A 57,283-nucleotide genomic window follows, 5' to 3' on the forward strand; every position below is an offset into this window, starting at 1 on the left:
AGTGCGCAGCCTGCGTGCCACCTTCCAGGAAGGCAACCCGAGCGAAGCCGAGCAACTGGATTTTCATACGGCCTACGAGCTGCTGTACCGCTTCGTCGACGACCTGCACAACTACGCGCAGACCCACGCCTCCCTGGCTGATCATAGCCATGCACGCGAGCAGTGGGATGAAACCTTTATCCCCAAAACCAACTGGCTGGCCTGCGCCGCTTCGGGGATTCGCGCGTCGTTCATCCTGATCGTGCTCGGCAGCTACTGGGTGGCCACCGCCTGGCCGAGTGGCGCGACCATGACCCTGATCGCCGCCGCCACCGTTGGCCTGTCCGCCGCCACGCCCAACCCCAAACGCATGGCGTTCCAGATGGCCTGCGGCACCTTGATCGGCGCATTGGTGGGCTTCGTCGAAATGTTCTTCGTGTTCCCCTGGATCGACGGCTTCCCGCTGCTGTGCGTGATGCTTGCGCCGGTGATCATCTTCGGCGCCTTCCTCGCCTCACGGCCAAAGTATGCGGGCGTCGGTGTGGGCCTGCTGATTTTCTTCAGCACCGGCTCGGTGCCGGACAACCTCACGGTCTACAACCCCTACACCTTTATCAACGACTACATCGCCATGGTCATCGGCATGCTGGTGTGCGCGGCGGCGGGGGCGATCATCCTGCCGCCCAACAGCCGCTGGCTGTGGCGCCGCCTTGAGCAGGACCTGCGTGAGCAAGTGGTGTATGCGATCAGTGGCAAGCTCAAGGGCCTGGCGTCGAGTTTCGAAAGCCGCACCCGCGACCTGCTGCACCAGGCTTACGGCCTCGCCGTCGGCCAGCCGCAAGTGCAGCGCGACCTGCTGCGCTGGATGTTCGTGGTGCTGGAAGTCGGCCACGCGATAATCGAACTGCGCAAGGAGCAGGCGATTTTGCCGGTGCACCCGGCCTATGCCGAATCCCAGCCATGGCGCCAGGCAATCCGCGTGATGGGCCGCTCGCTGGTGCGGCTGTTCCTGCAGCCCAGCGCGAGCAACCTGGAGCGCGGGCTAATTGCCGTCGACCATGCGATCAGCCGCGTGCAGGCCACCGACGAACCTTTCGCCCCGCACTTCGACACCTCGGCCCTGCGCCGGGTGAAAAGCTACCTGCACTTTATTCGCACTTCGTTGCTTGACCCGCAATCGCCGCTGGCTGCCCTCAAAGGATCTCCACATGCCGCGTGAAATAGCCTTTCACGGCCTCTACATGCCGACCATGACCCTGATGTTCTTGATTGCCGCCGCGCTTGCCTGGGCCCTGGATCGCTTCCTGGCCGGGTTCGACCTGTACCGTTTTTTCTGGCACCCGGCGTTGCTGCGCCTGAGCCTGTTCGTTTGCCTGTTCGGCGCGCTGGCGCTGACCGTCTACCGTTGAGAATGCCCCGATGAAAAAGTTTTTCAGCCTGCTTGCGACCTTGCTGGTACTGGCTTTGGCGATCTGGATTGGCCGCACATTGTGGGTGCACTACATGGAAACGCCGTGGACCCGCGATGGCCGCGTGCGCGCCGACATCATCAACGTCGCCGCCGACGTTACCGGGGAAGTGGTCGACGTGCCGGTGCGGGACAACCAGTTGGTGAAAAAGGGCGACCTGCTGATGCAGATCGACCCCGAGCACTACCGCATTGCGGTCAAGCAAGCCCAGTCCCTGGTAGCGTCCCGTAAAGCTACCTGGGAAATGCGCAAGGTCAACGCCCACCGCCGCGCCGACCTCGACGCGTTGGTGATCTCCAGGGAAAACCGCGACGACGCCAGCAACATTGCTGACTCCGCCCTGGCCGACTATCAACACGCGCTGGCGCAGCTGGAAGCCGCTGAACTTAACTTGAAGCGAACGCAAGTCGTGGCGGCGGTGGACGGCTACGTCACTAACCTCAACGTGCACCGTGGCGACTACGCGCGCATCGGTGAAGCGAAGATGGCTGTGGTCGATATGAACTCGTTCTGGGTGTATGGCTTCTTCGAAGAAACCAAGCTGCCCCACGTCAAAGTCGGCGACAAGGCCGATATGCAGCTGATGAGCGGCGAGACGCTCAAGGGCCATGTGGAAAGCATCTCGCGCGGTATCTACGACCGCGACAACCCCGAGAGCCGCGAGTTGGTGGCGGATGTGAACCCGACTTTCAACTGGGTGCGCCTGGCCCAGCGGGTGCCGGTGCGGATTCACATTGATGAAGTGCCGGACGGCGTGTTGCTGGCGGCGGGTATCACCTGCACCGTTATCGTTGACCCAACACAACACTGAAAGGTGGCGCTGGCTTGTGTGGGAGCGGGCTTGCTCGCGAATGCGGTGTGTCAGTTAACGCAAGTATTGACTGATCCACCGCATTCGCGAGCAAGCCCGCTCCCACACTTAATCGTGTTAAGCCTTGATGAAGGTTTCATGCAGGTGGCGCCACAGCAGCGCGCCGCTGGCCTGCTTTTCGAACACCACGGTGGCGCGGCGATCGGTCTGGGTGCCGCTGTCGTCAACCTGATGTTCGCGATAGGTCACGATGGCACCGCGCGCATGCCGGTCAATCCCGACCATTTCACTCAAGGTGATTTTCAGCCCCGGGCGCATGCCGCCCAGGCGCGTGAACAAGGCATTCAATCCGGCTGCATTTACCCTCGCGCCGGTGGCGGGGGCAACCATGCTGAATTCAGGCGAGAAGCGCGCCAGCAAACTCTGCAACGTGCCTTCTGGCGCAACCCCGGCAAACCACTGTTCGATCTCGACGTGGGTCTGGGTCACTTCCTCAAAAAAATCGCGGTAATCAATCATGGCTGTGGCTCGCTGGCAGGGTGAAGCAGTGTGCGGACTCTGGACGCATCCAGGCGCAACACTGCCAAGAGGGGCAGCAGTGTCAGGGCTGCCGCTATCGTGAAGGTTATGGCGAAGGAATCCAAGGCCGACAACAACGCACTGAGTGCGGCGGCGCCGAGGCAGAAACTCACTTGCCGATTGATATTCCACAGGGCGCTGGCGTGGCCCATGTGTGTATCGGGAATGTCGAGAAACGCCAGCGTCTGCGCGGTGCTGCTGCACAGGCTGCCACCCAGGCCCATCAAGGCGTAGGCCGCAATAATCACGGCGGGCTCGGGTTTGGTCAGCAGGAGGATTCCGATGCATTGCAATACCATGCCCGCCAGCAGCAACGGTTTCGGGCCGCAGCGGTTGAACAGCTTTTTGCTGAGGAAAATCGCCAGCGCCGAGGCCAGCGCCCACGGCAACATCAGTGCGCCGGTGTGTGTCGCGTCATAGCCCAGGCCGCGCAGGTAGAGGATGGCGATCAGGCTGGTGCCGATGAATACGCCCGGGATGAACAGATAGATAAGCATTGCCACCCGCAACAGCGGGCTGCGGATTTGTTTGAAAATGCTGCCCAGCTCCAGGCCCGGTCGAACGGTTGTCGGGCTATCAGGTTTTATCCACAGCAACGCCAGCAGCAGGGTCATCAGTGCCAGTGGCAGGTTGGCGTAAAAGATCCAGCGCCAGGCCATGGTGTCGACAATCAACCCACCCAACGCCGGTGACAGCGCCGGAACCAGCAGGGCGACCGACATCACGCGTGCCGTCAGTTGGCTGCGTTCTGCCGGTGGAAAGTGCCGATAAGCCATGGCCTGGCCCACGGGAATCAGCAAGCCGCCGCCCAGCCCTTGCAACGCACGCCAGCCAATCAGTGTTTCGATGGAGCCGGCCTGGCCGACCATTACCGACGCGCCGGCAAACACCAGCAGGCTCACGGCGATCAGTGTTCGCTCGCCCAGGATCGCCGCCAGCCAGACGCTCAAGGGAATAATCACGGTCAGCCCGAGCATGTACGCGTTGCTGATCCACGCCAATTGCGTGACCGAGGCGTGCAGTTCGCGGGCGATATCCGGGTAGGCGACTGTGGCGACAAACATGTTCACCAGGTCCAGGGCGAAGCCCAGTAAAAAGATCCAGGCGACTTTCGAGCGGTAGGTCATGAACGCGATCCTGCGAGTGAAGCGGGCAGGGTAGGCGCGATGCAGGGTTTGGGATACGCCGGTTTGCCTGTTAGTTTGTCAAAAATATTTTGACAAAGGAGGGCGTGGCCGATGGTCAGCCTGGACCGTTTCGACACCTTCAAGGCCGTGGTCGAGGCCGGCTCGCTGACCGCGGCGGCGGACCTGTTGGGCCAGACCCGTGCCGTGGTCAGCTTCAACCTCAAGCGCCTGGAAGCAGAATTGGGCGTGACCCTGCTGACCCGCAACACCCGCCAACTGGCACTGACCGATGCCGGCGAACGCTTCTACCTGCGTTGCACACGCATGCTTGAAGAAGCGCGCCTGGCGGTGGAAGAGGCGCGCTCCGAACATGCCCAGCTCAAAGGCACGTTGCGCATCACCACCACCGTGGAATATGCGCTGGCGGTAGTCGCCCCGGCGGTGGAAGCCTTTCGCCGCGCGCACCCGGACCTGAACATTCACTTATCCACATCCTCCACCCATGCCGATTTGATCTCGGAACGCTTTGACGTGGCGATTCGGTTGGGCCGCCTGCTGGACTCCACCCATCGCGCGGTGCAGCTGTCGACGTTCGAGGTATTTGCGGTGGCCGCCCCCGAGTTTGCCGGTGTTCAAACGTTGGATGAGTTGGAGCGTGTGCCCAGGTTGGGCCATGGCCGTTTGACGGAACTGAGCGTGACCGACCCGGCAGGTGCCGCGCATCAATACCGCGCCGGTCAAACGGCGCTGGTGGCCGACAGTGCTGCCGTCCTCCAGGCGTTCGCCGTGCGTGGACACGGCGTGGCAGTACTGCCGCAATGGCTGGTGCAGGAGGATCTGGAGGCGGGGCGGCTGGTGCGGTTATTGGCCGACCATCGCTTCGCCCCGCAAGGGGTTTATGCGATGTACCCGGATACCCGGCATTTGCCGTTGAAGGTGCGGGCGTTTATTGATTTTATGAAAGGTTAGAGTGAACCCGTCAGGCCGAAGCGCTTTTTCAACACCGCCTCCAGCAACGCCTTGGGCAACAACGCCGCCATCAACGGCAACGCCCGGCTGCCATTGCCCGCGCGCAACAACCGTGGCGGTTTTGACTGTTGCACCGCTTTCAGCACTTGAGCAGCAAAGTGCTCGGCTGAGGTCGGGTTGTCTTGCGAGGCCTGGGTGCGCGCACGAATTCCGTCGCGCAACGGCCACCACGGCGACTTCTCGTTGATCAACAGTTCGGCCTGGGCGCCTGCATTTTTCGCAAAGCTCGTGTCGATAGCCCCCGGCTGTACTTCCATGACCCTTACACCAAATGGTGCCAGTTCCATGCGCAATGCATCGCTCAGGGCATGCACCGCGGCTTTCGACGCGCAGTAAGCCCCGGCAAACGGCGTAACCAGCACCCCGGAAACGCTGCCGATATTGACCACCAGGCCTTTACCGCGACGCAGCGCGGGGAACAGCGCCTGGGTCACGCCGACGATGGAAAACACGTTGGTCTCGAATTGACGCTGCATCGCTGCGGTGCCGCCGTCGAGCAGCGGGCCCATGGCGCCGTAGCCGGCGTTGTTAATCAACACATCCAACTCGCCCCACTGTTCGGCGAGGTGCTGCAAGGCTGCGTTGTCGTTGACGTCCAGTTGCACCGTGTTGAAGCCGGCTGCAGCGAGGGCGGCGACGTCTGCCTCGCGGCGGGCACTGGCCCAGACCTCAAAGCCTGCAGATTTGAACGCGTCGGCCAGGGCGCGGCCGATGCCGCTGGAGCAACCGGTGATGAGTACGTTGGGCATGGATCAGTCCTTTGTCAGTCCGAGAAGCTGCCTTGCAGGTGCTCGGCGCGAAATTCCAGGGTTTGCGGGCGGTAGCCTGGGCGCAATGGAGGTGTGGGCAGGCAATCGTCCCAGGTAGCGCCAGCTTGCAGTTCGCCGGGGCCGCGATAACGTGGCGCCGCATAGACGTTGTCGGCCAGGTTGACGGTGTCGCCCGGTGCATAAGCGGCGAGCCGCCAGCGCAGCTCGGTGAGGGGCACGTCGTTGCCGTTGTTCAGCACCAGTTTCAAGGGGCGGTCGGCCGGGCATTCCTGTGGTGCATAGCTGATGCGCAATTCCAGGCGCGACAGTTGCGAAGCTTCGCGGTTGTCCAGCCACACCACCCAAATGGCCACAAAGCCCAGGCCGACGGCAGCGGCCAGCGACACAGGCAATGCCTTGGCCGGGTAGCGCAGCAGCAGGATCAGCCAGGTGATGATCAGTAGAACGCCGAAGAACATGATGATGACCTCGCGAAGGGATAGACCATCGTACCTGTGGCTGGGCTGGGTTGACTATCTGCGGACACAGACAGGGTATGTGCGCTGCATTGAACACATGATCAAACAAGTTTTTTTAGCGGTTTTTGTACGAATCGACACTCAGGAAGTACCGAAGCCTGTCGGAACAGAGCGCTTCAACAGGTCCTATTTCCAGTCCTCTATGTGAGTAAGAGTCGATGATTACCCGCCCCCTCAGTCCAGGCAATCTGCAACCGCTTTTGGCTATAACACCACCCTCTTCATTGCCGGTTGAACCACCTGCAGCGGCGGTGGGCTATGAAACGTCACAAGCGCCTTCGGCTCCCCAAACGCCCACGTTGCCTCGGTTGCGCAGAGCCCCATTGGAAAACCCTCCGGCCCGCGACACCTCTAAGCCTTCGGCGCTGACGCTCAGTCAGCGCCAAGAATTGGCAGGGAACATTCATAACAATTATTGCCTGACGGTTGCGTTGCAAGAGGTCCAGGCGGCCATCGCCGAGGATCCGAGTCTGGATGTTGCAGCGTTGCTCGAAGCGAAGACGTTTTCCGCTCATTACGTTTCAACCTTTGGGCGCGCCTATAAAATCGCGCCGGGCGAGGATGTGCCGCTGGCGTGGTTCCTGCGGGAAAATCAATTGCTGGTCCCCAAGGACCTCGGGCAACTGGCCAACCTCATCGCCGTGTGCAAGGAGCCGTTGCCTGAGCCGGTTGAGCACGGCAATTACTGGGGGCTGTTATCCCAGCCCGCCACATTGGACAGTGGCCAGCGCACCCGGTTAAGCGAAATGGCGGCCGCCGAAATGGCCAAGCTGTCGCCTGGCAAAGGTATCTTCGCTGCTTTTTATGAGACGCATGGGGTTCGCTTCAAGGCATGAGCGCCGCGCAGATGCTTGAAAGCATGCTGGGCAGTGCTCAGATCAGACACTTGGGCCAAGCGCTGGAAACGGCCTTCAACAGTGACGCGTCACTGACCAGCAGAGATGCAAATTGGGCGTTGGCGGCAATGGTGCTGGCGCTGGATCCGCAGGCCGGCAGCAAGCGTGGCGTCGTGGCCGGGTATGACCTTTACCAGCCAGCCAATCGGGACGTCCATCCTTCGGTGGTGGTCTCGCGCCTGGAGAAACATCTGGTGGACCGGGGCAAGGTACCTGCCGAGCTGGCATCGGCCGCCGCGCGCTTGTTGCTTGCAGGCGCTGACCCTGCCTTCATTGCCGAAGATATGCCCAGCAACCTGGTGGTCAAGTCGGCGGCTTTTGCCCGGCTCTCGGCGGTTGTGCAGGCGCAAGAGTTTTGGGCGCCGGGCATCGCGACGCATACCGATTTTAAAACATTCATGCGCCTGGCCGAGCTCAGTCCTACCACGCAAGCCGAGGCCGTTATCGAGGCCAAGGCCCAGGCCAATGCGTTGATTCAGTGGGGGCGCGCCCAGGACAAGATCGTGCCAAAGGCCGATGACGCCTATACACCGGAAGATGTGGCCAAGCTACATGATGCGTTCAATGCACAACTCGCTGCGTTGAAAAAAGCCCACGAACAGATCAGCGCCCCTATGCCTAAGCGGATGGAGTTGGCGCGTGAGGCACTGAAAAAGGCCTATGGTTCCACGGATCCATTTGACCAGCGCAATACCCGCATTACCAATATTGATGCCAGCGAGAGCGATCCGCACTCCATCGAGGATATCTACGCGGCCGGCAAAATGGACCGTATTCCAAGAGGGGAGCGGTACGATTTTCAATTAGGTAACCGTTTCCCCCGGGTCAAGCCGCTTCCTGATATTAACCAGACATTCGACAGCCAGTTCGATAGCTACTTCAACAACTTGAAGGAGGGTGTGACGACCGTAGCCAGGGACCAGCTGTCGCAACTTTCCGCGCAAGACAAACAAACCATCGCGTCGGGCAAGATCGATTTTTTTTCGCTGCGTAAAGCCAGTGTCGCAGAAGCTGAGGGCACGGAGTTCCCGGATGATGCAAAAGCGGCCAAAGCGCGTTATGGATTCTTGATGCGGGTCCTGACCAAGATCGACAAGAACGGCGATGATAAGGACGATAGGAATCTGCGTCATGTCTGGTTCGAGTGGCACCCCCTGCAAGGATTCTTGCGCCGTCGCGACGACCTGCCCAGGTATCTGCCGAATCCTCCTGAACGAGTCGCCAACGCGGAAACCTACGCAACGACGCGTGCGCAAGGCAAGGGTCTTGGGGTCGATTTCGATGCGTTTGATAACGGTACCGCGCCGCAGCCTGGGAAATATTCGGATGGCCTTCTGAATGAACCGATTCGCGCACCTTACTTGCCTGAACCCCGTCAGGGACAGCACGCCGATCCCATGCAAGCCATGAATGCTCGGTTCGACAAGATTGCCGGCGTGGCGGCCGGCCATCTGTTACATGACCACGATGCCATGAAGGCTGGCGCCAGGGGGGTGACAAGGGTGGAAGAGGAAGAAGCCGGCATCCAGGCCTCGTTGGATTTTATTAGGCGACTGATTCCGTTCCAGAGTGCCATCGAGAATGTACTTCAGGGCAATACCGGCGCGGCGATCAAGGACGTAGCGCTGGATATTTTCGGTTTCATCCTTCCATTCGCCAAAGGGGTGCGGGCGGCGGGAAAAGTCTTGGGCAAGCTGGGCGAAAAGCTCGGAACGCGAGCGTTCAGGGCGTCCGATACGGTCCTGCGCTCCGTTGTCAGCGGCCTGAACCCCGCCGATGGTCTGGGCGACCTGGCAATGGGGGTGGCAAGGGGAGGGAAGTCGGTGTTGAAAAGCAGTTATAGGGAGTTGCTCGAACAATTTCAGAAGCAGTCTTCCAATGTTGGCGCCCCTGCCAAAGTAACGAGCACAGCATCCGACATCGCCGGTGCCAGCCGCGGGTTGCGCGATTACAGCGCCCACGCACTGCCTGATAGCCTGCTTGAGGGCGTTACGAAAAGGGGCGACGGCACGTTTCAAGTCGGGAAAAAGTTTTATGTCCGCTACACCGATGGCACCGGCGTCAACCGAGTATTTGAAATCAGCGACGTCTACAAAGTCGCGGGGGGGCATGTTCGGGTCGTTGATCCTGTCACCCAGAAAACGGTGATGTTCCTGCAGCCAACGGGCACCGGCGAATGGCGACTGAACAGCATGCCGGGAGGCGTCAAGCCCGAAACACTGCAACGCATGAGTGGGATCAGGCCTCAGCCGCAAAAACGTCCTGCCGGGCAAGGCAGCTCTGGTTCATCTGCAGGCGTGGGGGTATCCGGCAGTCAGCCGGCCTTTAAACGACCCAAGGTGCCTGAAGCTTTCCCGGGTGAAAAGGCGCTGATGGATCCGCCCGTCACAGGCGAGAACCGTTTCTACCATTACACCGGGGCAAAGTCTCATGCCGCAATCAACAGCGATTGGCATCTGCAGTCCTCGGTGCTTAACGTGGATGGCAAGCCGTTACCGGGTGGGCGAGCCAGGCATTACTTCACGGATCTGGCGCCTGATGATGCGGCAACCAAAGAGATCTCCACGACTATTTTTGGGCGCCGTCGACATGGCAACCAATTGGACAAGATGACGCATTACTACGAGGTCAATACCTCGGGGCTGACGGTCATGAAAACCGATAACCCGCATATTTTTTATGTGGAGACGAAATTTGCCCTGCCCTTGAAGTACAGAGTCGAGGGTGAGCAGGTGAGTCGAATCATTACCCACGGTCAAACGCCATTCACCGCGTAGCCTCTACGGCCCCTCCCGCCTTTAACCGCGTACCGCCTTTGAGATACGGCCAACCGCGGGAGGGGGCTTGCTCACGATGACTTGCTTACTGCGCAGAAGAATCCGCCTGCAAGCCTTCGATGGAAGCCTCAACCAATGCCAAGCCGGTTTCGGCCAATTGCAGGCTGGCCCAATTCAGGTAGCTCTGGTGTTCTGTGCATAAGTCTTGAGCCGCCAGGGTGAGCACGCGCGCGGTGCCCAAAACATAACTGGCATGTTCCAGTGCATGTTCGATGGGAATGCCGGGTTGTACGCAAAACAACGGTTCTTCACTGCGCTCGCTAGGGCCGAACGGGGTGGGGCGGGTGGTTTGTTTGGACATGGTAAAACTCCTATGAAAATCGGAGTTGCCACGCTTCGCCGTCAAACGAATGGGTGGCAACTGTGCGCAGGTTGACGGACCGGTCATAGGAACCCGGCGCGCTCGAAAGCGCCCCACGCACAGTCGCCATAACGCTGTGCTTGGTCCTATGAGTTTCCAAGGCCGTCAAACCTCATCACGAATGCGTCGTGACAGGCGCGAGGATAGGCAGGATGGGGGCAAGGGTCAATGATGGCGGTTGTGCTTTCGGGCGCCATCGCAGGCAAGCCAGCTCCCACAGTTGACCGGGTACATCCGTTGGAATGCATTCCCCTGTGGGAGCTGGCTTGCCTGCGATGGCGCCTTCACAGGCACCACAACGCCCAAACAAAAAGCCCCCACCCAGCCCACTGCGGATAGGGGACGCAATGGGCTGGGCGAGGGCTTTTTCTACGACCGTTTTACTGCGCGATAGTTTTCACCGACACACCACGTTCAATCGGCGTGGAGCGCCCGTAGATATCTTCAAACCGCTCGATATCGTCTTCGCCCAAATAGCTGCCCGATTGCACCTCGATGATCTCCAACGGGATCTTGCCCGGGTTGCGCAGGCGGTGCACCGAAGCGATGGGGATGTAGGTGGACTGGTTTTCGCAGAGCAGGAACACGTTCTCGTCACAGGTGACTTCGGCCGTGCCGCTGACCACGATCCAGTGTTCGGCGCGGTGGTGGTGCATTTGCAGCGACAGGCACGCCCCCGGCTTGACCGAAATGTGCTTGACCTGGAAACGCCCGCCCATGTCCACCGAGTCGTAGGAGCCCCATGGGCGATAGACTTCGCAGTGGTTCTGGGTTTCGCTACGGCCCTGTTCGTTGAGGGTCGAGACCATCTGCTTGACGCCCTGGACCTTGTCCTTGTGGGCAATCATCATCGCGTCCTTGGTTTCCACCACCACGATATTGTCCAGGCCGATCACCGACACCAGCTTGCCGTTGCCGTGGATCATGCAATTGCGGCTGTCCTGGATGACCACGTCGCCTTTGCTGACGTTGCCGTTGACGTCTTTGTCATTGACCGCCCACAACGAGGCCCAGCAACCTACGTCGCTCCAGCCGGCACTCAGCGGCACCACGCAGGCGCGCTGGGTTTTTTCCATCACGGCGTAGTCGATGGAATTGTCCGGGCAGCAGGCGAAGGTGGCTTCGTCGAGCGTCACGGTGTCGGCATCCTGCTCGCTGCGTTCCAGGGTGAGTACGCAGGTGTCGTAGATGTCCGGATCATGTTTTTTCAGCTCTTCAAGGAAGCGGCTGGCGCGGAACAGGAACATGCCGCTGTTCCAGAAATAACCGCCGCTTTTGACGAACTCGATCGCGCGTTTTTCGTCGGGTTTCTCCACGAACTGTTGCACGCGGCTCACGCCTTCGGGCAGCAGCGAGTCGTTGGTGGACTTGATGTAGCCATAACCGGTTTCCGGACGGGTCGCCGGCACGCCGAACAGCACCATCTCGCCACGCTCGGCGGCCACGGTAGCCAGGGCCAGCGCACGTTGCAGGGCTTTCTGGTCGTCGATCACGTGGTCGGCCGGCAGCACCAGCATCAGTTCGTCGCGGCCTTCGTTGACCAGCATCATCGCGGTCAGGGCCACGGCCGGCGCGGTGTTGCGCCCGAACGGTTCCATCAGGATGCGCTGGCATTCGAGCTTACGCGTGCTCAGTTGCTCGTTGACGATAAAGCGGTGGTCCTTGTTGCAGACCACGATTGGCGAGTCCATGCCTTCAAACACCAGGCGCTCCAGGGTTTGCTGGAACAGCGTGTGCTCGCCGGTCAGGGCCAGGAATTGCTTAGGGAACTGTTTGCGGGAAAGCGGCCAAAGACGTGAGCCGCTACCACCGGAAAGGATTACTGGGATCATGGATGTTTCTCCTTGAATCGATTTGGGTCAGAGCCTGTGGGAGGGGGCTTGCTCCCGAAAGCGGTGTTTCAGTCAGCACATCTGTTGCTGAACCAGCGCATTCGCGAGCAAGCCCGCTCCCACAGGGGGAGCGTCAAATTGAAAATCTAATCAGCGGGTCGACACCGGGCGTTTTACCCAGACTGGCGAGATGCTCGAACCGGAACCGGTCACATACAGCACCGCCGCTTCACCACGTTCCAACGCCACCGGCTTCACATCGCCGACTTTCTTGTCACCGTCATACAACGCCAGGCTCACCTTCACCGGGTTGATTTCGCGCTCGCCACGGCTTTTGGCGGCCACCGACTTGACCACGTCGGTCTTGCCGTCGGCGGTTTTCAGGGTCAGGGCCTTGTCGCTGAGGTTCTGCACGCGTACCAGGGATTTCTGCTTGTTCTTGAACGGCGGTTCTTCGATCAGTTGTGGCTGGCCGCTGCCGCTGTTAACCAGGGTGTAGTAGTGGTCGGCGGCGAGTTTGACCGGCACGGTCTGGCTGCCGACCTTGGCGCTGTAGTCGCCGCCCGGCATGAAGCTGAAGTCGCTGCTGGCCAGCGGTGCAACGTCGTTCAGGTTGGTGGCGCCGACGGTAGCGCTGACTTCCTGGTTACTGGCGTTGTAGACCCGCACGAAGCTTGAGCCTTTCGGCGCGGTTGGGCCGTAGAGGGCAGCGTCACCCCCGGCGAAGGCGGACATCGATACGAAGCTCAAGCCGGCAGCAATGGCCAGGGTCTTGGCGAGACGACGCGGAGTAGTAGTGAAAGTCATGTGAGTTACCTCTCTTTCAGTTTTGCGCCCGGTCGGGCGTCTCGGATTTTTGGTGTTTAACTGGGGTGTTCAGTGCCATGTTTTGTTGGCGCGAACCGGCTTGTTTAAGCTGCGCAACCCACTGCGGGTCGGCGTCACCGATTTCGTTGTTGACGGGCAGATAACGTTCAGGAAATTCCCAGATCAGCACCTGTGGCGGGCTGTTCTTGAAGTCGTCGCTTTTCAAGTAGCTGAGCATCGGCAGAATCGGGCCGTGGCCGTCTTCGGAGTAGTTGATGACGTCGCTGTGCAAGGCTTGCTTGAGCGCGCCGACGAAGTTCCAGTTGGGGTTGGCGCTGTAGCTGGTGCCGACCAGTGCCACTGGGGTTTCGCTGTTGCTGAACAGCGCGTCGTCGCCTTGGTTTTCAGCCAGGTGCGTCACGCGTTTTTGCAGCGGCTCCTTGGGCGGCATCAGGTTTTCAAACAACGGGTCCAGTGGCAGGAACAGACGCAGGTCGCCTTTGTGCGGCTCCGTCTTCTCGGCCTCGGTCACAAAGCGTTGTGGTTCACCGCTGAGCGGCGCCTTTTCGCTAATCACCTTGGCCAGCTGTTTGGCGGCGATTTCGGCGCCGTCCGGCGTCCAGTGGGTGTCGGTGCGCAGGAACACTTGCTTGCCGCCAAGCTTGGCCTGTTGCAGCGGGCCTAGCAGGTCCGGGGCGATAATCTTGTCGGCAGCCACGCGGGCGTGGAAGTCCTGGTACAGGTTGGCGTGGATGCTCGCCGGTTTCACGTCACCCAGGTGTTCCGGGTACAGGCGCACCTTGGCCGGCACAATCGCCATGACCAATTGAATGCCTTGGGCCTTGAGCTTCTGGCGTACGCCTTCGACCAGCGCGTAGTTGCCCTCCAGGTTCTGGTCTTCATTGACGGCGGGGTTGAACTCCTCGTCGCTGTACAACCAGTGATCGCGGCCCAGCACCACGCCAGGGCGGCCTTCGTTGAACAGCTTGTAGTCCAGCGCAGCCCACAGGTTGGTGCCAATACGCTTGATCGGGAACTGGTCGTCGTAATGCGTTTCGACGGCTTTGGTCCAGCGACCATTGAGCACCGTCGCGTCGGGATTGGTGCTGAAGCCGAAGAAACTGCGCATCGACCAGGCGCCCAGGGCCAGCAGCACCAGCAGGAACAGCGCGATATAGAGGACGCGGAATGAACGGGTCATGGTCGGCTCCCTCAGAATTGGAAGTAAAGGAACGGCGAGAAACTCTGCGCCGACAATTTCAGGATCGACGCCACGAACAGCAGCAGCACTGCGGCGCGCATGGCGTAGCGTGGCCAGTCGGCGGTCCAGTAGGCCGGTTGCACGGCGGCGTCCTGGCCGACGGTGAAACCTGGCTGATGGATGCTGCCCGGGTTGTCGCCCGGCACGGCCTTGATCAGGCTCGGGTCGGCTGGCTTGGCTTTCTCGGCAGGGCGGTTGCTGTAGAAATCGCGCAGGCCAAAGAACGCCAGTGTTGCGTAGGCCACCACCAGGGTTGCCACTTGCAGGCCGGTGAGGTTGGCGCGGTTGAGTTCCGACAGCGACCACTCGCCAAAGCTGAACATCGCACCGTACATACGGCCGGCGACGTGCAGGTTCTCCGAGCGGAAGATCACCCAGCCCATCACCACCAGCAGGAAAGTGAAGGCCCAGCGCACCACGTTGAAACTGCGCGGCGCGGTGTTGAGGCCGATGGCTTTTTCAATCGCCAGCCACATGCCGTGCCAGGCGCCCCACACGATGTAGGTGATGTTCGCACCGTGCCACAGGCCACCGAGCAGCATGGTCAGGAACAGGTTGCGGTAGGTGGTCAGCGTGCCTTTACGGTTGCCACCCAGGGTGATGTACAGGTAATCGCGCAGCCAGGTGGACAGGCTGATGTGCCAGCGGCGCCAGAACTCGGTGATCGACTGGCTGATGTACGGCTGTTTGAAGTTTTCCATGAAGCGGAAACCCATCATCAAGCCCAGGCCGATGGCCATGTCGCTGTAGCCGGAGAAGTCGAAGTACAGCTGCGCGGTGTAGGCCAGCGCGCCGAGCCAGGCATCGCCAGTGGTGGGGTTTTGCAGGGCGAAGCAATGGTCGGCCACCACCGCCAGGGTGTCGGCGATGAAGACTTTCTTGATGAAACCCTGCATGAACCGCGTGCAGCCCTCGGAGAACTTGTCGAGGGTGTGTGTGCGGTTGTTGAACTGGTCGGCCAGGTCGCGAAAGCGCAGCACCGGGCCGGCAATCAAGTGCGGGAAGATCGCCACGAACGCCGCAAAGTCGATGAGGTTGCGGGTGGCCGGGGTGTCGCCGCGGTACACGTCGATGATGTAGCTGATGGACTCGAAGATGTAGAACGAGATCCCGATCGGCAACAGCACGTGGGTGAGAATGAACGGCTCCAGGCCCGCCGACTTCATCATCACGTTGATGCTGTCGACACCGAAGTTGGCGTATTTGAAGTAGCCGAGAATGCACAGGTCGACCGCCACGCCCAACAGTAGCCAGCGTTGAGCCGGCTTGGTGCGCTCGCCTGCCGCACCGACCTTGAGGCCGATCCAGTAATTCCACAGCGTGACGGCGGCGAACAGCGCCAGGAAGTCCACTCGCCACCAGGCGTAGAACACGTAGCTGGCAATCAGCAGCAGCAGGTTGCGATAGCGTTGCCCGCTCAAATAGTACAAGCCGAGGAAAATCGGCAAGAACAGAAACAGGAACACATTGGACGAGAAAACCATCCCGATCTCTCCATGTTTAACCAACAGTCAAGGGCCAGAGCCCCCCCAAACCCCCCACGCAAATACGCGCAGAGAGCGGTACTACATTCCTACTGACGAAGCCGGCTCAAACTGTGGGAGGGCTTGCCCCCGATGGAGGTGTAACAGCCGCCATCTGTGTTGAATGACACACTGCTATCGGGGGCAAGCCCCCTCCCACATTTCTAACCGTGTTCCGTCAGTTGCCTTTGTTGCCTTTTTCATGCGTCGGGTCGTAGACCTTGGTCAGGTCACCGCCCAATCGGAAAGTCTTGAACGGCTGCATGCCATGCTTGCGCTCGAGCACATCCGGGGCGCAGGTGTAGAGGGTGCAAAAGGGTTCAAGCCAGGCAAATTTCATGTCCTCCTTGAGGTCCTTCATGTCCTGCTCTTTGCCGTTCTGCTTCTCGAAGATTTCCGGGTCTTTGACCCCGGCGAGCACCTTGTCACCCAGGCGTTTCAATGCACCGTTGTTTTCCTGGCGCAGATCCACGCCGTTGACCAGGGCGAAACTGGCGATCATCGACAGCGGCGGCAGCGCGTAGTTGTGGTACGACAGGGCACGTTGCTGGCGCTTCAATTCATTCGGCAGGAAGCCCTGGTCATCGACCTGATTGGCGCCGACCTTGTATTCCTTCACCGCCCAATCAAACAGGTCGCGGCGGTTCACAGCGACGGATGTGGCCATCACCGACCAGGCCGCCCAGTAGGAGTGGTTGTTGGTTTTTTCCAGCGGCAGGTTGTCCCAGTCGCTGACGACCTGATCGGCCATTTTGCTGAACCAGGCTTCGATCAACTGCGACTCCTGCTGGTGGTTGGCCAGCGGGTGCGAGTCGGAGAACTTCAGGCGTACATAGGCCGAAGCCATGCTGCCCAGCGCCCATTTGCGCATGGACTTGCCGGTGTGGTTGAAGTCCTTGGACATCAACGCATCCGCCTTGGCCCAGCTCGTGAGCCAGTTCAAGGTGCATTCCAGCTGCTGCGGACGACCGTCGCGCATGAATTGCATCACGCGCTTGCTGGTGTCTTTTTCCAGCTTGGTGATGTCGGCGGTGCTGTCGCGAAAGGCTTTTTCGGATTGCACATTCAGGGTGGAACGGGCTTTGTCCGAACCTTCGTACTTGCTGCGAAATTGCAGCGAGCCGGTGTACGGCGCCGGCATGGCGTCGCAGTCATTCTTGAAATCGCCGGTCTTGAACGCTTCCACCGGGGCGAAATAACCCTGGGGTGGACGCAGTGGCGCGGCGGCATTCACGGAGCCGGCGAACATCGCCAGGCCCAGTAATGTTGGGATCAATAACTTCTGCATAGGTAACCTCATTGCCCGGTTGAGGCGGTCTGTTGACCACCGGCGGGGAATACGTTGCGTGTGCAAATTTTCGCTTCGACTTTCTGCGCGGCAGCGCCCTTTTCTGGGCCCTGCACTTCCACGGCCAGCAAGTTTTGCGAGGCCCAGTCTTCGTCGGTGCGCAGTTCAAAGGCGAAACGCCCGTCTGTATCGGATGTTTCGGGTTTGTCGATCTTGATGTCCTCGTGGCGCCCGTTCATGTACCAGAGGGTGGCTTGCAGGGTTTTCACCGACGGGTCGGCGAAGCGGATGTCGACCTGATGGCTGCTGTTGCGCAGGTCTTTGTTCGAACTGTTGACCATTAATTCGTTCTTGCCGGGTTTCAACGTGGTGCTGGCGCTCATCTGCGCGGTCTTGCCTTCGCAGCCGTTGTCGAGCAGCGACATCATCTGGCGGTAGATGGTCTCCTGGTCGAGGCGATACAGCGGCGAGAATTCCCAGATCAGGATTTTCGGCGGGGTTTTCTGGAATTCATCGCTGCCCAGGTACTGGATCATCGACCCTTCCAGGCCACCGCCGGGGAAGGCGACGTTGAGGATGTCGGCACCGATTTCCTGTTCAAGGAAGCCGGCGAAATTGTAGTTCTTGCCGCTGTGGCTGGTGCCCACCAGGGTGATCTGCGGGTTGCCGGCATCGCTGAACAGGTCGCCGTCGCCCGCTTCGCCTTTGGGCTCGGTGGTGAATTGGTCCATGTACTGGATCGCATAGCTGGTGCCGCACAGCTGCCCGGCCATGTTGTGCAGGGTGCCGGTCTTGCCCATGCGCCCGGAGCGCTTGGTTTCGAATTCACGCTGGGGGATGCCGGCAAACTCCGGCATTGCACGCACTTTGGCACCGACGATTTTCGCCGTGCGCTGGGCACCGTACGGGGTCCAGTGTTGGTCGCCACGGAAGTAGAAATCGTGGGCGGGCAACTCATCCGGCAGTTGCTCGTTGGTAAGCGGCGACAAGTCCGGCACCACGTAACCCATCTTGGCAAAACGCCCGAGCATGGTTTTGTAATTGCCCAGCGCTTTGTCGAAATCGAAACTGGCTTTCTCTGCGGGGTTGAGCTTGTTGCGGTTCACCAGGCCACGGGTTGGCTGGTAGACCACCACCAGTTCCACGCCTTTGGCCTTGAACGCATCGTGCAGTTGTTGCATGCGCTTGTAGCCGGCGGGGCTGGTGTCGAATTCAGTGCGCAAATCTTCCTGGGTACGGAACAGCCAGTCGCCCTGGGCTTGCACCAGGGTGGTGAAGTTCTGCTGGTAGCGCGTGGTGTAGTTCTTCGCGTCATGGGCGGCCGGGCACAGGCTGCAGCACGGCTCGGCGCTGAACGTAGGCGCTTTCACTTCATCGGCGCGCACGCCCTGGCTGGCCGCCAGCAGGCCGAGGGTCAGACCCGAGAGGCTCAGCAGTTTGATCATGTGTGGGTGCATAAGGGTCATCCTCAGTCCTGCATTTGGGTCTGGCGTTCGACAGGATCGATCAGCACGGCTTTCTGCTGGCGCACCAGCAGGTCGAGAATTTCTTCCTGACGGTCACCCAGCACGCCGTTGAAGCTGATGCCGCTGGATTTGGTCGGCGCCAGCATCGCTACGCGGTACAGCTCGACGCTCAACGGCGAGTCGATGGACAGCGGCCCGCTGCCGTTACCCGCGAGTTCACCGCCGACCACGATCAGCGAGACCTTGGTGTCGAACGGGTCGAGGGCGATGTCGCGGTCGGTGTCGGTCAAATCCTTGATGTGGCCGTACACGCCGGTCAGGCCGTTGGCCATGGCGCTGTTCTCGTACAGGCGAATGTTCACGCTGTTACGGATGCGGATACCGTGGCGACGATTGGCAATCACCTTGTTGCCCCACAGCAGGTTGTCGCCGCTCTCATAGAGGGTGATGCCGTCGGTGTGGTTGCGGTAGATCTCGTTGTCGGCGATCAGGTTGTTCACGCTGTTACGGTCGATCACCAGGCCTGAAAGCTTGTTGTCATAGCTGCGGTTATTGAAGATGAAGCTGTCGTTCACTTCCCGCGAAATGATGATGCCGTGCTTCTTCTTGGTGCCGTAGACGGTGTTGTCCGCGATGATCAGGCCGTGGGAACGGTCGTGCGGGTCAATGCCGTAGACGATGTTGTCTTTGTAGGTGTTGCCCTTGATCACGAAGCCGGTGGTCTCGTAGCAGTAGAAGCCGTACCACATGTCCGAGAATTCGGAATCGATGATCCAGCCGGTCGGCTCGGAGCGCTTGAGCACCTTGGCCATGTTCGGCGTGTACTGGGAAATACTCACCCCGTACGACTTACTGTTGGCGTAACCGAAACTGGCCATCTTGCTGTTGGCGATGTAGGTCTCGGTGCCGCCCCAGGCCAGCAGGAACGGGCGGAATTCCTTGGGCGACTGGAAGGCCGCCGGGCCGTTGGCCTTTTCGTTCCAGCCGGTAATCCGGGTGTCGCGCACAAACAGCTGGCCGTCGTTGATCAGGAACGAACCGGCCTGCTGGGACAGGCGCAGTTCCTGAGTCTTCTTGTCGATTTCGAGGATGCCCTTGCGCCCGACCACGATCGGCAGCTTGGCCAGGAACACACCCGGCGACGTTTCGCTGAGGTACTGCTTGGGCACTTTGCCGAGCAGGTCCTTGAGGTTCATGTAGCCGTCGTCGACAAAGATCGCCTGGGGAATACCGTGTTGGCGCACCACCCATTCGGCCATCTTGTTGTCGCCGCCGATAAAGTCCTTGAGGGCGTCTTCTTGCATCATGCGGCGGATGCTGACTTTGCCGGGTTTGCTGCGCACGATCTTCTTTTCCATCGCCGCAGCGGTGTAGCCCGACAGGTCCGGCAGGGCCGGTTTGGCCATTTCCAGCGGCGCGGTTGGCGGGCTGGAGATGGTGTAGGTTTTGGCCTGTTGCAGTTCTTTGGCGATGGTCGGCGCTTTCACCGCCGCACCGTCGGCAAAGGCCGAAGTGCTGGCCAGCAGCATGGCTGCGACCAGCAGGCTGACCGAGCCTTTGAGGGCTTGAGGGTTCATCGCGCAGGCTCCCATCAGAATTTCCAGATCACGTCGACAAAGGCGCGGTGCATGTACGAGTCGACGCCGCTGCCATAGGCGTCGCCCGGCTTGAACACGCCCGCCCGCAAGCGCACCAGGGCCGACGGTTCGTTGATCGACTGGCTCAGCGCGGCCGGCAGCAAGCCTTTCTTGAAGTATTTGGTGACCACGACGTCCATCTCCTGGCCCAGGTCCTTCTTGCCGTCTTCAAGCGGCAACGAGGTGCTGGAGAGGATTGCGCCGGTCACGTCATCGGTGTTGTTCTGCACGGCATCGATGCCGTTGCTGCCCACCGGCTTGTTACCGTCGACGCGCCAGAACTTGTGGTAGACCAGGCTGGCGTCATAGTCCTCGCGCAGCTGCCAGGAACCGAACAGGCTCATGGACTGCATGTTGTTCATCTCGCCGCGAAACGCCTCGCCGAAGCGGTGCACGCGCGATTGGGTGCCGGTCCAGTTCGAACGGTTGCTTTGCAGACCGTTCTGCTCGTAATTGGCACTGGCGCGCGAGTAAGCCGCGCCGACTTGCCACTGCGGGTCGAGGCGCAGACGGATACCCAGGTCGGTGGCCCAGCCGCTCACGTCCTCGCTGCGCTTGGCTTCTGTCGGGCGGGAGCCGTCGGCGTTCAAGGCGTTGACCGTGTCGCGGTTGCCTTTCATGCCGGTGACGCTGGCCCAGTAGTTGACGGTGTTGGTGTTGCGCCAGTTATAGGCGTCGCTGTTGGCTTCGATACCGAGCCAGGTCATGTCGCCGTTTTCGCGCTTGTCCAACGGGTCGCTGGCCACACCCGGTTCGGCATAGTCGAGCTTGCCGTCGTCATGGGTGTGGTGGCCACGCAGGCCGATCCACTGCCCTGGCGTCCACTGGTAGGCGGCGTCGGCGTAGAAGTGCTTGCGGTCCTTGTCTTTAGGCGACAGTTCTTTCAGGTCGGTGCGGTATTCGCTGAAGCGTTCGGCGGCGCCGACATTGGCCTTGAGCAAGGTGGTGTCGAAGGTCCAGTTCAGCGCTTCGATATTGGTATCGCGCCATTGGCCGTCGTCATTGTTCAGGCGCTGGCGACCGAACTTGAGGAGCTCGCCAGGGTAGGGCGTGAAGCCGCTGTAGCCGACCCAGAACTCGCGCATGGCCAGGTAGTTTTTCTTGGTCTTGCGGTCGTTGTTGCTCGATTGTGAGGCGCTGTCATCGGAGGACTGTTGCAGGGTGTCGGTCTCGATGATGTCGCTCGACGTCACGGCCTGACCCATGGCATAGGCGCTCCACGCGCCGCTTTCGCCATAGACCCATGGGCGCAGGTCGAGGCCGATGCCGTTGACGTCGCCGCCGGGCTTGGTGCCCAGGTCGCGGTCGTCTTCGGACTGGCCGGTGATTTTCACTTCCAGGCCGAAGTTCTTGGCTTCGGTCAGCGCGGCCAGGGTCGGGCATGACCACAGCAGGGCGCAGGTCAGGCCGATGCCGGCCTTGACGAATGGGTTGAGCTTCATAGGGATTCCTCGCCGTCTTCTTCTTGCAGGGCGTGCAGTTGCAGCGTGCTCTGGGCCAGGGTGCCGCGCGTGGCCAGCTCCTGTTGCACCAGGCGTTGGCCTTCGGCGCGTTGCTCTGGCGTCAGTGGGGCTTCGAGCTGCGTGGCCAAGTCGTTGGCCTCTGGCGTGTCCTGGGCTTTAGCCAACTGGCTGAAGACATAGGCGTTCAATGGGTTGGGCTGGGTGCCCTTGCCTTGGGAAAACAATTGGGCGATGGCGAAGTCGGCGCTGTTCTGGCCATTGCGCGCAGCGGTCAGCAAGTGGTCGAGGGCTTTTTGCGAGTAAACCTTGCCCAGGTAGCCACGGCGGTAGATCTGGCCGAGGTAGTAATCGGCGGCGACTTCCTTGCCGACGGCTTTTTCGAAGTGCGCTTCGGCGGCCTTGGCGTCCGCCGGCACCCACTTGCCTTCGTAGTAGAGCTTGCCCAGCAACAGTTCGGCGCGCGGCTGGTCGGCGGCGCGGCCGTTGTCCAGGTACTTCATCATCTGGTCGACATCGCCCAGTTCGGGGAAGTCGTAGAGCAGTTGCGCCAGGCTGACCCAGGAGGCGGGGTAGCCGGGGGCGATTTTTTCCAACAGGGCCTGGGCGGTTTTTTCGTCAGGCTTGCCGAGGGTCGCGTCGCCCAATACACGCGCAACGCTGTCGACGCGCTGGGCAGTGACGGTGCCACGGCTGTAAGCGGCTTCCATCTGCTTGAGGAGTTCGGCCTGTTTTTCCGGTTCGGCTTTTTTCTGGTAGACCGTGGCCAACTCGACGTAGCAGATGTCGGTGGTGTTCAGCGCGGCCTTGCAGATGCGCTCCACATCATCCAGATGCTGGTCGTAGGTGTCCTGGGTGCGATACAGCAGCACCTGGGCCAAACCTGCTTCCGGGTAACCCGCCGCCTGCCACTTGCTGATCTGTTGCTGGGCATTCACGTTGGGAAAGCTGTGCGGGTATTGCAGGTAGAGCATCGCCAGCGGGATCAGGGTGTTGCCTTCACCATTGGCAAAGGCTTTTTTCAGCAGCCCTTCGGCTTCGTGCTGCTCGGCCTCGGTGGCGCCCGGCTTGGCCACCAGCAGCCGACCCAGGCGGGCCTGGGCTCGCGGCGAGGTATCGGCGGCGGCGCGGTAGGTGGCCTCGGCCTGGCGGATTTGCTCGGGGTCGCGGGTGGTCACCTGGATATCCGCCAGGCCGACTTGGGCCTCGCTGTAACCCAGGTCCGCCAACTGCTGGTAATTCTGTTGGGCGGTGACCGTGTCGCCACGTTTGAGGGCTTCGTTGGCCAGGCGCTGGTCGGGCAGGCCGGCGCAACCGGCGAGGCTGACCGCCAGTGCCAATGTGCAGAATGCAGAGGCGAAGTGCGACCCGCTCTGTGTGGGAGCTGGCTTGCCTGCGATGCGGGCAACTCGATCTTTCAGGTGCACCGAGTCGATCCCATCGCGGGCAAGCCCGGCTCCCACAGTGCTCTGTGTTGTGCTTGAAATAGGGTTCACAGGCATGTCCTCGCTTACAGACCGTGAGCCATGGCTTTATCGATCAGCCAGTTCAGCGAAGGGCCACGGTCGCTGGTCACTTCAACCGGGCGGCCGGCGTAGGTGCTGTCCAGCGGCGCATCCGGCTTGATCTGTACGCGGATGTCCGAGGACAGGTCGTCGCTGTTCAGGCTGGCGCTGCTGACGATGGTGCCGGTGCGGACCTGTTCTTCGTCGGCCACCTGGAAGCTCACGGCGGTACCTGGGCGCACGTCGGCGAACTGGCGATAGGTGAAGCGCGCTTCTACATTGGCCAGGCTGCCGCGTGGCACCAGTCGGAAGATCACGTCGCCCTTGCTGGCGTACTGACCGTCGGCGACCAGTTGCTGGGCGACGACGCAATCACACGGGGAGGTCAGGGTGCCGGTCATTTGCTTGCCGAACAGTTCTTCGACCTTGGCCGGTTGCAACTGCTCTTCGTCCAGATGGCCCTTGAGCACATCGAGCATGCTGGTGCTGAACGTCGCCAATGGCGCGCCTTTGGCCGCTACCGAGTCACCTTTGAGCAGGCTTTGTACGGTACCGTCGCGCGGCATGGTTACGTTCATGCCGGGCACGCTGACGAGGCCGGCCTGGGCGTGGCTGACGAAGTACATGCCGTAGACCGACTTGAAGACAAAACCGAACGCGGCGAGGCCGACAATGAAGATCCCGGCGCTGAACACCACGGCGCGCAGGCGACCGAACGCGGTCATGCCGCTGCCGCCATCCTTGACCTTGCGCGCCTTGGTGAAGTTGTCCCGTTGCAGGGTCGCCAACACGTCGCCCATGGTCACGATGTCGCCCGACAAGTGCGAGGTGATCAAGTGGCGCAGCGTGGAAATATCCTGGGCATCGAGGTTCTGGAACTGGCAACCGGTGCGGCCGCTCTGGCGATCGTAGGAGCGAATCTGCAGCTCTACATCCATGGCCAGGCCGAGGTTGTCGATGACGAATTGCAGGCGGCCCTTGTGCACTTCACCCACGGTCAGCGGCTGCGTGGCGGTGAACGCCAGGCCGCCGGCGGACAGGTCGATTACCCGTGCTTCGGTCTGGGTACGGTCGGTGTTGAAGAAGCGCAGCTTGGCCGGGATTTTGACCCGGGCATGTTGGCGCTGGGCTTCGGATTCGTGGACAACGTTGGCGTTTACTTGGCTGTTCATCAGGGCAATTTCCTAGAGTTAATTCAGGCTTGGCTGTCAGACCATCATCAGCAACACGGCGACGAATATGCTGCCGGCGGAGAAGGTCATGGTCCGAGACGACCAGGTGTTGAACCAACGTTGAAAGCTGGCCAAATCGCGGGTCAGTTTGGTGTCCTGGCGGGTCCAGGACTGTTGATCAAGGCGGAAGAACACGTAGATCTTCACCAGCGCGCCCATGATCTGGTTGTAATAGAGAATCACCGGGTACGCCGGGCCGATGGTGTGGCCGGAGCACGACAGCAGCAGGGTCAGGATCAAGCGGGTGATGCCGATCCACAGCAGGTACGCGAGGATGAACGCGCCGCCGTACTTGAAGGTGGCGATGACGGCCACGGTCAGGCCGAGCAGGGACGTCCACATCGACACGCGCTGGTCGAACAGCACCACGCTGGTGAACAGGCCCAGGCGCCGTACGCCCAGGCCGAGCGCGCGGGAGTTCTGGCGCAGGTTGTTGCCGTACCAGCGGAACATCAGCTTGCGGCTGGCCTTGATGAAGCTCTTTTCCGGCGGGTGTTCCACGGTGTTGATCGCGGCGTCCGGCACGTAGAAGGTGTCGTAACCGAGGCGCATCAGGCTGAACCAGCTGGACTTGTCATCCCCGGTCAAAAACTTGAAGCGGCCCAGGCGCCAGTGTTGCAGCGAGTCGCTTTCCACGTCGGCGATAAAGCCCGGGTCGGTGACCACGCTGGCACGGAACACCGACATGCGCCCGGTCATGGTCAGCACGCGCTTGGACAGGGCCATGGAACACATGTTGATGTGGCGCTGGGCGAAGCGCAGTTTGTGCCATTCGCTCATGATGTAGCCGCCGCGCACTTCGCAGAACTCGTTGGTGGTCAGGCCGCCGACATTGCCGAACAGCTGGAACCACGGCACGGTCTTGCGCACTACGCCTTCGGCGAGCACGGTGTCGCCATCGATCACTGCGACCACTGCACGGTCATCCGGCAGGTGGCGGGAGATGGCGCGGAAGCCGTAGGCCAGGCCGTCACGTTTGCCGGTGCCGGCGATGCGGACGAAGTCGAGCTTCACGTGGTCCGGCGGGTTCATGCGCTCCCACAGGCTTTTCACCAGCAGCTCATCGGACATTTCCACCAGCGAGCAGACCACGGTGGTGGGGAAGCCGCATTCGATGGCCTCGCGAATCACCGAGCTGTAGACCTGGGCGGTGGTCAGTGCATCGATACGGAAGCTGGTGACCATCAGGAACACATGGGACGGGTCTGCCGCCTTGCCCAGCTTGCGCACCTTACGCCGCAGGTGTGGGTAGACCACATACAGGAACAGCATGCCGCGAAAGAAATGCGTAGCACCCATCGAGTAGCGCCAGATACCGACGGCGCCAATCAGGAAAATAAAATTCTTCGACTCGGAGTCGAACGTACTCGCCGGCAACAGCAGTGCGAGTCCCATCAGCAGGCTGAGAAAGAACAGCCAGCCGGCCGATTGCAGTAATACATGTTTTAACTTGGACATAAGCGTCATCCGGAAGGGAAGGAGGCTTCAGGCTGCAAGCGCTGGGGATAAAGACACGTGCAGCCCGAAACTTGCCGTCGCTGTTACCAGCAAATACCTTCGGTACGGCCACTTACGCTGGTGGCCTTGGACATGAAGCCCACCAGGTCGACCACTTGCTTGCCGTGCGGTGCGTTATGCGCCAGGGCACGGAATTTCTCGTCACGGTTGCCGAGGATGATCACGTCGGAGTTGTTGATCACCTCATCGAAGTCCGAGTTGAGCAGGGACGACACGTGCGGGATCTTGCCTTCGATGTAGTCCTTGTTCGCACCGTGCACACGGGCGTATTCGACGTTGCTGTCGTAGATGCTCAGGTCGAAGCCCTTGCCGATCAGCATTTCCGCGAGCTCTACCAGTGGGCTTTCGCGCAGGTCGTCAGTGCCGGCCTTGAAGCTCAGGCCCAGCAGGGCGACTTTGCGTTTGTCATGGCCGGCGACGATGTCGAAGGCGTTCTGTACCTGGGACTCGTTGCTGCGCATCAGCGAGTTCAGCAGCGGCGCTTCCACGTCCAGGGCACCGGCGCGGTAGGTCAGGGCACGCACGTCTTTTGGCAGGCACGAGCCGCCGAACGCGAAGCCTGGGCGCATGTAGTACTGGGACAGGTTGAGGGTCTTGTCCTGGCACACCACTTCCATCACTTCACGGCCATCGACGCCAACGGCCTTGGCGATGTTGCCGATCTCGTTGGCGAAGGTGACTTTGGTGGCGTGCCACACGTTGCAGGTGTACTTGATCATTTCGGCGACGGCGATGTCCTTGCGGATGATCGGCGCGTCGAGTTCTTCGTACAGCGACTGCAGGACATCGCCGGAGGCTTTGTCGAACTCGCCGATGACCGTCATCGGCGGCAGGTCGTAGTCGGCGATGGCAGTGGATTCGCGCAGGAATTCCGGGTTGACCGCGACACCGAAGTCGACGCCGGCTTTTTTGCCGGAGCAGTCTTCGAGGATCGGGATGACAACGTTGGCCACAGTGCCCGGCAATACGGTACTGCGCACCACGATGGTGTGGCGGGTGGTCTTGTCACGCAGGACAAAACCGATCTCGCGGCATACCGATTCGATGTAGTTGAGTTCCAGATCGCCGTTTTTCTTGCTCGGCGTGCCGACGCAAATCATCGAGAGGTCGGTATCGCGGATGGCGTCGGCGAAGTTGGTCGTGCCGCGCAGTCGACCGTTTGCAATGCCTTGGCTCAACAGTTCGCCCAAACCCGGTTCAACGATGGGCGATTTGCCGGCATTGATCAGGTCGATCTTATCCTTGGAGATGTCTACACCGACCACTTCATGGCCACGGGCAGACAGGCAACCGGCACAGACTGCGCCGACGTAACCTAGACCAAATATGCTGATGCGCATCGCATTTACCTCTTTGTCATTGAAGACGATATTAATCATGCCAATTAGATGGCCGGAGTTCATGTTTGCAAGCGTCACTGATGCCACGAAAGTTGGGCGAATAGACGCCGACTTGCCGTGTATAGGCATGTTAAATAACGAGTGACTCATCATTGCACTCAAGTTGTGCGAAACGTGGCCTTGTTATTGGAGCCTGCCCTGAAATGCAGCCAGCCTTCTTCGGAGAAGGGCCTGGCGCCAGTGCCGCAGAGCCTTGATAGAGGCTTTAAGCCTTTAATTATCAATGCCTTGGGTTGTCTCACTGACCCATTAGGGGAGGTTGAGCCTTGGCCTTATAGTTCGTGGCAATTCTTCCTTGTCGCCGCTATTAACTAATCGGTTGGTAATATGACCCCTGAGTCAAAGTTAAATATGACAACTTTGCTACTTCCGTTGGTCGCCATGTAAGTCATCTCTTACAGCAACAGAGAATTTCGTTACCGGTGGTATGAGCGGTGCATCAGGATGAAGTTCCTGGCCGCTCATCCTGTTTCCAGAAATTTCTTGAAATATTAGAAAAGATGGCACTGGCATTACAGTGATAGCACTTGCTACTTGGGCGAGTCGTAATAGGGAGTTGGTGAGGCAGGATAGTTTTGTGCCACTACCGTTTGAAAAAAACGGTGCCACTACGAAAAAAAATTTGAAATGTCGAGTGAAAGATTTGTTAGGGATGTGTCTTTGTGTTTTTTGACGTCAAATAAATGACGATTCTGGGCTTGGAATGCAAACAAAAATGTGGGAGCTGGCTTGCCTGCGATGGCGCAATTTCAGTCAGCGAACAGTCGACTGATACTCCGCTATCGCAGGCAAGCCAGCTCCCACATTAGAGTGTTAGCGTTTGTGAGGGCTGAGCAAGGCCTTATTCCGGTGCATGATCGCGCAAAAACACCAAATTGTCCGGCTTGGACTGCTCTGCGTTGAAGCGATAACCCTGCACATCAAACTGCTTGAGCTTGGCCGGGTCGTTGATGCGCTCTTCGATCACAAAGCGGCTCATCATGCCCCGCGCTTTCTTGGCGTAGAAGCTGATGATCTTGTACTGACCGTTCTTCAGGTCCTTGAATTCGGTGTTGATGATCCGCGCGTTCAGGGCTGTGCGCTTGACGGCCGAGAAGTATTCGTTGGAGGCCAGGTTGAGCAGCAAATCATCGCCTTGTTCGGCCAGTGCTTCATTCAACCACTCGCTGATGCGCGTGCCCCAGAACGCGTAGAGGTCCTTGCCACGGGCGTTGGCCAGTTTGGTGCCCATCTCCAGGCGGTACGGCATCATCAGGTCCAGCGGGCGCAGCAGGCCATACAGGCCCGAGAGCATGCGCAGGTGGTCCTGGGCGTAGCTGAAGTCGGCGTCGCTGAAGGTTTCGGCGTTGAGGCCGGTGTAGACGTCGCCCTTGAATGCCAGCAGGGCCTGCTTGGCATTGGCCGGGGTGAAAGCGGGCGTCCAGCTGCCGAAGCGGGCGGCGTTGAGGCCACCGATTTTATCGGAGACGTGCATCAACTCGCTGATTTGCGCCGGGCTGAGTTCGCGCAGTTGTTCGATCAGCTCCTGGGAGTGGTCGAGGTACTGCGGCTGGGTGAAGCGCGGGGTGGCCGGCTTTGACTCGAAATCGAGGGTTTTGGCGGGGGAAATCACCATCAGCATGAAATCGTCTCCTTTATTCGTGGCGTGTCGCGTGGGCGGGATTCTAGGGGGTTGGGGGGTTAGACTCCACCTATGATGGTGATAGGGCGCTGCTTTGTCGTTGGTGTACACGGGTTACCCACGGATTCAAGCCTGCGTTCAGCCATCGTGGTTAACGGGGCCTGTCAGATCAAGATCAAAAGCAGAGCACGGCGGCCTGGTAGCCGATCTGAGTGGTAGAGGCGAAAGCAGGGCGAAAGCAGATCAAAAACAGGGCTGCTTTTCTGTGGGAGCTGGCTTGTCGGACCGCCGAACCGCTGCGATGCAGACACCTCGGTACATCAGGCATACCCAATTGATGCCATCGCAGCGGTTCGGCGGTCCGACAAGCCAGCTCCCACATTGACCGAGTACAGCCTGAAGAGCCGCACACCCTCTGCCTGATGTAGCGAGTTCCAAATGTGGGAGCGGCGGTGCGACGATTCGACTTGCTCGCGAATACGCTGGGTCAGTCACCAGATGCATCAACTGACACGCTGCTATCGGGAGCGAGCCCCTTCCCACATTTAACCGAGTTCAGCTTCCAGGATCAGGTCGGCTGTCAGGCATCCTCGGCGTTGCTTTTGATCTACACCACTCAGGTCGGCAACCAGGGCGCCGTGCACTGCTTTTGATCTTAGGCGGCTCGATCCGTACAGGCTCTATCAAACGTGACCCGCTGTAAGCCCGGAACCCTGAGTGGCCGTTACCCAAACAACGGATATACACACCAACCCAGTAGCTCCCCCAGGTGATCGGCTATAGTGCCCGACAACTCTGGAAAGGGAGACCCTGTGTGCGAATTGCGTTTTTACTGTCGGCTTGTTTGCTGTGCTTGGGCGCCCAGGCGGCGCCGGTGGATGTGGCAAGCCTGGACCGTGGTGTCTGGCCGGAGAAGCTAAGCAGCCCCGCGCTGTTCGACGTCGCCTCACGCGCCGAAATCCTGATGTTCGCCCATAGTTTGATCGCCAGCGAAGCCCAGGACGAAGTCGTGCTCAAACAGCGCCTGGGCCTGAAGATCATCAACCTGGCCGCCATTGACGACCTGCGCCGGCAACTCTGGCAGCGCCTGCTGGAGAACTACACCTTTGCCGAGCAAAGCTGCGAAGAAGATGCCTCGTTCTGCTACCTGGTGGAAAGCATGGACGACCTGCGCGAACAGGCCGGCAAGTTCCAGGTCAGTGACAACTCTTTCTATATAGGCTGGGCCAACCCCAGCCACAATTTCCACGAGCGCTACCTCGACGAACTGCTGCGCAAAGCCGCGTTGTTCCCGCAGATCAGCAGTGAAGTCGCGCGTTTTGGCGACCACGAACGCAATGGCGACGAATTCAACGACCGCATGTTCCTGCTGACCTTCGACGGCGGCCCGGCACCCGTCAGCGGCAATACTGACTGGCTCACTGACTACCTGCGCAAGCAGAAGCTCAACGCCACCTTCTTCGTCCTCGGCAGCAGTTTGCAAACCCGCGTGGAGCGCAGTTCGGCCGCTGACGTACAAGCGCTGTACCAGGGGCAGTGCGTGGGCACCCAGGGCTGGCAGTATCGCTCCCACAGTCATTGGGTCGAGTGGCAAGGCTCGATCACGCGCAGTGCATCGCTGGCACAGAACCTGATGCCGGAAAACTACGTGCCGCTGTTTCGCCCGCCGTACGGCCAGCGTCGCGCCGACAGCCAGGGCTTCTTCCAGTCCCAGGGTTTGCAGGTGGCACTGTGGGATATCGATTCCCAGGACGAGCCGGGCAAACTCAAGGCCGATGAGGCGGCGCAACGGGTATTGACGTTGATGTTGCTGTGGCGCAAAGGGGTAATTGTGTTTCACGACACTCAGGACAAGGCGCGGGTCGCATTACCGATGTTGCTACAGGCCACGGCGCAAAGCGGATTGGGTTGGCAGGACTGCCGGGAGGCGTTTCGCTGAAAAAGATGAAGTGCCCGGCCCTGTTGGGGATAAGGCTTTTTCGGGGTAATTTTGTGCGACATTTCGATGCAGGCGGACTTCCGACTTTAACGGGGTCCATGGCACTCGGCTAGTGCTATTCGTCATCCTGAAAAATAAACTTCAGAAAAGTGTCAAAGTGCTTTTTCCTGTCATCGTTTTTGCGGTATTACGAAGTCAGATCGCCGAAACCTGCAACACAGGTGGCGTCTTCCAAGACTCCTCATGTGGGCACTGCACTTGACGTCACTGCGGTGCAGTCGGTGGTCGAATCGAGGCGCAGCACTGTTGTGGTATTGCGTCGACTGGCTCCCACAAAGGTGACCGAGTATGGATGATCATGGACGTAACCCTTCTTCCGACCAGCCAATCCTTTATGTGCTTGATACCAACGTACTGATTCACGATCCAAACGCACTGCTTAACTTCGAAGAACACCACGTCGCTATCCCGATGATCGTGCTTGAGGAGCTCGACAAACTCAAAAGCGGGCACCACAGCGTTGCCGCCGAGTGCCGCCAGGCCATTCGCCTGATCGACAAGACCCTGGGTGAAGCCTCACCCGAGGACGTTGAAGTCGGCGTGCCTATCCAGCGCGGAAAAAGCGGGCCCAAGGGCTTGCTGTCGATTCTGATGAACAAGCGCAGCGAGCCCAACAGCCTGCTGCCGGAGAATCTGAACGACAACAAAATCATCAACCAATTGATCGACCTGCACGCGCGTGACAAGGACTTGCGCCTGGTGCTGGTGACCAAAGACATCAATATGCGCCTCAAGGCACGAGCATGTGGGATCGCTGCCGAGGACTACAGTACCGACCAACTGGTCGACGACGTGTCGATGCTGTCCCGTGGTTATCACACGATGACCGGCTCGTTCTGGGACCGCGTCAGCAAAGTCGAAACCCGTCAGGACCATGGCCGCACCTGGCACCAGGTACAGCTGACCGACAACCTGCCGGCCGTGCATATCAATGAGTTCATCATCGACGAACAGGGTTTTGTGGGCTGGATCAAAGAGATCCAGGTCGACAAGCTGCTGATCCTCGACCTGCATCAGGAACCCCTGTTGCACCAGGAAGCCTGGGGCCTGAAACCGCGTGACATCTACCAGAGCCTGGCGCTGTATGCGCTGCTCGACCCGGATATCCACCTGGTCAACCTGACCGGGGCTGCAGGCTCGGGTAAAACCATCCTCGCCCTGGCGGCCGCCATCGAGCAGACCATGGTGACCAAGCGCTATCGCCGCATCATTGCCACCCGCAGCGTGCAGGGCCTGGACCAGGAAATCGGTTTCCTGCCCGGCACCGAGGCGGAAAAAATGGAGCCGTGGCTGGGGGCGATCACCGACAACCTCGAAGCCTTGCACATGGATGACGAAAACACCCATGGCAGCGTCGATTACATCCTCAGCAAAGTGCCGTTGCAGTTCAAATCCCTCAACTACATCCGAGGTCGCAGCTTCCAGCAAAGCCTGATTTTGATCGATGAATGCCAGAACCTGACGCCGCACCAGATGAAAACCATCATCACCCGTGCCGGCGCCGGTTCCAAAGTGGTGTGCCTGGGCAACCTGGCACAGATCGACACCCCTTACCTGTCCGCGACCAGCTCCGGGCTGACTTACCTGACGGAACGCTTCAAAGACTTCCCGAACGGCGTGCACATTGCGCTGCAAGGGGTGCCTCGCTCGATTCTGGCTGAATACGCCGAGTCCCATCTGTAAAACACGCCGATGTCGTAGTTGGTGGCTAAATGCCACGAACCACCCCGGATTTCTCACGAAATCCGGGGTTTTTGTTGTGGGCGACATTTGTCTTCGTTAATGCGTCCAGGGTGCTTGTAGTCTTTGTAATTATTTTGTTACATTTTTTGCCGCCGCAAAAACAAAAACAACGCTGTGTGACTCCCGTCGAAACACCACCTCATTGATTCGACGACGTTTTGAGAACCCCTTCGGGTTTTCCGCGTGACCCTGCCTATTACAAAAAGCCCGATACATCGCTCATTGACGACGCACATATCCAAAGGGAAAGGAATAATGGACGTAGCAGGTAATGGCTTCACTTTGTTTCATCGCAAGCGCAGCACCGGTTCCAAATCAATCCCCCTCACGCCCATCGCACTCGGGCTGGCCTTATGGCTGGGTCAGGGCTCAATGGCCTGGGCGGATGACAGCAACCCCTATACGGCTCAGGTGCTGGAGTCGGCCTTCAGGAAAGCCGTTGCATCGTTTGGCCCCAACACGGATGTCTACAAGAACCTGCGGTTTGCTTACGCAGACATTGTCGACCTCGCGGCCAAGGACTTTGCCGCCCAGTCGGGCAAGTTCGATTCGCCCCTCAAGCAATACTACGAACTGCAGCCTGAAAACCTGACCATCGGCGCCATGCTCGGCGATACCAAGCGTCCGCTGGACTATGCCTCGCGCCTGGATTACTACCGTAGCCGACTGTTCAGCAACAGTGGCCGCTATACCACCAATATTCTGGATTTTTCCAAGGCCATCCTCGCGAACCTGCCGGCTGCCAAGCCCTATACCTATGTTGAACCGGGCGTCAGCAGCAACCTGAATGGGCAACTGAATGCAGGCCAATCCTGGGCGGGCGCCACGCGTGACTGGAGCGCCAACGCCCAAACCTGGAAGACCCCGGAAGCCCAGGTCAACTCCGGCCTGGACCGCACCAACGCGTATTACGCCTATGCCCTGGGCATGACCGGCAAGGGCGTGAATGTGGGTGTGCTCGACTCGGGCATCCTCACCAAACACTTCGAGTTCCAGGGCAAAAATGCCCAGGGCCAGGACCGGGTGCAAGCGGTGACGTCCACCGGCGAGTATTACGCCACCCACCCGCGCTACCTCCACGACACCCCGGACGGTGAGTTTCAAAAGGGCGAGCACTTCAGTATTTCCGGTGAGTACGACCCGATCATCAATGACGGTCACGGCACGGAAATGTCCGGCGTACTGGGTGCCAGTCGCAACGGCACCGGCATGCATGGCATTGCCTTTGATGCGAATATTTTTGTCGCCAATACCGGCGGCACCGACGACAACCGTTTCCAGGGCTCCAACGACCTCGACTACAACGCGTTCATGGCCAGCTACAACGCCCTGGCGGCGAAGAACGTGTCGATCGTCAACCAGAGCTGGGGGCAAAATTCGCGCAACGACGTGGAGAACCACTTCGGTAATGTCGGCGACAGTGCGGCCGACAACTTGCGCGACATGACCGCCGCCTATCGCCCGTTCTGGGACAAGGCCCACGCCGGGCAGAAAACCTGGCTGGATGCCATGGCGGACGCCGCACGGCAAAACACTTTTATCCAGATCATCTCGGCGGGCAACGACAGCCACGGTGCCAACCCGGACACCAACGCCAACCTGCCGTTTTTCAAGCCGGACATCGAAGCAAAATTCCTCTCGATCACCGGTTACGACGAAACCAGCGCCCAGGTGTATAACCGCTGCGGCACTTCGAAGTGGTGGTGTGTGATGGGGGTTTCGGGCATTCCGTCCACCGGGCCGGAAGGCGAAATCATCCCGAATGCCAACGGTACGTCCGCCGCCGCACCGAGTGTTTCCGGGGCGTTGGCCCTGGTGATTCAGCGCTTCCCTTACATGACCGCCAGCCAGGCGCGGGATGTGTTGCTGACCACCTCCAGCCTGCAAGCGCCGGATGGACCGGACACGCCTGTCGGTAACCTGACGGGTGGGCGCACCTACGACAACCTGCAACCGGTGCACGATGCCGCGCCAGGCACGCCGCAAGTACCGGGTGTGGTCAGTGGCTGGGGCTTGCCCAACCTGCAAAAAGCCATGCAGGGGCCGGGGCAGTTCCTCGGTTCGGTGGCGGTAGCATTGCCCACCGGTACGCGTGATATCTGGGCTAACCCGATTTCCGATGAGGCGATTCGCGCCCGTCGTGTAGAAGACGCCACCGAACAGGCAACGTGGGCGGCGACCAAACAGCAAAAAGGCTGGCTGAACGGGCTGCCTGCCATTGCCTCGGCGGATGACCAGTTTGAATACGAAATCGGCCACGCCCGGGAACAGGCGACGCTGGCACGCGGTAAGGATTTGCTCACTGGCACGACCTATGTCGGCAGCCTGGCCAAGTCCGGGGACGGCGAATTGGTGCTGGAAGGCCAGAACACCTATTCGGGCAGCACGTGGGTACGCGGCGGCAAGCTGTCGGTCGACGGCTCGTTGACCTCGACCGTGACGGTGGATGGCAGCGCCGTGGGTACGGTGAACGCGGATAACGGTGTGCCGACCACCCTGGGCGGCACACTGGCCGGTAACGGCAGCGTGGGAGCCTTGACCGTGAACAATGGCGGCCGCGTGGCGCCGGGTCATTCGATCGGCACGCTGCACACCGGTAACGTCACCTTCAACCCGGGTTCGGTGTATGCCGTGGAGGTCGGCCCGAACGGGCAGAGCGACCAGATCCAGAGCAGCGGCGTCGCCACGCTCAATGGCGGTGTTGTCACCGTGTCCCTGGAAAACAGCCCCAACCTGCTGTCCGCCACCGAAGCCCGTAGCCTGCTGGGCCAGCAGTTCAACATCCTCAGCGCCAGCCAGGGCATCAACGGCCAGTTTGCGGCGATTACGCCCAACTACCTGTTTATCGGCACTCAACTGAACTACCAGCCGAACCAACTGAGCCTGGCGGTGGAACGCAACCAGACGAGTTTTGCCAGCGTCGCGCAAACCCGCAACGAACGTGCCGTGGCAACCGTGGCCGATACATTGGGCAGCGGCAGCCCTGTGTATGAAAGCCTCCTGGCCTCGGACTCCGCCGCCCAGGCGCAGGCCGCGTTCAAGCAGCTGTCGGGGCAACTGCACTCGGATGTGGCGGCGGCGCAAATGGCCGACAGCCGTTACCTTCGCGAAGCGGTCAACGGTCGTCTGCAACAGGCCCAGGCGCTGGATTCCAGTGCGCAAATCCAGACCAGCGATAACGGTGGCTGGGTGCAACTGCTGGGGGGTCGCAATAACGTCAGCGGCGACAACAACGCCAGCGGCTACTCCTCGTCCACCAGCGGTGTGCTGCTGGGGCTGGACACGGACGTCGGCGACGGCTGGCGTGTAGGCGCGGCGACCGGCTACACCCAGAGTCATCTCAATGGCGAGTCGGCTTCGGCGGACAGTGACAACTATCACCTGTCGATCTACGGCGGTAAGCGCTTCGACGCCATCGCCCTGCGCTTGGGTGGCGCCACCACCTGGCATCGCCTGGACACCTCGCGGCGTGTGGCTTACGCCAACCAGTCGGACTATGACAAAGCCGACTACAACGCTCGCACGGATCAAGTGTTTGCCGAGATCGGTTACACCCAGTGGAACCTGTTCGAACCCTTCGCCAACCTGACGTACCTGAATTACCAGAGCGATTCGTTCAAGGAGAAGGGCGGCGCCGCAGCCTTGCACGCCAGCAAGCAAAGCCAGGACGCCACGCTGTCGACCCTGGGCCTGCGCGCGCATACCCAATTGGCGGTCAGCTCGACGTCGGCAGTGACGTTGCGCGGGGAGCTGGGTTGGGAGCATCAGTTCGGTGATACCGATCGCGATGCCTCGCTGAAGTTTACCGGCAGTGACACCGCCTTTGCCGTCAACAGTGTGCCCGTGGCCCGTGATGGCGCGGTGATCAAGGCCAGTGCGGAAATGGCGTTGACCAAAGACACGCTGGTGTCCTTGAACTACAGCGGTTTGCTGTCCAACCGGGGTAACAACAACGGGATCAATGCCGGATTTACGTTCCGCTTCTAATCCCGCGTTGTTGGTTATGAGGGGCGCACTGAGCAATCAGTGCGCCCCTTTTTTGATGGGATAAACAGCCCTGCGCAAAATTGACTCACAGGTTTACAATTGCCGCTCCTGATCAGGAGTATCCCTGTGCTGACTCATCTCGATTCCCAAGGTCGCGCCCATATGGTCGACGTCACCGACAAAGCCGTGACGTTCCGCGAGGCCGTGGCCGAAGCGCGGGTGCGCATGCTGCCCGACACCCTGAAAATGATTGTCGACGGCGCCCACCCCAAGGGCGACGTGTTTGCCGTGGCCCGTATTGCCGGGATCCAGGCCGCTAAAAAAACCAGTGATCTGATCCCGCTGTGCCACCCGCTGATGCTCACGGGCGTCAAGGTCGAGTTGAGCGCCGATGGCGTCGACGCCGTGCATATCCTCGCGCGTTGCAAACTCAGCGGCCAGACCGGCGTGGAGATGGAAGCGCTGACGGCCGCCAGTGTCGCAGCGCTGACGATCTACGACATGTGCAAGGCCGTGGACCGTGGCATGACCATCGAAAGTATTCGCCTGCTGGAAAAGCTCGGCGGTAAAAGCGGGCATTTCAAGGCGGACCAGGCATGAGCATCAACGTACTGTTTTTTGCGCGCTACGCCGAGGCGGTGGGTTTCGATTCACTGGAGATGGAGGGCGATTTCGCCACTGTCGATGCTGTGCGTCTTGCGCTGGCCGGTGACCCGGAGTTTGCCGTGCTCAACGAACCCAGCCTGATGTGCGCGCGTAACGAAGAGCTTTGTTCGTTGGACGAGCCACTGAACGATGGTGATGAAGTCGCGTTTTTCCCGCCGGTGACCGGAGGCTGACCATGGCCATTCGGGTGCAGGCTGAAGCGTTTGATCCGGGTTTCGAAGTCAACGCGATGCATGCGGCCAATGTCGGCGTGGGCGCGGTGGTGAGTTTTGTCGGCTATGTGCGCGATTTCAATGACGGCCGCGACGTGTCGGGCATGTTCCTTGAGCACTATCCCGGGATGACCGAAAAAGCCCTGGCCAAGATCACGGTGGAAGCCGAACAACGTTGGCCGTTGCTCAAGCTGGAAGTGCTGCACCGCATCGGCGCGCTGGAGCCGGGCGAGCCCATCGTTTTTGTTGCGGCAGCCAGTGCGCATCGCCAGGCCGCGTTTGATGCCTGTGCGTTTGTGATGGACTACCTGAAGACCCGCGCGCCGTTCTGGAAGAAAGAACACACGCCTGAAGGGCCACGCTGGGTGGAAGGGCGGGGCAGCGATCACGCGGCGGCGGATCGCTGGAAGTAAACAGCTGACTAACTGTGTGTGGAGATCCAAATGTGGGAGCGGGCTTGCTCGCGAAAGCGGTGTCTCAGTCAGTACATCTTTAACTGACAGACCGCATTCGCGAGCAAGCCCGCTTCCACATTTTTAATCGCATTCCGGCTTACGGGCGTTTGCGTTCCACAGCCCGCAGCAAATGCGTCGGCGGCGTCTCGCAACTGATCTTGCGACCCAGCAACGTCTCGATCGACGGCAGCTGGTACGAGTCATCTTCCCCGGCAAAGCTGATCGATACACCCGCAGCGCCTGCACGGCCGGTACGGCCAATGCGGTGCACGTAGTCGTCCGGCACTTCCGGCAGGGTGAAGTTGATCACATGGCTGATGCCATCAATGTGAATTCCGCGCCCGGCAACGTCAGTGGCCACCAGCACGCGAATCTTGCCTTCGCGGAAGCCTTCCAGGGTCTTGATGCGCTTGTGTTGCGGCACATCGCCAGACAGTTGCGCAGCGTTGACGCCATCGCGTACCAGGCGTTCTTCGATGCGGCGCACTTCGTCCTTGCGGTTGGCGAACACCATCACGCGTTCCCAACCATTGTCGTTGATCAGGTTGTAGAGCAGCTTGTACTTGTCGGCGCCGGCGACGGCGTAGATGTGCTGTTCGACGTTTTCGCTGGCGACGTTCAGCGCTTCGATCTCGACGATGGACGGGTCGGTGGTCCACTGCTTGGCGAGGTTCATCACGTCTTCGGTGAAGGTCGCGGAGAACAGCAGGGTCTGGCGCTCGTTTTTCGGCGGGGTCTGGCGAATGATCTGACGTACTTGCGGGATAAAACCCATGTCGAGCATGCGGTCGGCTTCGTCCAGCACCATTACTTCGACCATGTCCAAATGCACGTCGCCGCGCTGGTTGAAGTCGAGCAGGCGGCCCGGGGTGGCGACCAGGATGTCGCAGTGACGGGCTTCGAGGTGCTTGAGTTGCTTGTCGAAGTCCATGCCGCCGACGAACGTCATGACGTTGAGGCCGGTGTACTTGGTCAGGTCGGCGGCGTCCTTGGCGATCTGCACCACCAGCTCCCGGGTCGGGGCGATGATCAGTGCGCGTGGCTCACCCATGTAGCGTTCTTTGGGCGGCGGCGTTTGCAGCAGCTGGGTGATGATCGAAATCAGGAACGCGGCGGTCTTGCCGGTGCCGGTTTGCGCGCGACCAATGGCATCTTTGCCGGCGAGGGTGAAACCCAGCACCTGCGCCTGGATCGGCGTGCAGTACGGGAACCCCAGGTCCTGGATGGCGTGCATCAGTTCCGGGGCCAGTTTGAAATCGTGGAAGCGGGTTTTGCCTTCCTGGGGCTCGACGGCGAAGTCTTCGAGTTTCCACGGGGTCACGGGCGGTTTTGGTGCGCGTTCGCGGCGTGGTGCTTTCGGCGCCGGCGCCGGCGCTGGGGCGGCCTCAGCAGGCAGTACCTGTTCAGGTGGCGTCACCGGCGGTTTCTTCGGCGAGGCGACAGGTGCGGTCCGGCCTGGCTGTTGACCGTCATTGCGGCTGTCGGAGGAGGGGACAGGAGCACTGGGAACAGGCGCGAACGGCTCAGCCTCGCTTTTGCCGAACATCTTCTTAAGTGCTTTGAGCACGGTGATCTCATTAATTGGTTAAGGAATGTACGCCGGCCAGTGTAATGCAAGAAACGGGCGCGGCGTAGTGCGTCTGTCATACGGCTACATAAACGCTGGGTTTCAGCCCAGGCGTGCGGTCAACCAGGCACCGATATCGCGTATCTCTTCAGGTAACACTTCGTGACCCATTGGGTATTCCTGCCATGTCACGGTGACACCACGGCTCTTCAAGTGCTCGTAGGCGCTTCGGCCCATGGCGTTTTGCACCACGTCGTCGTACTGACCGTGCAGGCAGAGGGCAGGCGTGCGCTGTTGGCTCGCAGACAATTCCAGCTCGTCACCAAAGGTTGGTGCATAAGTAGAGAGGGCAATCACGCCGCCCAAGGGCCCCTGCCATTTAAGAAAGGCGGTGTGGAAGACCACGGCGCCACCTTGGGAAAATCCGGCGAGGAAAATCCGCGAGGCGTCTATCCCGGTTCTTTTTTGATCTTCGATCAAGTCCGTGACCATTTTGGTCGACGCTTCCAGCTCTTCCAGACTGATGGAACGGGCTGGGCTCATGGCCTTGATGTCGTACCAACTGGGCATCTCATAGCCGCCATTGATGGTCACCGGGCGGGTCGGCGCCTGGGGCAATACAAAGCGCGTGGACAGCAAGTTTTCCTGCAGCGCCTCGGCCACCGGCAGGAAGTCGTAGCGATCGGCACCCAGGCCATGCAACCAGATTACGCAGGCGTCTGCGGGCTTGGCGGGCTGAAGAATCAAGGGTTCGGTCATGTCTGCTCCATATATGTGCGTGCGCTCCGATTGGGTGCGTCGGAACGGTGCGCGACGGGTTGATCTGTTAAGAGAATGTCGCAAGGTTGAATCTTTTTCTATTGACCATGGGCTGAAACGACTCAGCCTCCACTCTGGTACGCGCCTTGCTATGTGTAGGTCGATGTCAGAACTATCTTAGGACGGTAACACTATCAGTGACTGCCGCTTGTGGGATAGCAACTGGAATTACCGCGACAACTTCATGCCGCTTGACCCCAAAAAAAGCCAACACGGGTCGATATCGCCTCATAAGGGTGCGCTGAGGTTGGAGCTCCGACACAACAAGAGCAACTGGAGGTTTGAATGAAGGTATTGAAATCCACCCTGGCCATCGTAACCGCGGCCGCTGTACTGGGTGTCAGTGGTTTCGCCCAAGCCGGCGCCACCCTGGACGCCGTGCAGAAGAAAGGCTTTGTGCAATGTGGCGTGAGTGACGGCCTGCCGGGTTTCTCGGTACCGGATGCCAGCGGCAAGATCCTCGGGATCGATGCTGACGTTTGCCGCGCTGTGGCTGCCGCCGTTTTCGGTGACGCAACCAAGGTCAAATTCAGCCAGTTGAACGCCAAGGAGCGTTTCACCGCGCTTCAGTCCGGCGAAGTCGACATCCTGTCGCGCAACACCACCATGACCAGCTCCCGCGATGCAGGCATGGGCCTCAAGTTTCCGGGCTTCATCACCTACTACGACGGTGTTGGCTTCCTGGTTAACAACAAGCTGGGCGTGAAAAGTGCCAAGGAACTGGACGGTGCAACCATCTGCATCCAGGCCGGTACCACCACCGAGCTGAACGTTTCCGACTACTTCCGCGCCAACAACCTCAAGTACACCCCGATCACCTTCGACACCTCCGATGAAAGCGCCAAGTCGCTGGAATCCGGTCGTTGCGACGTGCTGACTTCCGACAAGTCGCAACTCTACGCACAGCGCAGCAAGTTGGCCTCGCCGAAAGACTACGTGGTGCTGCCGGAAACCATTTCCAAAGAGCCGCTGGGCCCGGTCGTACGTAATGGCGACGACGAGTGGCTGGCCATCGTGCGCTGGGTTGGCTACGCCATGCTCAACGCTGAAGAAGCCGGTATCACGTCGAAGAACGTTGAAGCTGAAGCCAAGTCCACCAAGAACCCGGACGTTGCACGCCTGCTGGGTGCTGACGGCGAATACGGCAAAGACTTGAAAGTGAAAAAAGATTGGGTCGTGCAGATCGTCAAGCAGGTCGGTAACTACGGTGAAGTGTTCGAGAAAAACCTCGGCAAGAGCACACCACTGGAAATCGACCGCGGCATGAACGCACTGTGGAACAACGGTGGCATTCAATACGCACCCCCTGTGCGCTGATAGCTGATGGTTCTGTCACCCGGTGGGCCAACCACCGGGTGATGTTCTGTTCCATTCTTTCCGGGGCACTTCATGCAAAATCAAATCGGCGCACCAAAGCAGAAGCTCAGCTTCAGCGATCCAAAAGTGCGTGCGTGGCTCTTCCAGATCATCACGATTGTGGCGGTGGTCTCGCTGGGCTGGTACCTCTTCAACAATACGCAAACCAACCTTCAACACCGTGGCATTACCTCGGGTTTCGACTTTCTTGAGCGCAGTGCCGGCTTCGGCATCGCGCAGCATTTGATCGACTACACCGAATCGGACAGCTATGCCCGAGTCTTTGTGATCGGCTTGCTCAACACCTTGCTGGTGACCGTGATCGGTGTGGTCCTGGCGACCCTGCTCGGCTTCATCATCGGCGTGGCGCGCTTGTCGCCCAACTGGATGATCAACAAACTGGCGACGGTGTACGTGGAAGTGTTCCGCAACATCCCGCCACTGCTGCAGATCCTGTTCTGGTACTTCGCGGTGTTCCTGACCATGCCGGGGCCGCGCAACAGCCATAACTTCGCGGACACCTTCTTTGTCAGCAGCCGTGGTCTGAACATGCCGGCAGCGATTGCCGCCGATGGGTTCTGGCCGTTTGTGATCAGCGTTGTCGTCGCGATCGTGGCAATCGTGCTGATGGCCCGCTGGGCCAACAAGCGCTTTGAAGCGACCGGCGTCCCCTTCCATAAATTCTGGGCGGGCCTGGCGCTGTTGATTGTGATCCCGGCGTTGTGCGCCCTGATCTTCGGCGCGCCGTTGCACTGGGAAATGCCCAAGTTGCAGGGCTTCAACTTCGTTGGCGGCTGGGTATTGATCCCCGAACTGCTGGCGTTGACCCTGGCACTTACCGTCTACACGGCAGCGTTTATTGCCGAGATCGTGCGTTCGGGCATCAAGTCCGTCAGCCACGGCCAGACCGAAGCCGCGCGTTCCCTGGGCCTGCGCCCTGGGCCGACGCTGCGCAAGGTCATCATCCCGCAAGCCCTGCGGGTGATCATTCCGCCGCTGACCAGCCAATACCTGAACCTGGCGAAAAACTCGTCACTGGCCGCCGGTATCGGTTACCCGGAAATGGTTTCGCTGTTTGCCGGCACGGTGCTCAACCAGACCGGGCAGGCCATCGAAGTCATTGCCATCACCATGAGCGTGTACCTGGCGATCAGCATCAGCATTTCCCTGCTGATGAACTGGTACAACAAGCGCATTGCGCTGATCGAGCGGTGAGGAAACGCACATGAGTTCGCATACGTTCAAACCTGATATGCCGCCGCCGAGCAAAGTCTTCGGACCGATGGCCTGGATGCGCGCCAACCTGTTTTCCAGCTGGCTCAACACCCTGCTGACGCTGTTGGCGTTCTACCTGATTTACCTGATTGTGCCGCCCATCCTGCACTGGGCCATCCTGGACGCAAACTGGGTGGGTACTACGCGCGCTGACTGCACCAAGGAGGGCGCCTGCTGGGTGTTTATCCAACAGCGCTTCGGGCAGTTCATGTACGGCTACTACCCCGGCGACCTGCGCTGGCGCGTAGACCTGACCGTGTGGCTGGCCATCGTTGGCGTGGCGCCGTTGTTCATCTCGCGTTTTCAACGCAAGGCGATCTACGGCCTGAGCTTCCTGGTGTTGTACCCGATCATTGCCTACTTCCTGTTGCACGGCGGGATCTTCGGCCTGACCAACGTGGCGACCAGCCAATGGGGCGGCTTGATGCTGACCCTGGTGATTGCCACGGTCGGCATCGCCGGCGCCTTGCCGCTGGGCATTGTGCTGGCGCTGGGGCGACGTTCGAACATGCCGGCGATTCGTGTGGTCTGCGTGACCTTCATCGAATTCTGGCGCGGCGTGCCGTTGATCACGGTGCTGTTCATGTCCTCGGTGATGCTGCCGTTGTTCCTGCCTGAAGGCATGGGCATCGACAAGCTGTTGCGGGCACTGATCGGCGTGATCCTGTTCCAGTCGGCCTACGTGGCTGAAGTGGTGCGCGGTGGCTTGCAGGCGATTCCCAAGGGGCAGTACGAAGCGGCCGCGGCGATGGGCCTGGGTTACTGGCGCAGCATGGGCCTGGTGATTCTGCCGCAAGCCCTGAAGCTGGTGATCCCGGGCATCGTCAACACGTTTATTGCGTTGTTCAAAGACACCAGCCTTGTGATCATCATTGGCCTGTTCGACCTGCTCAACAGCGTCAAGCAAGCCGCCGCCGACCCTAAATGGTTGGGCATGGCCACTGAAGGCTACGTGTTCGCCGCCCTGGTGTTCTGGATTTTCTGTTTTGGTATGTCGCGCTATTCCATTCATTTGGAACACAAGCTCGACACAGGCCACAAGCGTTAGGAGTTGTTGTTATGAGCGAAGCGATCAAACAGCCTGTGAGCCCTGAAGGCATTATCCAGATGCAGGGCGTCAACAAGTGGTACGGCCAGTTCCATGTGTTGAAAGACATCAACCTCAACGTCAAGCAAGGCGAGCGTATCGTGCTGTGCGGCCCGTCGGGTTCGGGCAAGTCCACCACCATCCGCTGCCTCAACCGTCTGGAAGAGCACCAGCAGGGCCGCATCGTGGTCGACGGCGTGGAACTGACCAACGACCTCAAGCAGATCGAAGCGATCCGCCGTGAAGTCGGCATGGTGTTCCAGCACTTCAACCTGTTCCCGCACCTGACCATCCTGCAGAACTGCACGCTGGCGCCGATGTGGGTACGCAAGATGCCCAAGCGCAAGGCCGAAGAAATTGCCATGCACTACCTGGAGCGCGTGCGCATTCCGGAGCAGGCACACAAGTTTCCGGGGCAACTGTCCGGCGGCCAGCAACAGCGTGTGGCGATTGCCCGTGCGCTGTGCATGAAGCCGAAAATCATGCTGTTCGACGAGCCGACTTCGGCCCTCGACCCGGAAATGGTGAAGGAAGTACTCGACACCATGATCGGCCTGGCCGAAGACGGCATGACCATGTTGTGCGTGACCCACGAAATGGGCTTCGCCCGCACCGTGGCCAACCGCGTGATCTTCATGGACAAAGGCGAAATCGTCGAACAGGCGGCGCCGAATGACTTCTTCGACAACCCGCAGAATGATCGGACCAAGTTGTTCTTGAGCCAGATTTTGCATTGATCGATGTTTGAAACGATAAACCCGGCCTGGTGCCGGGTTTATTTTTTGTGGTTCAGGAAGCCTTGAGCGTTTCATGCTTGATGTTCACTGTATGAGTGAACCCCCGTAGGTCAGCGCCCTCAGCCAATACCTTGGCATCGCTGAGCAAATGCGGGTAGCGATCCAATAACCGCATCAACAGCACCAAGGGTTTGGGTGGCAGAAGCTCACCGCGCTCGTAGCGTGAAAAAGCGTTATGCCCGCCGCCGGACAGCAACTCCACCGTTTCTTTTTGCGTAAGGTTCAGCTTGCGGCGTATGCGTTTCATCTCGATGCCGATCATTTGCCGCGCGGCGTGGATGAGTTCATCACCGGCTTTCGCATGGCGCTCTGAACTATCAGGGTCATACATGCCGTCGCTGCATGCATGGCATTCCCAACCAGAAAGGTCATCGACACGACGTTCCATACCTTTGACACTCAGGGTTTCGCTTCGGCCTTCGAACCGTGTCATTCCGTCGGGCATACCGCATATACAGCATTGTTGGGTTTTCATGCGTTGCGCTCCTTGAAGGAGATAACCGGAGGCTTACCGCCTGGGCAGTAAGTGACCTTTATGTAAATCTCCATGCCATGTGAACTGATGTGGTAGACGTCCTGCCAGACCCTGGGGTCTGCATAGGTAGTCATTGATTTGTACAACATCCTGGTTTGCAAATGACAAACGACCTCTACCATCTCATGGGTTTCGAGGCCGAGTTTCCTTCCTGTTATCCTGGCCGCAGAGGTAAATGCCTGGTCTCCCAACCGCTTGACCTGCGCGATTATCACCGCCAGATCGTAATGAGGTGTGTACTTTTCCATAAGACACCTGAGTCCAATAATTACCCTATAAGGGTGATTTTACCAGTCGAAAATACTGCTCCTTTGCCTGCCCAAGAACCCTAGTGCGTTGCCTTTGTAGGCAACTCCGAATAGGCTGTAGGAAAATTCATCCTATGATTGGACGAAAGCGCAAAACCCATGACAGACATCGCTCCTTTGATCAAACGCTCGCTGGTTGACCAGGCCATGGAGCAGTTGCGCCGGCGCATCACCGAAGGCAGATGGGCCATCGGCGAGCGCCTGCCCACCGAGCCCGAGTTGTCCGCCGAGCTGGGCATCAGCCGCAACACGGTGCGCGAAGCCATGCGCGTGTTGGCGTTTTCCGGCTTGATCGAAATCCGCCAGGGCGACGGCAGTTACTTGCGCTCGATGACCGACCCGCTGGGGGCGATGCGCGCGCTGTCCCACTGCACCCTGGAACAAGCGCAAGAGACCCGGCAGATTCTGGAAGTGGAGGCCATTGGGCTGGCGGCACTGCGGCGTACCGAGGCAGACCTTCGCGCGTTGCGCGCAGCACTCAAGGCCAGCGCCGAGCTGTACCACGGTGACCTGGAGGCCTATATCAGCGCCGATTTGGTGTTCCACAAACACTTGGTCGATGCCGCCCACAACCCGTCCTTGAGCGAGCTGTACCAGTATTTTTCCGCCGTCGTCGGTGCCCAGTTGCGCCAGACCCTGAACCTCTCACCGCGTCGCCAGGCCGTGTTCGACTTGCATATCGCCTTGCTCGACGCCGTGGAGCAACAAGACCCGGAACGCGCCAAATCCCTCTGCCGGCAGTTGATCAATGAACCTTGAAGCCAAACGCCCGACCGAACTCGAAGAACTGTTGATCGACGCCGAAGCAGACGACGAGGTGGTGCAGCACAATCACCCGATTGTCACGCGGCCGTGGCTGTTGCTGCTGGGCCTGATCCTGGTGGCGCTGAACCTGCGCCCGGCGCTGTCGAGCCTGTCGCCGCTGCTGGCCGAGGTTTCCCAAAGCCTCGGTTTGTCGGCCGCCAAGGCCGGTCTGCTGACCACCTTGCCGGTGCTGTGCCTGGGCCTGTTCGCACCGATGGCGCCGATCCTGGCGCGGCGCTTCGGTGCCGAGCGAGTTGTACTGGGGATTCTGCTGACGTTGGCGGGCGGGATCATTCTGCGCAGTTCGTTCGGTGAAGTCGGCCTGTTCGCCGGCAGCCTGATTGCCGGTGCGAGCATCGGCATCATCGGCGTCTTGCTGCCGGGTATCGTCAAGCGCGACTTCGCCAAACAGGCGGGTACCATGACCGGCGTCTATACCATGGCGCTGTGCCTGGGGGCGGCGCTGGCCGCGGGCTCCACGGTGCCGTTGAGTCGCTACTTTGGTGACAGCTGGAACATCGGCCTGGGTTTCTGGATTCTGCCGGCATTGGTGGCGGCGCTGTTCTGGTTGCCACAGGTGGGGCACAAACACGGCGCCCATCAAGTCGCCTATCGCGTGAAAGGTTTGCTGCGCGACCCGCTGGCCTGGCAGGTGACCTTGTATATGGGCCTGCAATCGTCCCTGGCGTACATCGTGTTTGGTTGGTTGCCATCGATCCTCATCGGGCGCGGCCTCACACCGACACAGGCGGGGCTGGTGCTGTCGGGCTCGGTCATCGTGCAACTGGCCAGCTCCCTCGCGGCGCCTTGGCTGGCCACGCGGGGCAAGGATCAGCGCCTGGCGATCGTGGTGGTGATGCTGCTGACCCTCGGCGGGTTATTCGGCTGCCTGTATGCGCCACTCGATGGCCTGTGGGGCTGGGCGATCCTGCTGGGCCTGGGGCAGGGCGGCACCTTCAGCCTGGCGCTGACCTTGATCGTGCTGCGCTCGCGTGATGCCCACGTGGCGGCCAACCTGTCGAGCATGGCCCAGGGCATTGGTTACACCCTGGCCTCCATGGGCCCGTTCGCGGTCGGCCTGGTGCATGACTGGACCGGCGGCTGGAGCGCTGTGGGCTGGATCTTCGCGGTGATCGGCCTTGGCGCGATCATCGCCGGGCTCGGCGCCGGGCGTGCGCGCTATGTGCAGGTCACCAGCGAAAAGCTCCAAGGCTAGAGATACACCACTTCCAGCGTGGCGGAGCCGTCCATGAGTGTCTCCACACTCAGGTCCAGGTTCTGCTTGGCGTTGATCACCGCCTCCAGGGTCAGGGTGCTGGTCAGGTTCTGGATTGCCGAAGGCCCGGCGGTGCTGCCGACCACATCGGTAAAGCCCAGCAAACTGTTGGAGCCGATATCGATGGGGTTGCTGTTGGACGTGCGCCATGCCAGGCCACCGGTGGTGGATTCGGTGCCGTAGGTCACCGCCAGGGCATCGGCCATGGTCTGCTTGGGATCGAACTTCACCGAATACACCCCGAGCTTGTTGCCCGCGCTGTCCAGCCCCAGCCCGTAATAGATCTCGCTGTTGACGTGAGCGGTGCCGTCGCGGTTATCGCGCATGCGCAGGGCGTAACGGCCGGGGGCGTTGCAACTGACGGTCAGTGTCAGCGACTTGAGTGGCAGGCGCGTGCCCGTGGCCTGGTTGAGGTCTTTTTGAGAGATCTTGCCGAAGTCGATCATCCCGCCACTGGACAGCACGGGGGTGCAGGCCATCGGGGTTATTTCTCCGCTAACGGTCAGTTCAACGGTGGCGGCGGAGTGTGCTGCAGATACGCAGGCCAGCCACGCACAGGCCGTAAGAGCGCTCAATAGCGTTTTCATGGTTCAGTTCCTAAAGGTACTTCACGGTCAGGGTCACGGACCCGTCGATGGGCACTTCTTCGGTCAGCAGCAGTGTGTTGGCCGGGGCGATGCTTGGCTCGATAGACACAACGGCAGTCAGCTGTTGTACCGGCGCCGGGGCGTTGCCTGCCCTGATGGGCGTGAAGGCGGTAAGGAAGTGTGGCGACAGAATGCTCGTCGGCGACCAACTGGAGGAGTCTGTAGAGCCCAGAGGGTACATTTCGACGCCGTCGCCCACGATCGAATGGATGCCCAATTTTGTGGAGCCAAGCTTTTGGTTGCCGTTGATCAGACCCAGGCCGAATGTAGCTCCCAGATTGACGTCGTCGTAATTTGAGCCGAGGCGGTTATCCCTTGGCTCCAGGGCCAACAAGGTCGGCGCGTCGCAGTTGATTGCCAGTGGCAGGCCGTGAGCGGGCAACTGGGTGGGGGCATCGACGCTCAGGTCCCTGGCGGCAATTTTGCCCAGGTCATACACGCCACCATTGGACAGGCTGGGTGCACAGGCATTGGGGGTGATCAGGCCCGAAACGTTCAGGTCAACGCTGGAAGCTGCCTGAGCCGGCAAGCCTGTGACCAGGCAGGCAAAGGTGGCCAGAGAGATCAGAAAGGGTTTCATGGTGTGCTCCTATAAATAGTGAATTTCGAGAGTGCCCGAGCCATCCAGCAGCACCTGATTGCTCAAATCCAGCGAGCCAAGAGGCGCAATGACCGCTTCCAGGCTCAGCGTGGTGTTGAGCGTTTGAATGGCACTGGGGCCGCTGGTGCTGCCGGACGTAGCACCAAAACCCAGGTAGCGATTGGCGCCGACGGCAGCGACGCCCGTACTGGCGCCACTCCACGGCAATGCGCCGGTGGCGGAGTCGGTTTGAAAAACCTGGGTGAAACTGTCGGCAGTGGTGCGCGCCGGGTCGAACAACAACCGATAGCGGCCGATCTTCTGCTGGCGAGCGTCCAGGCCCAGCCCGTAAGTGCTTTCATCGGCGATGCCGGTGGCCGAACCCTCGCGGTTGTCCTGCATGCGCACCGCAAAGGCGGTCGGCGCATCGCAGGTCACACTGAGCGACAAGGCACGTGAGGCCAGGGCGGTTTCCTTGTCGAGATTCAGGTCGCTGACCGACAGTTTGCCCAGCGCCACATGGCCACCGTTAGACAGGGTGGGTGTACACGCCGCCGGCGCAAATCGCGCTTCCAGACGCAGTTCCCGCGAGCGCCCGGCAGCGAGGGCGTCGAACAGCCCGGCGGTGTCCCACGTCACGGCATCGCGCACGCGCGCGGCGTCCTCGCGGGCCCAGGCGCTGGCGTCGATCTGCACCGACAAGTTGCGTCCGAGCACCGCGACGCCTCCGCGCATCGGCACGATGCCGTGGTCCGGTTGCCAGGGCAGTTGGGCGCTGATGGCGGAGGGCGACTGCCCCTGGCCCGCAATCAAGCCAAGTTCTACCGCCTGGCCGTCCAGCACCGCATCGCTGATGCGCAGGCCGTAGCTGCCGCGTTCGGTAAAACGAAAACGCTCGGGCCCTGCGCCCAGCCCGCGATAAAACACGCTCATGTCAGTGGGTTGCGGGCAGTTCAGCGTCAGGCTGATACGCCGCTCCCCCAGCAAGCGTTCGGGCGCGGGGACCAACGCCACGGCGCGGTTCATCAGGCCAAAGTCCAACTGCGCCTGGCTCAGGTTGAGCTGGCATTCTTCGGCGCCCCACGCGCCGCTGCTCAGCAGCACAAAACCCAAGGGATACAACGTGTGTTTCAGGCCCATGGTGAAAGTCCTCATGGCTGGCGGCACCGGGCCGGTGCGGTTTCGAAATACACCTCGGGGTCAGCGTTTTTCGGCAGTTCAAAGTCCAGGCGGCAACGTGGCTGCCCCGGTGCCTTGACCCACAGCGGCCGTGGGTCAAGCACGTCGGGCAGGAACACTTGGCTGCCTTCCTGCACCAGCGTAATGAACTCGCCGTCGGCGCTGCTCACGGTCGCGCCGCGTGGCAACGGTTGGCCGTTATCGGTGGTCACGTTCAACAACGCACGACGGGTAAGGGCCACGCCGAAGTGCACCTTGTCGACCGCCCCGCGCCCGGCGGCGATCACCGCCAGGCCGTTGTGGATATCGGCGTTACGCGGCAATGAACGCGTCTGCACCTCCACCGGGCTGCGACCGTAAGGGCTGACTTGCGGCACCACTGCCTGGCCTTGCCAGTCGGTCCATACCGGGCCGCTTGGGGTGGTGACTTTGATCCCGGCCATCTCGCCCACCGACATCACGGCAAACGTGTCGCGCACCGGATACGGCGAAAAGGTCACGCCGTCGCCATGCACCACCACCCCGCCCCGCGCGCCTCCTTGATAGCTGGCACGTTCGTCTTCGCTGCGGGTGTAGTTGAAATCCAGCTGGCTGTACCACGGCAGCGCCGACACGCCGAACGACGACTCCACTTCACGGTCACGGCTGTCGCGTTCCACGCCTACCCGGTAGCTCAGTTGGTCGTTGATTTGCTCACTCACGCCTGCCCCGAGGCGATGCTCGCCTCCGGTGTTACGTGCCCAGGCACGACCGCGTCGGCTTTCACCCAGTGGCACACTGACGTTCAAGTAAAGGCTGTCGTCATTTTGCTGGCGACCGCCCACTTGCCATTCGGCACTGGCTGACACCGAGACACGGCCAAAGCTGGTGCCCCAGGACGCCAGCGCGCGGCTGCTGCTTTCACCGTTATACGAGGCCGTGCGCGAGACTCCGGCGCTGAAAGCACCCAACGCCGGATGCGTCCAGGATGCGGTCAGGCTTTGCTGGTCGCGGTAGCGCGTACGTTGTTGATCCTCGCTATTACCGACGTAGGTTGAGTCCTCAAGGTCGCGGTAACCCTGGGAGCGCCACGAGCCTGCGGTGCCAACCGACCAGCTGTCATTCAAACGCTGGGACCAGGACAGGTCGGTCTGCACCCCGCGCTCTGTGCCCTCGCGCTTGGGGCTGGCTTGTGCCGCCTGCGCCGAGAACTGCAATTGGCTGTCTTGCCAGGGCAACCACCCCAGGCTCGCACCCGCCGAGCGATAGGCATCCGCCACCAGCCCGCCGGCGCTGACGCTGAGTTGCGGGTGCAGCGGGCCGCTCCAACCCGCACTGATTACCCAGGGTTCGCGGCCGTCGCTGTCACCGATCTGGCGCACGCGCCCGGCGGCCACCGAATAGCCTGGCGCCGGCAGGCCCATGCCGAGCATGGCGGCGGGCACGGTAAAGCGGCGCTCTTCGCCGGTGGTTTCCTTGACCGTGACTTCCACGTCGGAGCGGCTGTTCAAACGTCGTACATCGGTGAGGGCAAATGGCCCGGCCGGCACCACGGTGGAGTGGATCAACGCGCCGTTCTGACGGATCTCCACCTGGGCCGGGCTGTTGGCGATACCGGTGATGGTCGCGCCCTGGTTCTGGTCTTGCAGCGCGGTTTCGGTCAGCACTTGGGCGCCGGTGATCTGCGTACCGGCCAGTACCGGGTTGTAGAGGCTGATTTGCCCCGCCTGCAACACCGCCTGTTGCTCGGCAAACGTGCGCTGGGCGTAGGCGTCCAGGTGGGTGGTGCGCGAACTGCTGTCCAGCCAGGTCTTCACCTGCCGACTGCGCACGATCCAGTCGCCGGCGTTGAAGCCGACCTCGGTGTTGGCCGAACCGAAGCGACTGCGGTTATCGCCAAACTCGTTGTAGAGGCCGGTCAGGTCGTAATTGAGCAGGAAGGCGTTGCCGCCGGTCTGGTAGTCGGAGATGTCCTGCTGGGCGGGGCGCAGTGCATCGGTCGGCACCACCAGGGCCAGGCCCAGGCCTGCCGGGTCTTGCTCTATTACGGTTTGCGGGTAGCGTTCGATAAAACGCTGGCAGGTGGGGGCGCCATCGTCATCGGGCACGGTGAGGTTGCCCGCATCCAGCAGGGCACGGTTGAAGCAAAGGCCGCCCTGGCGGTCGAACTCCACATCCACTCGCCCACGGCGCTGGCCGTTGATACTCAGGTTGACGGCATGCCGTCCTGCTGCAAAACGCGGGGCTTGCAGCAACAGGTTGGCCAGCTCCGGGTCGATGCCGCGCCGGGACAGCGTCTGGGGGTCGAAGGAACCGGCGATCAGCATCTCATCCGCCAGCACCGCCTCGCACGGCAGTGCGCCACCCAGGGTCAGCGCCAGCCCCGTCAGTAGTTTGCGTGCGCGGTGGGGTGAAACGCCAGGCGCGGCGCTGCCGTCGCGATCAGTCATTGCTGTGCTCACAAGGTCGTACTCAAGTGTTGGTGGCTTTGGCAAGCCACTCTTTTTTATAGGGTGATCGGTGCTTCGTAAGGCGCCACGGCAAAGCCGTACACCGTGGCCGGTTGCAGCTGCACGCGGTTGGCGTCGGTGCCCGTGCCGGTAACCGTCACGTTCAGGGTTTCACCCGGCAGCACATAGGTGCGCGGCAACAAGGCCGAACCGCTGCCGGGCAGCAGCCGCAGTTCCTGGGCCATGCGAACCACATAAGGGGTTGGGTTGTGCACGCTCAATTGGTGGCTGTTCAGGCGCCACTCCAATCCGGTCCAGGGTGTGCGGTTGGGCGCCAGGCCCTTGGGGTGCAGGATCACCGGCAGGTTCTGGCGCACCGTCACGCCCACCTGTGCGTGCCCGGCCTGGGCCGTCGAGCGGCCTTGGGGCATGCCTTCGAATATCGCCCGTTTCAAGCGTTGGGTGGTCAACGGCTCGGGCGATTGCAGGATGAAGCGGATGAGCTGGCTCTTGCCCGGTTCGACCCTGGCCAGGGGCGGGGTGACAAACAGCAGCGTCGCCGTGTCTTCGGGAATGTCTTCCAGCGTTACGTGCAGCAGGGCCAGCTTGTCGTCGGTGTTGGTCACGGTAACCGAGGCTTCGCCATCGGCCTCGTTGACGATGACCACCGAGGTGTCGGGCACCATGCCGTCGGCGAGTACCACGGCGGGGCTGCCGATCGCCAGCGCCAGTGCGCCGAGGTAGAGACCTGAGATTCGCGCAAAGATGAATATTTGGGTAAACAAGGGCGGGGCAGTCATGGCTACATATACCTCAGGTCAATCACGATGGAACCGTCCAGCGGCACTTCCTGATCGAGGGTCAAATAGGCGGCGGCATTGATGGACGTATTGATTTGCAGGGTGGCGTTCACCAGGCGGTGGGGTTCCGGCACCAACGTGCCTGGGCGTGCGAACCCGATGTAGGTGTTCGGGTAGGCATTGGATTCGGGGAACCAGCTCGCGCCCTGATTACTGGAAGCCAGCACCAGTACACGCTCGCCGTCACCCATGACCTCGCGAAAGGCCAGGGAAACAGTGCCCAGCCGCTCGGTGGGTACATGAATATTAGTGCCCAGGCCGTAATAAAACCCCGGCCCCAGGGAAGAGTCGGCGCGATTGTCCACGCCGACCAACACGAACAGCACGGCCTCGTTGCAGCTCACCGACAGATCCAGTTCTTGAGTGGGCAGGACGCTGAACTCGTACTGGTTGAGGCTGCGCGCCGGCACCCTGCCGTGGTCGACGACACCGTCGGCCGACAACGTCGTGGTGCAGGCACTGGGGGTAATCAGGCCGCTGACGTTCAGCTCGGTGCTGGACGATGCCAATACCATCGGGCTGGCGCCGAGCAGGTAAAGCAGGGCAAGAAGGCGTGAAGAGAAGTGCTTCATGGGGGAGGTTCACCGGTTGCCTGGTTCAGTGTTGAGTACACGACAAGGGCAGGCGTGAAGGCCTGCCGTTGTTCGATTTGGAGGCCGTTACAAGTAGCGCACGGTGAGGGTCACCGAGCCGTCGATGGCGACTTCGTTGGTGAGGGTCAGTTCGCTGGTTTTGGCGATGGTGGGCGCGATGTATAAGTCTGCGGTCCATAGCTGGACCGGGATCGGCGCATTGACGCCGGCTGCGCCTGGCGCATGGATGTAACTGCTCGTCAGGGTGATGCCGCCGTTGCTCCAGGTGACGCCATCGTCGTAAGAAACGACGGTAATGGCCGGTGCACCATCGGCGACCGGACTCAACAGTTTTAAACTCATATAGCCGAGTTTTTCCGTGTCGTTGATCAGGCCCAGACCGAACTCCAGGTAGTCGTTGTTCAAATCGGACCCCTCGCGGTTGTCCTTGGCCTCCAGGGCCACAAGGGTCGCGGCGTCGCAGGTGACGGTGAATTGCAGTGTTTGGGCGGCCAGATCGGTCGTCCTATCAACGTTGAGGTCCTGGGCCGAAATCTTGCCGTAGTCCACGGACCCGCCGTTGGACAGCGCCGGGGTGCAGGCACTTGGGGTAATCAGGCCCTTGACTGTCAGGTCGACACTGGATGCGGCCAATGCGTTGGCACTGCCGAGCAGCAACAGGGCGGTGATTGCGGATTTGAATGCGGTGTTCATGGTGTGGGTTCCTGAGTTGTGAGACGAGAAAAAGGGCTTACCAATACTTGAGTTGCATCACGGCCAGGCCGTCGATGGGCACCTCGTCGAGCAAGGTCAGGCCCGAGGCGGGCGCGATCGTGGTGAACGCCCGCAGCCGTGCGCTCAGGGTTTGCAGGGCCATCGGTGTGTAGGGGCCGCTCGTGGGGGCGAACGAGCTCAACGCGGTGTGGCCCAGGTACGAAGAGGGGTACCAGCTGGCGCCGCCGTCGCGAGACAAAATGGCCTGCACCGGTACGCTGTCGGCCACCGGGTCGAACAGCCCGAACGCCACATTGCCGAGTTTCTGGTCATCGTTGACCATGCCCAGTCCTTGGTGCGCGGGGTTGAGCGCTGCGCTGCCGGCGCGGCTGTCCACGGTGGTCAGGGTAAAAAATGTCGGCCCTTCGCACTGCACCTGCAGGCTCATTTCCGCGACTGGCAGGCTGGTGGGCGTGTCCGCGTTCAGGTCCCTGGCCGTCAGCTTGCCGTGGTCGACGACACCGCCGTCGGACAAGGTCGGCGTGCAGGACGCGGGGGTGATGATCCCGCTGACGCTCAAGTCCGTATTACTGGCGGCGAATACCGGGCCGGCGCCGATAATCAGCAGTGTCGCGGCGAGAGTAGAGAGGGGTCGAACCATAGCTTCACATCCTGTGGGTTAGAGGGGGTTTACCCGTCGTTCAAGTACGCGCCAGCCTGTTGAGTCACGCCGTGGTGGCACCCGCTTAAGGTGTCGACGCAGGCAAGGCGGCTTTCATGTGTTTCAGGACTGCTCGCGGGCGGCGAACCGTCCCTGGCAAGAGTGGGCAGTAATCTAGCGACGGGCTCGCGCCGGTGACATGCAACAATTACGACAATGGTGTCGGGGAGGGAAAACGGACCGATTTATGTCAGATAAATGACAAATAAATGTAGGTAAACAGTCAGTTTCGTAGTTGTTGTATCGCCAAGCACACATTTGAAGAGATAGGTTCTCTTTGCGATGGCGGTCATTTGTGCGTCAGAAGGGCGCTGCAAAAGTGCTCTGCCTTTGATTGTCGCGTCAGCGCTCCTCACCCCGTCCCCTGCGATGTCCTTGGACCACGGGCGCTGCACCACCGACAACCACAACGAGGTGAGCGAGAGTGCTTTCGAGCGATGTCTCTTCGCAGCACGTTCCTTTGCATTTGTGCCCCCCGGATCACTGGAAACACATGGCGGTACTGGTGGCGGAAGATCATCCCGCCTATCGGGCGCTGTTGGGCTGGTTTCTGAAAAAGCTCGGGCTGGGCCACGAGGTGGTCGGGGATGGAGGTGAAGGTTTGGCAGCCATCACGCGCACACGTTTCGACCTGGTGATTACCGACTGCCATATGCCGCTCATGGACGGCTATGCCCTGGCCCGCGCGATACGCCTTCGTGAGCAGGCGAACGGCCTCCGACGGGTTCCGATCATCGCGCTTACCGCCAGCCTGCGGCTCGATGACCCCCAGCGTTGCCGCGATGCCGGAATGGACGCCTGGCTGCTCAAGCCTCTGACATTTGCACAGCTGTACGAGGTGCTTGGGGGTTGGCTGCCTGGTCCGCCTTGCAACATGTCGTCGACCGAGCCCGGCAGCTCAAGAGGCTGGCCAACTCGAGCGGACATGATCCAGACCTTCGGCAGCGAACACGTGGTGAACCTGATGCTCGGCAGCCTGCTGCGCGAAGCCCGCAAGGACTGTGCGGCCCTGGCTCAAGCGCGCATTGCATCTGACACTCAGGTAGCAGTGGAGCGGCTGCACCGTCTGTTGGGAAGCCTGGCGTTTTTAGGCTGCGACGACCTGGAGGCGCGGGGTGGTGTGCTGATTGAGCAGGTCCGCACGCGGGGCGTGGGGGCGAGCCGGGCCAGGCTGGAGGCGTTTGAACATGATCTCAAACTTTACTTCGCTTATGTGAGCACGCTATGACGCTTCACTCGGCGAGCTTCGCTGTAGGAATTAATACCTCTGAGCTGTAGTTTTTGGATGTGGGTAGTTTCCTTTTATTTTGTAAGTTTAAAGTCGTCCGCTATCTGGCATTGGGCGCGGCTGAAAAGTGCCTCCGCCGGGCGGTTGTTGATGAGCGCCGGTGGGGGTATTTTGCGCGAATCAATTTGCCATCATCCGTGGGTAGCTATGCTTCGTGTAATTATTGCTGACGATCATCCCCTCGTGCGTATTGGGCAGAGGGTGGTGATTGAGGCGGGCGGTAAATGCAAAGTGGTCGGTGAGGCCGGCGGTCCCGATGAGCTGCTTAGCTTATTGGCTGAGATCCCTTGCGACGTACTCGTGACTGACTTCGCCATGCCCGGCGGTCAGCAGCCCGACGGTTACTCGTTGCTGAGCCTGTTACATCGCCAGTACCCGGAGTTGCCGGTGATTCTGGTGACGATGTTTGCCAATATCGCCACCTTGCGTGCTTCTTTTGCCCATGGCGCCCGGGCCATCGTCGCTAAAAAAGCCTCGGCCA

The 57,283-nt window shown here is 60.4% G+C and carries 50 protein-coding genes (2 of these 50 only partly in view); 20 read left to right on the forward strand and 30 right to left on the reverse strand.

Annotated features, from left to right (window positions below):
* The 3 genes in view from ACLBW8_RS24565 to ACLBW8_RS24575 are tightly spaced (at most 10 nt apart) and all read left to right on the forward strand, a layout consistent with a single transcriptional unit that may run on beyond the window.
* Positions 1–1,198, forward strand: partial view of an FUSC family protein gene (locus tag ACLBW8_RS24565; RefSeq protein ID WP_447806506.1) — the 3' portion only. The gene continues 980 nt to the left of window position 1, outside the view; the window shows 1,198 of its 2,178 coding nt (coding positions 981–2,178); the start codon falls outside the window, past its left edge; the stop codon is at positions 1,196–1,198.
* Entirely contained in the window at positions 1,188–1,388 is a 201-nt protein-coding gene (locus ACLBW8_RS24570; RefSeq protein ID WP_053254492.1) for a DUF1656 domain-containing protein, read from the forward strand. The genes ACLBW8_RS24565 and ACLBW8_RS24570 overlap by 11 nt, the downstream gene beginning before the upstream one ends.
* A gap of 10 nt (positions 1,389–1,398) precedes the next feature.
* On the forward strand, positions 1,399–2,259 hold the full coding sequence (locus ACLBW8_RS24575; protein WP_128590835.1) for an efflux RND transporter periplasmic adaptor subunit: 861 nt from the start codon (positions 1,399–1,401) through the stop codon (positions 2,257–2,259).
* Between the two features lie 117 nt (positions 2,260–2,376).
* Here ACLBW8_RS24575 and ACLBW8_RS24580 read toward each other — a convergent pair whose 3' ends face one another.
* A complete protein-coding gene (locus ACLBW8_RS24580; RefSeq protein ID WP_064450783.1) occupies positions 2,377–2,778 on the reverse strand; it encodes a hypothetical protein in 402 nt (133 codons plus the stop codon).
* On the reverse strand, positions 2,775–3,965 hold the full coding sequence (locus ACLBW8_RS24585) for an MFS transporter (protein ID WP_064450784.1): 1,191 nt from the start codon (positions 3,963–3,965) through the stop codon (positions 2,775–2,777). Before ACLBW8_RS24585 ends, ACLBW8_RS24580 begins: the two co-directional genes overlap by 4 nt.
* A 111-nt stretch (positions 3,966–4,076) precedes the next feature.
* On the opposite strand from ACLBW8_RS24585, the gene ACLBW8_RS24590 reads away from it, so the two are divergent.
* Positions 4,077–4,934, forward strand: coding sequence for a LysR substrate-binding domain-containing protein (locus ACLBW8_RS24590; RefSeq protein ID WP_447806507.1), 858 nt, complete (start codon positions 4,077–4,079; stop codon positions 4,932–4,934).
* On the opposite strand, the gene ACLBW8_RS24595 is transcribed toward ACLBW8_RS24590, so the two are convergent.
* Together ACLBW8_RS24595 and ACLBW8_RS24600 are read right to left on the reverse strand one after the other, a co-directional pair.
* Positions 4,931–5,743 (reverse strand): SDR family oxidoreductase, encoded by an 813-nt coding sequence (locus ACLBW8_RS24595; RefSeq protein WP_064450786.1) that lies wholly within the window; start codon positions 5,741–5,743, stop codon positions 4,931–4,933. The two genes, ACLBW8_RS24590 and ACLBW8_RS24595, sit on opposite strands and share 4 nt — an antisense overlap.
* 14 nt (positions 5,744–5,757) lie before the next feature.
* Entirely contained in the window at positions 5,758–6,222 is a 465-nt protein-coding gene (locus ACLBW8_RS24600) for a hypothetical protein (RefSeq protein WP_064450787.1), read from the reverse strand.
* 383 nt (positions 6,223–6,605) lie between these two features.
* Here ACLBW8_RS24600 and ACLBW8_RS24605 point away from each other — a divergent pair, with 383 nt between their 5' ends.
* Positions 6,606–7,118, forward strand: coding sequence for a hypothetical protein (locus ACLBW8_RS24605; RefSeq protein ID WP_447806508.1), 513 nt, complete (start codon positions 6,606–6,608; stop codon positions 7,116–7,118).
* Positions 7,115–9,955, forward strand: coding sequence for a hypothetical protein (locus ACLBW8_RS24610; RefSeq protein ID WP_447806509.1), 2,841 nt, complete (start codon positions 7,115–7,117; stop codon positions 9,953–9,955). Before ACLBW8_RS24605 ends, ACLBW8_RS24610 begins: the two co-directional genes overlap by 4 nt.
* A gap of 85 nt (positions 9,956–10,040) precedes the next feature.
* On the opposite strand, the gene ACLBW8_RS24615 is transcribed toward ACLBW8_RS24610, so the two are convergent.
* The 14 genes from ACLBW8_RS24615 to yaaA all read right to left on the reverse strand — a co-directional run bounded on the left by ACLBW8_RS24615 (position 10,041) and on the right by yaaA (position 28,926).
* Positions 10,041–10,316, reverse strand: a complete 276-nt coding sequence (locus ACLBW8_RS24615) for a DUF3077 domain-containing protein (protein ID WP_064450788.1) — start codon at positions 10,314–10,316, stop codon at positions 10,041–10,043.
* Positions 10,317–10,756: 440 nt separating this feature from the next.
* Complete coding sequence (locus ACLBW8_RS24620; protein WP_262667063.1) at positions 10,757–12,208, reverse strand: mannose-1-phosphate guanylyltransferase/mannose-6-phosphate isomerase; 1,452 nt, start codon at positions 12,206–12,208, stop codon at positions 10,757–10,759.
* Positions 12,209–12,358: 150 nt separating this feature from the next.
* A complete protein-coding gene (locus ACLBW8_RS24625; protein ID WP_064450790.1) occupies positions 12,359–13,015 on the reverse strand; it encodes an alginate O-acetyltransferase AlgF in 657 nt (218 codons plus the stop codon).
* Positions 13,016–13,031: 16 nt separating this feature from the next.
* On the reverse strand, positions 13,032–14,216 hold the full coding sequence (locus tag ACLBW8_RS24630) for an alginate O-acetyltransferase (protein ID WP_447806510.1): 1,185 nt from the start codon (positions 14,214–14,216) through the stop codon (positions 13,032–13,034).
* Positions 14,217–14,227: 11 nt separating this feature from the next.
* Positions 14,228–15,760: an MBOAT family O-acyltransferase gene (locus tag ACLBW8_RS24635; RefSeq protein ID WP_447806511.1), complete on the reverse strand. Its 1,533-nt coding sequence runs from the start codon at positions 15,758–15,760 to the stop codon at positions 14,228–14,230.
* Between the two features lie 217 nt (positions 15,761–15,977).
* Positions 15,978–17,087 (reverse strand): mannuronate-specific alginate lyase, encoded by a 1,110-nt coding sequence (locus ACLBW8_RS24640; protein WP_447806512.1) that lies wholly within the window; start codon positions 17,085–17,087, stop codon positions 15,978–15,980.
* A gap of 8 nt (positions 17,088–17,095) precedes the next feature.
* Positions 17,096–18,544: an alginate O-acetyltransferase gene (locus tag ACLBW8_RS24645; RefSeq protein WP_064454856.1), complete on the reverse strand. Its 1,449-nt coding sequence runs from the start codon at positions 18,542–18,544 to the stop codon at positions 17,096–17,098.
* A gap of 11 nt (positions 18,545–18,555) precedes the next feature.
* Complete coding sequence (algG, locus tag ACLBW8_RS24650; RefSeq protein ID WP_064450794.1) at positions 18,556–20,145, reverse strand: mannuronan 5-epimerase AlgG; 1,590 nt, start codon at positions 20,143–20,145, stop codon at positions 18,556–18,558.
* The gene (locus tag ACLBW8_RS24655; protein WP_447806513.1) at positions 20,145–21,632 is read right to left on the reverse strand and encodes an alginate export family protein; all 1,488 of its coding nucleotides are present in this window, start codon (positions 21,630–21,632) and stop codon (positions 20,145–20,147) included. Before ACLBW8_RS24655 ends, algG begins: the two co-directional genes overlap by 1 nt.
* A complete protein-coding gene (gene algK / locus ACLBW8_RS24660; RefSeq protein WP_262667066.1) occupies positions 21,629–23,152 on the reverse strand; it encodes an alginate biosynthesis TPR repeat lipoprotein AlgK in 1,524 nt (507 codons plus the stop codon). Before algK ends, ACLBW8_RS24655 begins: the two co-directional genes overlap by 4 nt.
* An 8-nt stretch (positions 23,153–23,160) precedes the next feature.
* On the reverse strand, positions 23,161–24,327 hold the full coding sequence (locus ACLBW8_RS24665; protein ID WP_447806514.1) for a PilZ domain-containing protein: 1,167 nt from the start codon (positions 24,325–24,327) through the stop codon (positions 23,161–23,163).
* A gap of 36 nt (positions 24,328–24,363) precedes the next feature.
* Positions 24,364–25,845: a mannuronan synthase gene (gene alg8, locus ACLBW8_RS24670; RefSeq protein ID WP_447806515.1), complete on the reverse strand. Its 1,482-nt coding sequence runs from the start codon at positions 25,843–25,845 to the stop codon at positions 24,364–24,366.
* Positions 25,846–25,928: 83 nt separating this feature from the next.
* Complete coding sequence (locus ACLBW8_RS24675; protein WP_064454857.1) at positions 25,929–27,245, reverse strand: nucleotide sugar dehydrogenase; 1,317 nt, start codon at positions 27,243–27,245, stop codon at positions 25,929–25,931.
* Positions 27,246–28,146: 901 nt separating this feature from the next.
* Positions 28,147–28,926 carry a peroxide stress protein YaaA gene (yaaA, locus tag ACLBW8_RS24680; protein WP_447806516.1) on the reverse strand — a complete coding sequence of 260 codons (780 nt, stop codon included), beginning with the start codon at positions 28,924–28,926 and terminating at the stop codon, positions 28,147–28,149.
* Between the two features lie 814 nt (positions 28,927–29,740).
* Between yaaA and ACLBW8_RS24685 the strand changes: the two genes are divergently transcribed.
* The 6 genes from ACLBW8_RS24685 (at position 29,741) to moaE (ending at position 37,946) form a co-directional block, all read left to right on the forward strand.
* Complete coding sequence (locus ACLBW8_RS24685; protein WP_447806517.1) at positions 29,741–30,865, forward strand: polysaccharide deacetylase family protein; 1,125 nt, start codon at positions 29,741–29,743, stop codon at positions 30,863–30,865.
* A 348-nt stretch (positions 30,866–31,213) separates the two neighbouring features.
* Complete coding sequence (locus ACLBW8_RS24690; RefSeq protein ID WP_053254513.1) at positions 31,214–32,608, forward strand: PhoH family protein; 1,395 nt, start codon at positions 31,214–31,216, stop codon at positions 32,606–32,608.
* 315 nt (positions 32,609–32,923) lie between these two features.
* Complete coding sequence (locus ACLBW8_RS24695) at positions 32,924–36,655, forward strand: autotransporter domain-containing protein (RefSeq protein WP_447806518.1); 3,732 nt, start codon at positions 32,924–32,926, stop codon at positions 36,653–36,655.
* A gap of 126 nt (positions 36,656–36,781) precedes the next feature.
* Positions 36,782–37,255 (forward strand): cyclic pyranopterin monophosphate synthase MoaC, encoded by a 474-nt coding sequence (moaC, locus tag ACLBW8_RS24700; RefSeq protein ID WP_064450802.1) that lies wholly within the window; start codon positions 36,782–36,784, stop codon positions 37,253–37,255.
* A complete protein-coding gene (gene moaD, locus ACLBW8_RS24705) occupies positions 37,252–37,494 on the forward strand; it encodes a molybdopterin converting factor subunit 1 (RefSeq protein ID WP_064450803.1) in 243 nt (80 codons plus the stop codon). The genes moaC and moaD overlap by 4 nt, the downstream gene beginning before the upstream one ends.
* Before the next feature lie 2 nt (positions 37,495–37,496).
* Complete coding sequence (gene moaE / locus ACLBW8_RS24710; RefSeq protein ID WP_447806519.1) at positions 37,497–37,946, forward strand: molybdopterin synthase catalytic subunit MoaE; 450 nt, start codon at positions 37,497–37,499, stop codon at positions 37,944–37,946.
* Between the two features lie 139 nt (positions 37,947–38,085).
* Here moaE and rhlB read toward each other — a convergent pair whose 3' ends face one another.
* Together rhlB and ACLBW8_RS24720 are read right to left on the reverse strand one after the other, a co-directional pair.
* Entirely contained in the window at positions 38,086–39,561 is a 1,476-nt protein-coding gene (gene rhlB, locus ACLBW8_RS24715) for an ATP-dependent RNA helicase RhlB (protein ID WP_064450805.1), read from the reverse strand.
* A gap of 96 nt (positions 39,562–39,657) precedes the next feature.
* Complete coding sequence (locus tag ACLBW8_RS24720; RefSeq protein ID WP_064450806.1) at positions 39,658–40,314, reverse strand: alpha/beta hydrolase; 657 nt, start codon at positions 40,312–40,314, stop codon at positions 39,658–39,660.
* Positions 40,315–40,659: 345 nt separating this feature from the next.
* On the opposite strand from ACLBW8_RS24720, the gene ACLBW8_RS24725 reads away from it, so the two are divergent.
* The 4 genes from ACLBW8_RS24725 to ACLBW8_RS24740 all read left to right on the forward strand — a co-directional run bounded on the left by ACLBW8_RS24725 (position 40,660) and on the right by ACLBW8_RS24740 (position 44,829).
* A complete protein-coding gene (locus tag ACLBW8_RS24725) occupies positions 40,660–41,691 on the forward strand; it encodes an amino acid ABC transporter substrate-binding protein (protein WP_064450807.1) in 1,032 nt (343 codons plus the stop codon).
* Positions 41,692–41,763: 72 nt separating this feature from the next.
* A complete protein-coding gene (locus tag ACLBW8_RS24730; RefSeq protein WP_064450808.1) occupies positions 41,764–42,945 on the forward strand; it encodes an amino acid ABC transporter permease in 1,182 nt (393 codons plus the stop codon).
* A 10-nt stretch (positions 42,946–42,955) separates the two neighbouring features.
* Complete coding sequence (locus tag ACLBW8_RS24735; protein WP_064450809.1) at positions 42,956–44,053, forward strand: amino acid ABC transporter permease; 1,098 nt, start codon at positions 42,956–42,958, stop codon at positions 44,051–44,053.
* A gap of 11 nt (positions 44,054–44,064) precedes the next feature.
* On the forward strand, positions 44,065–44,829 hold the full coding sequence (locus tag ACLBW8_RS24740) for an amino acid ABC transporter ATP-binding protein (RefSeq protein ID WP_003171943.1): 765 nt from the start codon (positions 44,065–44,067) through the stop codon (positions 44,827–44,829).
* Positions 44,830–44,881: 52 nt separating this feature from the next.
* Here the strand turns inward: ACLBW8_RS24740 and ACLBW8_RS24745 are convergent, their stop codons facing one another.
* A complete protein-coding gene (locus ACLBW8_RS24745; protein WP_447806520.1) occupies positions 44,882–45,364 on the reverse strand; it encodes a type II toxin-antitoxin system MqsA family antitoxin in 483 nt (160 codons plus the stop codon).
* Entirely contained in the window at positions 45,361–45,672 is a 312-nt protein-coding gene (locus tag ACLBW8_RS24750) for a type II toxin-antitoxin system MqsR family toxin (RefSeq protein WP_447806521.1), read from the reverse strand. Before ACLBW8_RS24750 ends, ACLBW8_RS24745 begins: the two co-directional genes overlap by 4 nt.
* A gap of 159 nt (positions 45,673–45,831) precedes the next feature.
* On the opposite strand from ACLBW8_RS24750, the gene ACLBW8_RS24755 reads away from it, so the two are divergent.
* Together ACLBW8_RS24755 and ACLBW8_RS24760 are read left to right on the forward strand one after the other, a co-directional pair.
* Entirely contained in the window at positions 45,832–46,491 is a 660-nt protein-coding gene (locus ACLBW8_RS24755; RefSeq protein ID WP_447806522.1) for a FadR/GntR family transcriptional regulator, read from the forward strand.
* Positions 46,481–47,752, forward strand: a complete 1,272-nt coding sequence (locus tag ACLBW8_RS24760) for a CynX/NimT family MFS transporter (protein WP_447806523.1) — start codon at positions 46,481–46,483, stop codon at positions 47,750–47,752. Before ACLBW8_RS24755 ends, ACLBW8_RS24760 begins: the two co-directional genes overlap by 11 nt.
* Here the strand turns inward: ACLBW8_RS24760 and ACLBW8_RS24765 are convergent.
* The 8 genes from ACLBW8_RS24765 to ACLBW8_RS24800 all read right to left on the reverse strand — a co-directional run bounded on the left by ACLBW8_RS24765 (position 47,749) and on the right by ACLBW8_RS24800 (position 55,454).
* Positions 47,749–48,399: a DUF1120 domain-containing protein gene (locus tag ACLBW8_RS24765; protein WP_447806524.1), complete on the reverse strand. Its 651-nt coding sequence runs from the start codon at positions 48,397–48,399 to the stop codon at positions 47,749–47,751. The two genes, ACLBW8_RS24760 and ACLBW8_RS24765, sit on opposite strands and share 4 nt — an antisense overlap.
* A 10-nt stretch (positions 48,400–48,409) precedes the next feature.
* A complete protein-coding gene (locus ACLBW8_RS24770; RefSeq protein ID WP_447806525.1) occupies positions 48,410–49,039 on the reverse strand; it encodes a DUF1120 domain-containing protein in 630 nt (209 codons plus the stop codon).
* A 9-nt stretch (positions 49,040–49,048) separates the two neighbouring features.
* Positions 49,049–50,179 (reverse strand): DUF1120 domain-containing protein, encoded by a 1,131-nt coding sequence (locus ACLBW8_RS24775; RefSeq protein WP_447806526.1) that lies wholly within the window; start codon positions 50,177–50,179, stop codon positions 49,049–49,051.
* A gap of 11 nt (positions 50,180–50,190) precedes the next feature.
* Complete coding sequence (locus ACLBW8_RS24780) at positions 50,191–52,647, reverse strand: fimbria/pilus outer membrane usher protein (RefSeq protein ID WP_447806527.1); 2,457 nt, start codon at positions 52,645–52,647, stop codon at positions 50,191–50,193.
* Positions 52,648–52,703: 56 nt separating this feature from the next.
* Entirely contained in the window at positions 52,704–53,447 is a 744-nt protein-coding gene (locus ACLBW8_RS24785) for a fimbria/pilus chaperone family protein (protein ID WP_447806528.1), read from the reverse strand.
* Positions 53,448–53,449: 2 nt separating this feature from the next.
* Positions 53,450–54,079, reverse strand: a complete 630-nt coding sequence (locus ACLBW8_RS24790) for a DUF1120 domain-containing protein (protein WP_447806529.1) — start codon at positions 54,077–54,079, stop codon at positions 53,450–53,452.
* Between the two features lie 87 nt (positions 54,080–54,166).
* The gene (locus ACLBW8_RS24795; RefSeq protein WP_447806530.1) at positions 54,167–54,793 is read right to left on the reverse strand and encodes a DUF1120 domain-containing protein; all 627 of its coding nucleotides are present in this window, start codon (positions 54,791–54,793) and stop codon (positions 54,167–54,169) included.
* Positions 54,794–54,830: 37 nt separating this feature from the next.
* Entirely contained in the window at positions 54,831–55,454 is a 624-nt protein-coding gene (locus ACLBW8_RS24800) for a DUF1120 domain-containing protein (protein ID WP_447806531.1), read from the reverse strand.
* A gap of 553 nt (positions 55,455–56,007) precedes the next feature.
* On the opposite strand from ACLBW8_RS24800, the gene ACLBW8_RS24805 reads away from it, so the two are divergent.
* Both ACLBW8_RS24805 and ACLBW8_RS24810 read left to right on the forward strand, forming a co-directional pair.
* Positions 56,008–56,742, forward strand: coding sequence for a response regulator (locus ACLBW8_RS24805; protein WP_447806532.1), 735 nt, complete (start codon positions 56,008–56,010; stop codon positions 56,740–56,742).
* A gap of 207 nt (positions 56,743–56,949) precedes the next feature.
* A protein-coding gene (locus tag ACLBW8_RS24810) for a response regulator (protein WP_447806533.1) crosses the window boundary here: on the forward strand, positions 56,950–57,283 show its 5' portion. 302 nt of this gene lie beyond the right edge of the window; 334 of the gene's 636 nt are visible here — the first part of the coding sequence; it begins with the start codon at positions 56,950–56,952; its stop codon lies beyond the right edge, outside the window.

This window comes from Pseudomonas sp. M5A4_2d, from assembly GCF_053345295.1.

What these genes read in the sequence shown, in the direction of transcription:
- ACLBW8_RS24640 (WP_447806512.1), bottom strand. Translation starts at nt 17,087, where the DNA reads ATGCAGAAGTTATTGATCCCAACATTACTGGGCCTGGCGATGTTCGCC.
- ACLBW8_RS24620 (WP_262667063.1), bottom strand. Translation starts at nt 12,208, where the DNA reads ATGATCCCAGTAATCCTTTCCGGTGGTAGCGGCTCACGTCTTTGGCCG.
- ACLBW8_RS24615 (WP_064450788.1), bottom strand. Translation starts at nt 10,316, where the DNA reads ATGTCCAAACAAACCACCCGCCCCACCCCGTTCGGCCCTAGCGAGCGC.
- ACLBW8_RS24770 (WP_447806525.1), bottom strand. Translation starts at nt 49,039, where the DNA reads ATGAAACCCTTTCTGATCTCTCTGGCCACCTTTGCCTGCCTGGTCACA.
- ACLBW8_RS24655 (WP_447806513.1), bottom strand. Translation starts at nt 21,632, where the DNA reads ATGAAGCTCAACCCATTCGTCAAGGCCGGCATCGGCCTGACCTGCGCC.
- ACLBW8_RS24630 (WP_447806510.1), bottom strand. Translation starts at nt 14,216, where the DNA reads ATGACCCGTTCATTCCGCGTCCTCTATATCGCGCTGTTCCTGCTGGTG.
- ACLBW8_RS24745 (WP_447806520.1), bottom strand. Translation starts at nt 45,364, where the DNA reads ATGAAAACCCAACAATGCTGTATATGCGGTATGCCCGACGGAATGACA.
- moaD (WP_064450803.1), top strand. Translation starts at nt 37,252, where the DNA reads ATGAGCATCAACGTACTGTTTTTTGCGCGCTACGCCGAGGCGGTGGGT.
- ACLBW8_RS24795 (WP_447806530.1), bottom strand. Translation starts at nt 54,793, where the DNA reads ATGAACACCGCATTCAAATCCGCAATCACCGCCCTGTTGCTGCTCGGC.
- ACLBW8_RS24750 (WP_447806521.1), bottom strand. Translation starts at nt 45,672, where the DNA reads ATGGAAAAGTACACACCTCATTACGATCTGGCGGTGATAATCGCGCAG.
- moaE (WP_447806519.1), top strand. Translation starts at nt 37,497, where the DNA reads ATGGCCATTCGGGTGCAGGCTGAAGCGTTTGATCCGGGTTTCGAAGTC.
- ACLBW8_RS24580 (WP_064450783.1), bottom strand. Translation starts at nt 2,778, where the DNA reads ATGATTGATTACCGCGATTTTTTTGAGGAAGTGACCCAGACCCACGTC.
- ACLBW8_RS24695 (WP_447806518.1), top strand. Translation starts at nt 32,924, where the DNA reads ATGGACGTAGCAGGTAATGGCTTCACTTTGTTTCATCGCAAGCGCAGC.
- ACLBW8_RS24730 (WP_064450808.1), top strand. Translation starts at nt 41,764, where the DNA reads ATGCAAAATCAAATCGGCGCACCAAAGCAGAAGCTCAGCTTCAGCGAT.
- ACLBW8_RS24675 (WP_064454857.1), bottom strand. Translation starts at nt 27,245, where the DNA reads ATGCGCATCAGCATATTTGGTCTAGGTTACGTCGGCGCAGTCTGTGCC.
- ACLBW8_RS24755 (WP_447806522.1), top strand. Translation starts at nt 45,832, where the DNA reads ATGACAGACATCGCTCCTTTGATCAAACGCTCGCTGGTTGACCAGGCC.
- alg8 (WP_447806515.1), bottom strand. Translation starts at nt 25,845, where the DNA reads ATGTCCAAGTTAAAACATGTATTACTGCAATCGGCCGGCTGGCTGTTC.
- ACLBW8_RS24740 (WP_003171943.1), top strand. Translation starts at nt 44,065, where the DNA reads ATGAGCGAAGCGATCAAACAGCCTGTGAGCCCTGAAGGCATTATCCAG.
- ACLBW8_RS24805 (WP_447806532.1), top strand. Translation starts at nt 56,008, where the DNA reads ATGGCGGTACTGGTGGCGGAAGATCATCCCGCCTATCGGGCGCTGTTG.
- ACLBW8_RS24625 (WP_064450790.1), bottom strand. Translation starts at nt 13,015, where the DNA reads ATGACTTTCACTACTACTCCGCGTCGTCTCGCCAAGACCCTGGCCATT.
- ACLBW8_RS24725 (WP_064450807.1), top strand. Translation starts at nt 40,660, where the DNA reads ATGAAGGTATTGAAATCCACCCTGGCCATCGTAACCGCGGCCGCTGTA.
- algK (WP_262667066.1), bottom strand. Translation starts at nt 23,152, where the DNA reads ATGCCTGTGAACCCTATTTCAAGCACAACACAGAGCACTGTGGGAGCC.
- ACLBW8_RS24635 (WP_447806511.1), bottom strand. Translation starts at nt 15,760, where the DNA reads ATGGTTTTCTCGTCCAATGTGTTCCTGTTTCTGTTCTTGCCGATTTTC.
- ACLBW8_RS24645 (WP_064454856.1), bottom strand. Translation starts at nt 18,544, where the DNA reads ATGCACCCACACATGATCAAACTGCTGAGCCTCTCGGGTCTGACCCTC.
- ACLBW8_RS24785 (WP_447806528.1), bottom strand. Translation starts at nt 53,447, where the DNA reads ATGACTGCCCCGCCCTTGTTTACCCAAATATTCATCTTTGCGCGAATC.
- ACLBW8_RS24775 (WP_447806526.1), bottom strand. Translation starts at nt 50,179, where the DNA reads ATGGGCCTGAAACACACGTTGTATCCCTTGGGTTTTGTGCTGCTGAGC.
- ACLBW8_RS24665 (WP_447806514.1), bottom strand. Translation starts at nt 24,327, where the DNA reads ATGAACAGCCAAGTAAACGCCAACGTTGTCCACGAATCCGAAGCCCAG.
- yaaA (WP_447806516.1), bottom strand. Translation starts at nt 28,926, where the DNA reads ATGCTGATGGTGATTTCCCCCGCCAAAACCCTCGATTTCGAGTCAAAG.
- ACLBW8_RS24610 (WP_447806509.1), top strand. Translation starts at nt 7,115, where the DNA reads ATGAGCGCCGCGCAGATGCTTGAAAGCATGCTGGGCAGTGCTCAGATC.
- ACLBW8_RS24800 (WP_447806531.1), bottom strand. Translation starts at nt 55,454, where the DNA reads ATGGTTCGACCCCTCTCTACTCTCGCCGCGACACTGCTGATTATCGGC.
- ACLBW8_RS24780 (WP_447806527.1), bottom strand. Translation starts at nt 52,647, where the DNA reads ATGACTGATCGCGACGGCAGCGCCGCGCCTGGCGTTTCACCCCACCGC.
- ACLBW8_RS24600 (WP_064450787.1), bottom strand. Translation starts at nt 6,222, where the DNA reads ATGTTCTTCGGCGTTCTACTGATCATCACCTGGCTGATCCTGCTGCTG.
- ACLBW8_RS24690 (WP_053254513.1), top strand. Translation starts at nt 31,214, where the DNA reads ATGGATGATCATGGACGTAACCCTTCTTCCGACCAGCCAATCCTTTAT.
- ACLBW8_RS24720 (WP_064450806.1), bottom strand. Translation starts at nt 40,314, where the DNA reads ATGACCGAACCCTTGATTCTTCAGCCCGCCAAGCCCGCAGACGCCTGC.
- ACLBW8_RS24790 (WP_447806529.1), bottom strand. Translation starts at nt 54,079, where the DNA reads ATGAAGCACTTCTCTTCACGCCTTCTTGCCCTGCTTTACCTGCTCGGC.
- ACLBW8_RS24735 (WP_064450809.1), top strand. Translation starts at nt 42,956, where the DNA reads ATGAGTTCGCATACGTTCAAACCTGATATGCCGCCGCCGAGCAAAGTC.
- ACLBW8_RS24760 (WP_447806523.1), top strand. Translation starts at nt 46,481, where the DNA reads ATGAACCTTGAAGCCAAACGCCCGACCGAACTCGAAGAACTGTTGATC.
- ACLBW8_RS24575 (WP_128590835.1), top strand. Translation starts at nt 1,399, where the DNA reads ATGAAAAAGTTTTTCAGCCTGCTTGCGACCTTGCTGGTACTGGCTTTG.
- ACLBW8_RS24765 (WP_447806524.1), bottom strand. Translation starts at nt 48,399, where the DNA reads ATGAAAACGCTATTGAGCGCTCTTACGGCCTGTGCGTGGCTGGCCTGC.
- ACLBW8_RS24585 (WP_064450784.1), bottom strand. Translation starts at nt 3,965, where the DNA reads ATGACCTACCGCTCGAAAGTCGCCTGGATCTTTTTACTGGGCTTCGCC.
- algG (WP_064450794.1), bottom strand. Translation starts at nt 20,145, where the DNA reads ATGGGAGCCTGCGCGATGAACCCTCAAGCCCTCAAAGGCTCGGTCAGC.
- ACLBW8_RS24570 (WP_053254492.1), top strand. Translation starts at nt 1,188, where the DNA reads ATGCCGCGTGAAATAGCCTTTCACGGCCTCTACATGCCGACCATGACC.
- ACLBW8_RS24590 (WP_447806507.1), top strand. Translation starts at nt 4,077, where the DNA reads ATGGTCAGCCTGGACCGTTTCGACACCTTCAAGGCCGTGGTCGAGGCC.
- ACLBW8_RS24595 (WP_064450786.1), bottom strand. Translation starts at nt 5,743, where the DNA reads ATGCCCAACGTACTCATCACCGGTTGCTCCAGCGGCATCGGCCGCGCC.